53 protein-coding genes and 1 tRNA gene (2 of these 54 only partly in view) are annotated in these 57,671 nt (G+C 32.9%); 23 read left to right on the top strand and 31 right to left on the bottom strand.

Annotated elements, in window-relative coordinates:
* A protein-coding gene (locus HA151_RS07985) for a DEAD/DEAH box helicase (RefSeq protein ID WP_209106929.1) crosses the window boundary here: on the bottom strand, positions 1-1,073 show its start. It extends 1,651 nt beyond the left edge of the window; the window shows 1,073 of its 2,724 coding nt (coding positions 1-1,073); its start codon is at positions 1,071-1,073; its stop codon lies off the left edge, out of view.
* A gap of 139 nt (positions 1,074-1,212) precedes the next feature.
* Between HA151_RS07985 and HA151_RS07990 the strand changes: the two genes are divergently transcribed.
* Genes HA151_RS07990 through bioA form a run of 5 tightly spaced genes read left to right on the top strand, consistent with a single transcriptional unit; the run spans position 1,213 to position 5,780 of the window.
* The gene (locus HA151_RS07990; protein ID WP_209106930.1) at positions 1,213-2,352 is read left to right on the top strand and encodes an aminotransferase class I/II-fold pyridoxal phosphate-dependent enzyme; all 1,140 of its coding nucleotides are present in this window, start codon (positions 1,213-1,215) and stop codon (positions 2,350-2,352) included.
* On the top strand, positions 2,349-3,053 hold the full coding sequence (locus tag HA151_RS07995; protein WP_209106931.1) for a hypothetical protein: 705 nt from the start codon (positions 2,349-2,351) through the stop codon (positions 3,051-3,053). Before HA151_RS07990 ends, HA151_RS07995 begins: the two co-directional genes overlap by 4 nt.
* Positions 3,046-3,816: a methyltransferase domain-containing protein gene (locus tag HA151_RS08000; RefSeq protein ID WP_209106932.1), complete on the top strand. Its 771-nt coding sequence runs from the start codon at positions 3,046-3,048 to the stop codon at positions 3,814-3,816. Before HA151_RS07995 ends, HA151_RS08000 begins: the two co-directional genes overlap by 8 nt.
* Positions 3,813-4,478 carry a dethiobiotin synthase gene (gene bioD, locus HA151_RS08005; RefSeq protein WP_209106933.1) on the top strand — a complete coding sequence of 222 codons (666 nt, stop codon included), beginning with the start codon at positions 3,813-3,815 and terminating at the stop codon, positions 4,476-4,478. Before HA151_RS08000 ends, bioD begins: the two co-directional genes overlap by 4 nt.
* Positions 4,479-5,780, top strand: coding sequence for an adenosylmethionine--8-amino-7-oxononanoate transaminase (gene bioA, locus HA151_RS08010; protein WP_209106934.1), 1,302 nt, complete (start codon positions 4,479-4,481; stop codon positions 5,778-5,780). It begins immediately after the preceding gene.
* A gap of 8 nt (positions 5,781-5,788) precedes the next feature.
* On the opposite strand, the gene HA151_RS08015 is transcribed toward bioA, so the two are convergent.
* A complete protein-coding gene (locus HA151_RS08015) occupies positions 5,789-6,046 on the bottom strand; it encodes a DUF3143 domain-containing protein (protein ID WP_209106935.1) in 258 nt (85 codons plus the stop codon).
* A 16-nt stretch (positions 6,047-6,062) separates the two neighbouring features.
* On the bottom strand, positions 6,063-6,503 hold the full coding sequence (locus tag HA151_RS08020; protein ID WP_209106936.1) for a J domain-containing protein: 441 nt from the start codon (positions 6,501-6,503) through the stop codon (positions 6,063-6,065).
* 89 nt (positions 6,504-6,592) lie between these two features.
* Between HA151_RS08020 and rsmG the strand changes: the two genes are divergently transcribed.
* Positions 6,593-7,306, top strand: a complete 714-nt coding sequence (rsmG, locus tag HA151_RS08025; RefSeq protein ID WP_209106937.1) for a 16S rRNA (guanine(527)-N(7))-methyltransferase RsmG — start codon at positions 6,593-6,595, stop codon at positions 7,304-7,306.
* A 2-nt stretch (positions 7,307-7,308) separates the two neighbouring features.
* Here rsmG and HA151_RS08030 read toward each other — a convergent pair whose 3' ends face one another.
* The 12 genes from HA151_RS08030 to rpsT form a co-directional block, all read right to left on the bottom strand.
* Positions 7,309-8,502 carry an aldo/keto reductase gene (locus tag HA151_RS08030; RefSeq protein WP_209106938.1) on the bottom strand — a complete coding sequence of 398 codons (1,194 nt, stop codon included), beginning with the start codon at positions 8,500-8,502 and terminating at the stop codon, positions 7,309-7,311.
* A gap of 10 nt (positions 8,503-8,512) precedes the next feature.
* Positions 8,513-8,872 (bottom strand): ferredoxin, encoded by a 360-nt coding sequence (locus HA151_RS08035; RefSeq protein WP_209106939.1) that lies wholly within the window; start codon positions 8,870-8,872, stop codon positions 8,513-8,515.
* Positions 8,873-8,880: 8 nt separating this feature from the next.
* Entirely contained in the window at positions 8,881-9,273 is a 393-nt protein-coding gene (locus tag HA151_RS08040) for a DUF1257 domain-containing protein (protein WP_209106940.1), read from the bottom strand.
* Positions 9,260-9,475 carry a DUF2997 domain-containing protein gene (locus tag HA151_RS08045; RefSeq protein ID WP_209106941.1) on the bottom strand — a complete coding sequence of 72 codons (216 nt, stop codon included), beginning with the start codon at positions 9,473-9,475 and terminating at the stop codon, positions 9,260-9,262. Before HA151_RS08045 ends, HA151_RS08040 begins: the two co-directional genes overlap by 14 nt.
* A gap of 138 nt (positions 9,476-9,613) precedes the next feature.
* Entirely contained in the window at positions 9,614-10,381 is a 768-nt protein-coding gene (locus HA151_RS08050; protein ID WP_209106942.1) for a HEAT repeat domain-containing protein, read from the bottom strand.
* A gap of 212 nt (positions 10,382-10,593) precedes the next feature.
* Positions 10,594-11,640, bottom strand: coding sequence for a 23S rRNA (adenine(2503)-C(2))-methyltransferase RlmN (rlmN, locus tag HA151_RS08055; RefSeq protein WP_209106943.1), 1,047 nt, complete (start codon positions 11,638-11,640; stop codon positions 10,594-10,596).
* A 26-nt stretch (positions 11,641-11,666) separates the two neighbouring features.
* Entirely contained in the window at positions 11,667-11,819 is a 153-nt protein-coding gene (locus HA151_RS08060; RefSeq protein ID WP_209107155.1) for a high light inducible protein, read from the bottom strand.
* Positions 11,820-11,873: 54 nt separating this feature from the next.
* Entirely contained in the window at positions 11,874-15,974 is a 4,101-nt protein-coding gene (locus HA151_RS08065; protein ID WP_209106944.1) for a DNA-directed RNA polymerase subunit beta', read from the bottom strand.
* 34 nt (positions 15,975-16,008) lie between these two features.
* Positions 16,009-17,913, bottom strand: coding sequence for a DNA-directed RNA polymerase subunit gamma (locus tag HA151_RS08070; protein WP_209106945.1), 1,905 nt, complete (start codon positions 17,911-17,913; stop codon positions 16,009-16,011).
* 38 nt (positions 17,914-17,951) lie between these two features.
* Entirely contained in the window at positions 17,952-21,245 is a 3,294-nt protein-coding gene (gene rpoB, locus HA151_RS08075; RefSeq protein WP_209106946.1) for a DNA-directed RNA polymerase subunit beta, read from the bottom strand.
* A 236-nt stretch (positions 21,246-21,481) separates the two neighbouring features.
* The gene (locus HA151_RS08080; RefSeq protein WP_209106947.1) at positions 21,482-22,276 is read right to left on the bottom strand and encodes a TatD family hydrolase; all 795 of its coding nucleotides are present in this window, start codon (positions 22,274-22,276) and stop codon (positions 21,482-21,484) included.
* A gap of 16 nt (positions 22,277-22,292) precedes the next feature.
* On the bottom strand, positions 22,293-22,586 hold the full coding sequence (gene rpsT, locus HA151_RS08085) for a 30S ribosomal protein S20 (RefSeq protein WP_209106948.1): 294 nt from the start codon (positions 22,584-22,586) through the stop codon (positions 22,293-22,295).
* 120 nt (positions 22,587-22,706) lie between these two features.
* Between rpsT and hisD the strand changes: the two genes are divergently transcribed.
* A complete protein-coding gene (hisD, locus tag HA151_RS08090; protein WP_209106949.1) occupies positions 22,707-23,993 on the top strand; it encodes a histidinol dehydrogenase in 1,287 nt (428 codons plus the stop codon).
* On the opposite strand, the gene rpiA is transcribed toward hisD, so the two are convergent.
* Both rpiA and HA151_RS08100 read right to left on the bottom strand, forming a co-directional pair.
* Positions 23,990-24,703 carry a ribose-5-phosphate isomerase RpiA gene (rpiA, locus tag HA151_RS08095; RefSeq protein ID WP_348535626.1) on the bottom strand — a complete coding sequence of 238 codons (714 nt, stop codon included), beginning with the start codon at positions 24,701-24,703 and terminating at the stop codon, positions 23,990-23,992. The genes hisD and rpiA overlap by 4 nt on opposite strands.
* 44 nt (positions 24,704-24,747) lie before the next feature.
* On the bottom strand, positions 24,748-25,878 hold the full coding sequence (locus tag HA151_RS08100) for a trypsin-like peptidase domain-containing protein (protein ID WP_209106950.1): 1,131 nt from the start codon (positions 25,876-25,878) through the stop codon (positions 24,748-24,750).
* Between the two features lie 151 nt (positions 25,879-26,029).
* Here HA151_RS08100 and rimP point away from each other — a divergent pair, with 151 nt between their 5' ends.
* From rimP to infB, 4 genes are read left to right on the top strand one after another with little or no spacing between them, the layout of a single operon-like run.
* The gene (gene rimP / locus HA151_RS08105; protein ID WP_209106951.1) at positions 26,030-26,497 is read left to right on the top strand and encodes a ribosome maturation factor RimP; all 468 of its coding nucleotides are present in this window, start codon (positions 26,030-26,032) and stop codon (positions 26,495-26,497) included.
* Between the two features lie 34 nt (positions 26,498-26,531).
* Positions 26,532-27,935, top strand: coding sequence for a transcription termination factor NusA (nusA, locus tag HA151_RS08110; protein WP_209106952.1), 1,404 nt, complete (start codon positions 26,532-26,534; stop codon positions 27,933-27,935).
* Positions 27,936-27,952: 17 nt separating this feature from the next.
* A complete protein-coding gene (locus HA151_RS08115; RefSeq protein ID WP_245151632.1) occupies positions 27,953-28,213 on the top strand; it encodes a YlxR family protein in 261 nt (86 codons plus the stop codon).
* 45 nt (positions 28,214-28,258) lie between these two features.
* Entirely contained in the window at positions 28,259-31,630 is a 3,372-nt protein-coding gene (infB, locus tag HA151_RS08120) for a translation initiation factor IF-2 (RefSeq protein WP_209106954.1), read from the top strand.
* Between the two features lie 16 nt (positions 31,631-31,646).
* Here infB and HA151_RS08125 read toward each other — a convergent pair whose 3' ends face one another.
* On the bottom strand, positions 31,647-31,883 hold the full coding sequence (locus tag HA151_RS08125) for a DUF3493 domain-containing protein (protein ID WP_209106955.1): 237 nt from the start codon (positions 31,881-31,883) through the stop codon (positions 31,647-31,649).
* A gap of 55 nt (positions 31,884-31,938) precedes the next feature.
* On the opposite strand from HA151_RS08125, the gene HA151_RS08130 reads away from it, so the two are divergent.
* From HA151_RS08130 to HA151_RS08145, 4 genes are all read left to right on the top strand, one after another.
* A tRNA-Thr gene (locus HA151_RS08130) sits at positions 31,939-32,010 on the top strand.
* 25 nt (positions 32,011-32,035) lie between these two features.
* Positions 32,036-33,589 (top strand): ArnT family glycosyltransferase, encoded by a 1,554-nt coding sequence (locus HA151_RS08135; protein WP_209106956.1) that lies wholly within the window; start codon positions 32,036-32,038, stop codon positions 33,587-33,589.
* Positions 33,590-33,634: 45 nt separating this feature from the next.
* Complete coding sequence (locus HA151_RS08140; protein WP_209106957.1) at positions 33,635-34,726, top strand: glycosyltransferase family 2 protein; 1,092 nt, start codon at positions 33,635-33,637, stop codon at positions 34,724-34,726.
* Positions 34,727-34,833: 107 nt separating this feature from the next.
* Positions 34,834-36,456: a photosystem II high light acclimation radical SAM protein gene (locus HA151_RS08145; RefSeq protein WP_209107157.1), complete on the top strand. Its 1,623-nt coding sequence runs from the start codon at positions 34,834-34,836 to the stop codon at positions 36,454-36,456.
* A 12-nt stretch (positions 36,457-36,468) separates the two neighbouring features.
* Here the strand turns inward: HA151_RS08145 and clpS are convergent, their stop codons facing one another.
* Together clpS and HA151_RS08155 are read right to left on the bottom strand one after the other, a co-directional pair.
* Positions 36,469-36,786 carry an ATP-dependent Clp protease adapter ClpS gene (gene clpS, locus HA151_RS08150; RefSeq protein ID WP_209106958.1) on the bottom strand — a complete coding sequence of 106 codons (318 nt, stop codon included), beginning with the start codon at positions 36,784-36,786 and terminating at the stop codon, positions 36,469-36,471.
* A gap of 33 nt (positions 36,787-36,819) precedes the next feature.
* Positions 36,820-38,046 carry an LL-diaminopimelate aminotransferase gene (locus HA151_RS08155; RefSeq protein ID WP_209106959.1) on the bottom strand — a complete coding sequence of 409 codons (1,227 nt, stop codon included), beginning with the start codon at positions 38,044-38,046 and terminating at the stop codon, positions 36,820-36,822.
* 290 nt (positions 38,047-38,336) lie between these two features.
* Here HA151_RS08155 and HA151_RS08160 point away from each other — a divergent pair, with 290 nt between their 5' ends.
* Together HA151_RS08160 and HA151_RS08165 are read left to right on the top strand one after the other, a co-directional pair.
* Positions 38,337-40,148 (top strand): Rne/Rng family ribonuclease, encoded by a 1,812-nt coding sequence (locus HA151_RS08160; RefSeq protein ID WP_209106960.1) that lies wholly within the window; start codon positions 38,337-38,339, stop codon positions 40,146-40,148.
* Positions 40,093-40,722: a ribonuclease HII gene (locus HA151_RS08165; RefSeq protein ID WP_209107158.1), complete on the top strand. Its 630-nt coding sequence runs from the start codon at positions 40,093-40,095 to the stop codon at positions 40,720-40,722. Before HA151_RS08160 ends, HA151_RS08165 begins: the two co-directional genes overlap by 56 nt.
* Here the strand turns inward: HA151_RS08165 and HA151_RS08170 are convergent.
* Complete coding sequence (locus tag HA151_RS08170) at positions 40,708-41,226, bottom strand: DUF1997 domain-containing protein (RefSeq protein ID WP_209106961.1); 519 nt, start codon at positions 41,224-41,226, stop codon at positions 40,708-40,710. The two genes, HA151_RS08165 and HA151_RS08170, sit on opposite strands and share 15 nt — an antisense overlap.
* A gap of 52 nt (positions 41,227-41,278) precedes the next feature.
* On the opposite strand from HA151_RS08170, the gene pheA reads away from it, so the two are divergent.
* The gene (gene pheA, locus HA151_RS08175; protein ID WP_209106962.1) at positions 41,279-42,124 is read left to right on the top strand and encodes a prephenate dehydratase; all 846 of its coding nucleotides are present in this window, start codon (positions 41,279-41,281) and stop codon (positions 42,122-42,124) included.
* 1 nt (position 42,125) lies between these two features.
* On the opposite strand, the gene HA151_RS08180 is transcribed toward pheA, so the two are convergent.
* The 7 genes from HA151_RS08180 to rpsL form a co-directional block, all read right to left on the bottom strand.
* Positions 42,126-43,061 carry a methyltransferase domain-containing protein gene (locus tag HA151_RS08180; RefSeq protein ID WP_209106963.1) on the bottom strand — a complete coding sequence of 312 codons (936 nt, stop codon included), beginning with the start codon at positions 43,059-43,061 and terminating at the stop codon, positions 42,126-42,128.
* Positions 43,062-43,718 (bottom strand): LON peptidase substrate-binding domain-containing protein, encoded by a 657-nt coding sequence (locus HA151_RS08185; RefSeq protein WP_209106964.1) that lies wholly within the window; start codon positions 43,716-43,718, stop codon positions 43,062-43,064.
* Between the two features lie 56 nt (positions 43,719-43,774).
* A complete protein-coding gene (rpsJ, locus tag HA151_RS08190) occupies positions 43,775-44,095 on the bottom strand; it encodes a 30S ribosomal protein S10 (protein WP_002807536.1) in 321 nt (106 codons plus the stop codon).
* Between the two features lie 102 nt (positions 44,096-44,197).
* The gene (gene tuf / locus HA151_RS08195) at positions 44,198-45,397 is read right to left on the bottom strand and encodes an elongation factor Tu (RefSeq protein ID WP_025923574.1); all 1,200 of its coding nucleotides are present in this window, start codon (positions 45,395-45,397) and stop codon (positions 44,198-44,200) included.
* Positions 45,398-45,442: 45 nt separating this feature from the next.
* Positions 45,443-47,518 (bottom strand): elongation factor G, encoded by a 2,076-nt coding sequence (gene fusA, locus HA151_RS08200; protein WP_209106965.1) that lies wholly within the window; start codon positions 47,516-47,518, stop codon positions 45,443-45,445.
* Positions 47,519-47,615: 97 nt separating this feature from the next.
* Positions 47,616-48,086 carry a 30S ribosomal protein S7 gene (rpsG, locus tag HA151_RS08205; protein ID WP_209106966.1) on the bottom strand — a complete coding sequence of 157 codons (471 nt, stop codon included), beginning with the start codon at positions 48,084-48,086 and terminating at the stop codon, positions 47,616-47,618.
* Positions 48,087-48,110: 24 nt separating this feature from the next.
* A complete protein-coding gene (gene rpsL, locus HA151_RS08210) occupies positions 48,111-48,485 on the bottom strand; it encodes a 30S ribosomal protein S12 (RefSeq protein ID WP_025915119.1) in 375 nt (124 codons plus the stop codon).
* Positions 48,486-48,675: 190 nt separating this feature from the next.
* Between rpsL and gltB the strand changes: the two genes are divergently transcribed.
* On the top strand, positions 48,676-53,250 hold the full coding sequence (gene gltB / locus HA151_RS08215; protein WP_209106967.1) for a glutamate synthase large subunit: 4,575 nt from the start codon (positions 48,676-48,678) through the stop codon (positions 53,248-53,250).
* Positions 53,251-53,544, top strand: coding sequence for a YciI family protein (locus HA151_RS08220; protein WP_209106968.1), 294 nt, complete (start codon positions 53,251-53,253; stop codon positions 53,542-53,544).
* 6 nt (positions 53,545-53,550) lie between these two features.
* Here the strand turns inward: HA151_RS08220 and lipA are convergent, their stop codons facing one another.
* A complete protein-coding gene (gene lipA, locus HA151_RS08225; protein WP_209106969.1) occupies positions 53,551-54,444 on the bottom strand; it encodes a lipoyl synthase in 894 nt (297 codons plus the stop codon).
* Between the two features lie 290 nt (positions 54,445-54,734).
* Here lipA and HA151_RS08230 point away from each other — a divergent pair, with 290 nt between their 5' ends.
* Both HA151_RS08230 and HA151_RS08235 read left to right on the top strand, forming a co-directional pair.
* The gene (locus HA151_RS08230; protein ID WP_209106970.1) at positions 54,735-55,409 is read left to right on the top strand and encodes a recombinase family protein; all 675 of its coding nucleotides are present in this window, start codon (positions 54,735-54,737) and stop codon (positions 55,407-55,409) included.
* Between the two features lies 1 nt (position 55,410).
* Positions 55,411-55,623, top strand: coding sequence for a hypothetical protein (locus HA151_RS08235; protein WP_209106971.1), 213 nt, complete (start codon positions 55,411-55,413; stop codon positions 55,621-55,623).
* Positions 55,624-55,625: 2 nt separating this feature from the next.
* Here HA151_RS08235 and HA151_RS08240 read toward each other — a convergent pair whose 3' ends face one another.
* On the bottom strand, positions 55,626-56,528 hold the full coding sequence (locus tag HA151_RS08240; protein ID WP_209106972.1) for a serine hydrolase: 903 nt from the start codon (positions 56,526-56,528) through the stop codon (positions 55,626-55,628).
* A gap of 3 nt (positions 56,529-56,531) precedes the next feature.
* On the opposite strand from HA151_RS08240, the gene HA151_RS08245 reads away from it, so the two are divergent.
* Positions 56,532-57,290, top strand: a complete 759-nt coding sequence (locus HA151_RS08245; RefSeq protein ID WP_209106973.1) for a C40 family peptidase — start codon at positions 56,532-56,534, stop codon at positions 57,288-57,290.
* A gap of 64 nt (positions 57,291-57,354) precedes the next feature.
* Here HA151_RS08245 and HA151_RS08250 read toward each other — a convergent pair whose 3' ends face one another.
* On the bottom strand, positions 57,355-57,671 hold the 3' portion of the coding sequence (locus HA151_RS08250) for a photosystem I reaction center protein subunit XI (RefSeq protein ID WP_209106974.1). Its footprint extends 283 nt past the window's final position; only the last 317 of its 600 coding nucleotides appear in the window; its start codon lies off the right edge, out of view — the gene reads right to left on this strand; it ends in the stop codon at positions 57,355-57,357.

Raw genomic sequence — 57,671 nt, forward strand, 5'->3', positions numbered from 1 at the left:
GGCATATTAATTCCTGCAGCAAGAGTTTCAGTTGCAAAAACAACTTTTATCAAACCTTGCTGAAATAATTCCTCAACCAATTCTTTCCATGCAGGCAATAATCCAGCATGATGAGATGCAATACCGCGTTTTAATGCTTCACATTGAGATTTATCTTTAATTGCTTCTTGATTATTTTTAAGATAAATATCTAATTTTTGGGATATCATATTTGCTTCTGAATAACTTACTAAAGTTAAATCTTTTATATTCTCAATAGCCTTGTCACATCCCCTTCTACTAAAAATAAAATAAATAGCAGGCAACATATTTCGTTCAGCTAGTTTTGAGACCACAAATCCAATTGAGGGCGACTTTGGTTGCATTATCCTTCCAACTTTTGCTCTCTTTTTCTGCCCTTTAGGAGCTCTCCAAATCTTACAGTTTGGATGAATTCCATTACCCTTATTATTTAAAAGTGGATGTAGGCCTTTAATACTACAAAAAATAAAATCAAGTGGAACTGGTCTCTTATAACTATTAATTAGTACTGTGGGTCCATGAACTTTTTCTATCCAATTTTGTAGTTGATCTGCATTGGCGATTGTTGCTGATAAAGCTATTATTTGAATTCTTGTAGGACAATGGATTATGGTTTCCTCCCAAACTGTTCCTCTTTGAGGATCATTCATGTAATGACATTCATCAAGAATCACAGATTCTAAATTTTCTAAGGGATCATCAAATTCATCAAATTCGCCATAAAGCATGTTCCTAAAAATCTCAGTAGTCATTACTAAGATTGGTGCTTCTCTATTTATACTTATATCCCCAGTTAAAAGACCAACTTTATCCTCACCATATTGATTAGCAAAATCTCTAAACTTTTGATTTGATAGAGCCTTTAAAGGTGTTGTATAAAAAACTCTGCTCTCATGAGATAAACCTCTATATATAGCAAATTCACCTATCAATGTTTTACCCGAACCTGTTGGTGCCGTTAAAACAACAGAATTTCCGCTATTAATAGCTTGTATTGCTTCTAATTGGAAATCATCTAGCGGAAAAGGGAAATATTCCTCTAAATTAAGCAATAATTGTGATTGAAGAGAGGATGAGTTAACTTCTTAATATATGATCTATATAGATATTAATAAACAAAAAATACCTTGCAAACTTTAACAGTAAATCTAAATCTTTTTAATTAAGTACATTACATTTTATTTTACTAAAATGAAAAAAATAAAAATTCCAAAAAATAGAATTCGTAAATTAAAAACATTTTCTTTAGGTAAAAAACCATTCGAACTTATAAGTTTAAATTCGCATAATAAAAAACTTATAGACTTATGTAGTAATGATTATTTTGGATTAAGTAGGGACAAGGATTTAATAAAAGCTGGTTACGAAATAAGCCTTTCAGAAGGTTTTGGTGCAGGAAGTTCTAGGTTTATTACAGGTTCAAGACCAATACATAAATTATTAGAGAAAGAACTTGCCGAGTGGCTTGATCAACAAAAAGTATTTATTTTCCCAAGCGGATTTCAAGCAAATATAGCCGCTATACAGTCTTTAGCAAACAGAAATAGTATTGTAATAGCAGATAAATTGATTCATAACTCTTTATTAGTGGGAATCAAAGCTACACAAGCAAAACTGATTCGATTTGCACACAATAATTTAAAAGATTTAGAAGATAAAATTATTAAATCTAAACCTAAAAAAAGTTCCATTTTAGTTGTTGTTGAATCTCTTTATAGCATGGAGGGATCAATTGCTCCGCTCAGAGAAATAACACAAATTTGCAAAAAAAATAGTATTCAATTATTAGTTGACGAAGCTCATTCAATTGGGATATTAGGCCCTGAAGGTAGGGGTTTAAGTTTCAATTACCGTTCAGATATAACTATGATTACTGGAACTTTTGGAAAAGCATTTGGAAGCGGTGGAGCTTTCATAGCTACCAATTCAGAAATTGGTGAATATCTTATCCAAACAAGTGGTGCATTTAGGTATACAACCGCGCTTGCTCCATCTTTAGCAGCAGGGGCACTAGAAGGTCTAAAAAAAATTGTAGAAAATAAAGAATGGGGGAATGATTTGTTATCTTCTGCTGAGGTATGGAAGAATGAAATTATTAAAAATTTTAGTTTTCCAGTTAAAGGAGATTCTCACATTTTATCAATTGTTGTTGGCCAAGAAGAAAACGCAATTTATCTACAAAAATATCTCGAAAAAAATGGGTTTTTAGCTATTGCGATAAGACCTCCAACTGTTCCAGTTGGTCAATCAAGAATCAGAATAACAATAAGAAGAAACTTAGATTTTAATCTTTTAAAGAATTTCATCAAAGTATTAAAAGATTTTAAATGAAACAAATTATTACTCAACATGGTTGGGGACTAAATAAACATTTCTGGGATGATTATAAAGTTGATTTTTTAAATAATAATTGGTATTGGCAAGATAATGAAAGAGGCTATTTTTCAACAAATAATTATCAAGCTAAATGGATTAAAACCGATTCAAAAAAAGAAATCAGAATGACTTTATGCCATTCATATGGTTTTCATTTAATTCAAAAGAAAATTTTAAAAGAAGCAACTCATATTGTTCTGATAAATTCTTTTAATAATTTTCTTCCTGTAAGTAATAAGAGAAACTTTATTTTGAAGTCTCTAAAAAGAATGGAAACAAAAATCATAAAGGGAGAACCAAAGGATATGTTAAAAGAATTTATACATAGATCATTTATGCCAAATGATCTAAATAATAGTTTTAAAAATATCTTTTATAAAAGTTTAGAGAGTTTAAATAAAACGCTTCTTTTAAGTGATTTAAAACAACTTTATATCAGTAGAGATTTTCCAGCATTTTTAAAAAAAGATTGCAAAATTATTTTTATAAAGTCAGAAAATGATTTGATTCTTGACGACGAATCAAATAATAATTTTTTTGATTCCTTAAATAAACAACTCTATAGGAAGCCTATTTTAATTAAATTAGCAGAACAAGGTCATTGCTTGAATAATTTAAATTTATACGAGATTATACAAAATACACTTAATGGTTGAAATGGATAATAAAAAGTGGAATGAAAAAATAAAAAATAATTTCAATGATGCTGCATATCGTTATTTAAAGTATTCAAAAATTCAGAAGTTTTTTGCGCAAAAGATAGTTCACTTTATCGAAGAATTAAATCCCCAAAAAAAAGGTGAATGGATAGATCTAGGATCAGGACCAGGATTATTAGCTGATGAAATAGAAAAAAAATTTTCTTCCCAAAAAGTATCCAGAATCGATTTCAGCAAAAAAATGCTTCTTGAGAATAAATTATCTAGAAAAAAAATTTTGTGGGATTTGAATAATGATTTACCTCCTGAAATCAATAACTGTACTTTATTAATATCTAACTTTTGCATACATTGGTTAAACAACCCAGAAAAGATAATAAAAAATTGGTTTAGTAAATTAATGCCTGGAGGTTTCTTAATCATTTCATATCCAACAAAAGATTGTTTTCCTGAATGGAAAGATACTTGTAGAAAAATTGATATTGAATATAGTGGTCTTAATTTTATTTGCTCTAAAGAATTATTAAAAGATTTCAAATCAACTGAAATACATTATTCAGAACAGTTTAATTATCTTGAAAATTTTGAAGATGTATATAAGCTTTTTAGAAGTATTAAAAATGTTGGGGCACAATCGACAAACTGTAAACGCAAATCAGTGAAAGAGTTAAAAGAAATTCAAAAGTTCTGGCCAAAGAATTACAATAATACAGTAAACCTTTCATGGCAAATTGAGATTCAAATTATAAAGAAATTATGAGTAGTCAGGATAGTATTTTCAAATTTATAATTTGTGGAACAGATACTGATATTGGGAAAACTTTAATAAGCTCGTTTTTTGTTAAAGGATTAAATTCCTTTTATTGGAAGCCTATTCAAAGTGGTATTGAATCGCAAACTGATAGTCAAACTGTTAAAAAACTTGCACAAGTAAGTAAAGAGAAAATAATTAAAGAAGCTTATGTGTTTACAAAACCTCTCTCTCCTCATTGGGCTGCCGAAATAGATCAAAAGACTATTAACTTTGACATGTTGAGATTGCCAAAAGTAAAAGACTCATTAATTGTAGAAACTGCAGGTGGATTAATGGTTCCAATAACACGCAATTTTTTGCAAATAGATCAAATAAAACAATGGAATCTTCCTGTAATACTTGTATGCAAAAGCTCACTTGGCACTCTAAACCATACTCTGCTTAGTATTGAGGCCTTAAAACGAAGAAATATTGATATTCTGGGTTTAGTAGTAAATGGCAAAAAACACTTTGATAATCCAAAAACACTTGTTGATTTTAGTGGTATTCCCTTAATTACTGAATTTCCTTACATCAAAAAAATGGACTCAAATAATTTAGACATACTATGGAAAGAACTTGACATCAAAAATAAATTAATCTCACTTTTAAATTCAAAAATAAGTTAAATGAAATCTTTGAATTCAAAAATTCCAAATCAAAATTGGCACCCAAATATTTGGCCACCTTTTACACAAATCAATAAAAGTAAACCGCAAATAGAAGTAACTCATGGTAAAGATGCTCTCCTATTTACTAAAGATCCTAAAAAAGAGCTAATAGATGCAATAAGTAGTTGGTGGGTAACTCTTCATGGTCACAGTAACGAATATATTGCTGATGCAATTTTCGATCAATCAAGAAAACTTGAGCAAGTTATATTTGCTGATTTCTTACATCCACAGGCAAAAAAATTAGCAGAAAGACTTAGTGAATTAACAAAGCTAGAAAGATTATTCTTTTCTGATAACGGTTCTACTGCAGTAGAAGTTGCTTTAAAAATTGCCTTCCAATCATGGCAAAATGAAGGAGAGACAAGATCTCAAATAGTAGCATTTGATGGTGCATATCATGGCGATACATTTGGAGCAATGGCTTTAGGTGAAAGAAATATTTTTAATGAGAATTTCGATAATCTTATGTTTCCAGTGAGGAGAGCCCCATGGCCTTCAACTTGGATGAACGATAAAGAAGTAGTAAATAAAGAAAATGAAGCGATCCAAAAATTAGAAACTCTTCTTAAAACTCCCACAGTTGCAGTAATCCTTGAGCCACTTGTTCAAGGAGCAGGAGGAATGAATATGGTTAGGCCTCAATTTATCAAAAAAGTTTCAGAAATTGTAAAAAATAATAATTCTTTATTAATTGCCGATGAAGTCTTGACTGGTTTTGGCAGATGTGGAACCCTTTTTGCATTTCAAAAGGCAAAAATCATTCCTGATTTAATAAGTATTTCAAAAGGCTTAACCGGTGGATTTTTGCCGATGGGAATAACTTTATGTAAAGAAAAAATTTTTCAATCCTTTATTGATGATTCCCCAAGAAAAACTTTTTGGCATGGACATAGTTTTACTGCAAATCCTTTAGGTTGTGCTGCTGCAAACGCTAGCCTTGATTTATTAGAAAAAGAACCACACAAATACCTTTCATTTGAAGAAAAACATTTATCTCATTTAATTAAATTTAAAAACTTACCTTATATAAAAAAGATAAGGCTATGCGGCACAATTGCTGCTTTCGATTTAGATATCGGTAACAAAAAAGGTTATTTCAATAATATAGGAAAAGAAATAAAGAGTATTGCAATGGAGCAAGGTTTATTTATTAGGCCCCTAGGGAATGTTATCTACCTATTACCACCTCTTTGTATAACAGATGATCAATTAGAAAAAAGTTACAGGGTAATAAGGCAAATCTTAAACAATCTGTAGTAAGAAATTTAAGGTCCCTGCAGTATTGCATTTTCGACATCTTCTCTATTAATACAATAGGAAAATAGTCTTTTGGTTTCTTGTCCTTCACTTTCCCAGATAACACTTAAATCTTCTTGTTCAAAAATAATAGTTGCATTCCAATTAGAAAGTAACAGGTACCATTTAGATGGATTATTAACATCCTTTACAGCACCCAAATCAGTTAGCCACAATTCCAATGATTTAAGTGAATGTTGGTTTATAGGTTGTTTATGGAAATTCACAGACTTTTTTAAAATATCATTTTACTAACCAGATAGGTATTGTATCTAATTCTTTGCCAGAAAAAAAGGCAATAAAAATTGAACCAATCAAACTAATAACAATGATAATAAATAAAAGAAATAACGAAAACAATTCCCCATTTGAAAAAGGTCTTCTATTTCCTATTAAATTTTGATTATTTGAGTCGACTATTAAATTATTTAAAACTTTAGTATTTTTCTTACTTCTAGATTTTTCCTTGAGTTTGTCATCATATATTTTCCTCAAATTACTATTATTCAAATTTTCATAAGCTTCCAAAACTTCTTGAAATTTATTTTTAGCGTCATCTATTTCTAGAGAAGTTGTATCAGGATGCAACTCAATGGAAAGTTTACAAAATGCCTTTCTTAATTCATGATTTGAGGCATTTTCATCTACACCTAAAATTTTGTAATAAGAAATTTCCCCTTTCAAAATAACCTTTTATTAATATTGTAATTCTAATAAATTTTTAATAAATAGAATAAATTCAATGAATGGTAAAAATTTATATTTATAACGAAATGAAAAACCTAAACATCCCAGAAGAAATTTTTCCCTTAATAACTGAAGAAGAGATAATTATGTTTCAAGAATTACAAATTAAAATTAAAGAATTAAATAATAAAATTAATTTAACAAGGTTAATTAATGATGATGATTATTGGGTATCTCAAGTTTTTGACAGCATTTGGCCCTTTAAAACTTTCACTAATATTAATTTTGATAATAAAAAATTTTTAGATATTGGATCTGGCTGTGGTTTTCCTGGTTTAGCTTATGCCATAACTCATCCTACTTCAGAAATATACTTAGTTGATTCTTCAAAAAAGAAAACAGATGCACTTAAAGCTTTAATTAAAGAGATCAATTTCAAAAACAAAATTCATGTAATTAATGATCGTATTGAAAATTTAGCCCATCAATCGTCAATGAGAAATAGTTTCGATATAGCTGCTACTAGAGCGGTGAGTAATCCATCAACAGTTTCAGAATATATAATACCAATGCTAAAAAAAGAAGGATTAGGAGTTTTATATTGTGGGAAATGGAATGATGAAGAAAGTAAAAATCTAAATAAAACTTTAGAAATATTAGAAGGCAAAGTTAGAGAAAAAAAAGGGATTAACTTACCAAGAAATAAAGGCACCCGAAATATTATTCTTATTAAACCTAAAGATTTTTGCCCCAAAATTTACCCTAGGAAAGTTGGTAAACCTGAGAAAAATCCATTATGAAATTATTTCTTTGATAATCTTTTAGCAACATTATCTCCAAACTTTTCTTTTAAAGTTCTTAATTTTCTTATAACTTTTTTTGGATTTATATGACCTTCTAAAACTTTCAATAATTGGCCTTCAGAAACATCCACATCTAGTAAATTAGCGTTAGATCCTGGGAACCAATGACTTCCATTTCCTAGTAGTTGATATCTAGCTTTTGCAAATCCTTCCATATCCAACCAATCTATTAAATTTGAAAGCCATAGCAAAACAGGAATATTAATATTACCAGGAGTATATTCCCAACTCGGTAAATTTCTATTCCAATTCTGATACCATTCAAAACCTAAAGCATTAATAGATTCATCCCTTAATCTATTTAATATCTTTGGAACATAATTCTCGGATTCTGATAACAACGAAATAGCCTCTAAATGCAAATCAAAATCTGCCTCTTTCGCAATACCCACACTAAGGGTATGGACATGTTTATTTCTTAAACAAAAAAGATCATTAAAAATTATAGGATGAAGTGGTCTACAAAGTTCCAACATTTTGTTTGAGGGTGTATGAAGATGTCCCCCTTTATCAGTGGGACTTATTATAAAAACCCCAAGATCATACTTATTTGCTAAATTTATAACCTTTGTATTTTCTTGATTTATGAAATACCAGTGCAAATTTACATAATCAAATAAATTTGTTGAAATAGCCTTCTCAATGAGCGAAGATCTTCCATGGGTAGAAAATCCAATATTCCCAATTATATTTTCTTTTTGAAAATTCCTTAAAATATCAATACAACCTCCATCTTTAATAGCCTGATGTAAATGTTCATCAGTATTAATGCCATGTATTGCTAACAAATCAATTTTCTTAACTTTCAATTTTTCAATACTTGTTATGACGTCTTTCTCAAAGATGGCAGGATCATTATTTGGAGGAATCTTTGTTTGAATAATGTTTGGGATTTTTTTAGTATGTTTAAAACCCATTCCTAATTGCAACTCTGAAGTTCCATAATACTTTGCAGTTTCTACATGACTTAAGCCATGTTTGTTTGCGAGATTTAAAATATTTTCTACTTTATTTTGTTCTTCATATGAAATCTCAGAAAAATCTAATTGGTCCCAACTTTTTTGAAATCTCATGCCACCTAAAGATAAAATAGGAATATTTAGGTTGGTTCGTCCAAATCTTCGATATTCCATTTTTACGAAATTAATGCTTATTCATTCTTGGTGGTTTTCCAAATGATTGAAACATATCCCTATCAAGACTATTCTCTAAATCATCCAATTCTTCAAATTTCACCCAATGGATGCAATCAACAGGGCATGTATCTATTGCTTCTTGTATAACATCAACACTATCTCCATCTTGTCTTACAGCTCTACTTCTACCATGAAATTCATCGACTAAGAAAGTGTTGGAAGCAACATGTACACAATATTGGCACCCAATACATTTAGCCTCATCAACCCAAACAGCTTTTTCGGCTAACTTACCACCTAAAACAGGCTCAAAACCTGAAATTTCATTATTTTCTTCAAAATTATCCAATGGATCAGCAAAATCCATAGAGTGATTTAACTATCCCATTTTGTCAAAACCAATTCAATAGAACCATCATTTTGGTTTTTCTCTTCAACAATTTGGTATCCATCATTTTTTGTCTTTGAAATAATTGTTTCATAAGCGTACATCTGAGTAACTTTAGAAATAAACCTTTCAACTGGAATTTCAAATTGCCATAAGTCCAGATCAGTGACTAATTCATATGCATTTGAATTATTGTTCCATTTAAAACCAACTTTTGTATCACCAGGTAAATTCATGCTTATATCTACATCAGTAAACTGTCCCTTGTAACCTTTGACAGATTTTTGATCTTGATTAATAGTATAACCAAGATGATTTAGGGCATTAATTAAAGGCTTTGATTCCTTTAGCTGCGTTTTAATGGTACTAAAATGTGACATTAGATTCGTTTTTAAGTTGTTTTAAATTTTCATTTTGATTAGAGATGAAAGCATCAGAGGATTTATTCTTAACTGTTACTTTTCCTAGAGCATCTTCAAGATTTTTTGTAGCTTCATTGCATGAATTACCAATAAATCCTTCAACAGTCTCCTCAACTCTTCCGTCTTGATGAATTTTGAATCTCAATGTTTTTTGAGGCATTAAATCCAAGTACTGAGTAAATTTACTTTATACACAATAACGAAAATTTTTTGTTTCAGTTGGTACAAGTTAATTAATTTTAATTTTTATATTGAATATACGATAAATTATTTTCTAGTCGCGCACTTATTAAAAAATTTAATTATAAAAAGCTTGCATCCCCATTGAATCTAAAGCAGTTTTTGCTTCTTCCATAACGGAAGGTTCTTTATCGAAAAGGGCTATCTTGGTACATTCATCAACAAAACTTTCTTGAAATGCATTATTTAATTTTTCGTACAATCTACACAATGACCAAATGCAATTACTTCTAACACCTGGTTCACTATCTATTTTTAAACTTATTAAAAGCTGTTCTGCTGCTAATTGAGCGTTTTCCAAAGAAACATTTCCAATTTCCGCTAAAGAACTAGATGACCACAACCTTACTGCAGCTACATCATTCTTCAAAGCATTTATTAATGGCTCTAAAACAATTTGGTTATCATAATTAGCTAGACTCCATGCAGTCGCTCTTCTTACGTATGCATTATCATCAGTTTCCAAAAGACTAACAAGTTTCTGGACTGCGCTAGGACAAGGATTACGACCTAAAGCATATACCGCACTCATTCTTTCAACAGGACAAGGTTGATCAAGTAATGGTAATAAAAGAGGGAAAGATCTTTGATCTCTGTATTCACAAAATATTCTTAAACCCTGGATTCTTTCTTCTCTGCTTCCTTCTAGCATTTTTAAAGCTTCATTACACTCTTGAGTTATGTTTAAACCTTTTGAAAAAGCATCTTCATCAATTTGCTCTAAAGGATCTATTTCAATCTCTAAAGCCAGTTCTTTAGCCAAAACATCTGGATCGACTGCAATTTCAGCTAGGCTTTCTTTTTTAGGATCCTTATTTTTTGTCATTTTCAAAAACTAAAAAATTAATTCAGTGGGGCAGGCGACATCATATCTCCTGGTAACCAAATTCTTGCACTTACTGCAAAGAAGGCGATCCCGAAAAGCGCGACGATAGCGAAAGGTAAAATTTTTGTCTTAATAAAACCCAAAGATTCAAAATTAATTAAGTCAATAATAACCTGTTAAATATACTTTTAAAAAATTTTCCATAGATAGTATTATTTATTTCTTGCATTTTGTCTTAACTGACCACATGCAGCATTTTTATCTAGACCTCTACTTTTTCGCAAGCTAACCTTGATACCATTATTAGAAAGTCTGGATTGAAATAATTGAAGATTTTTTAATGATGCTCTTTTAAATTCAACCTCATCGATTTGGTTGTACTGTATTAAATTTACATGACATTGGAAACCTTTTAGCAAATTACTCAATTCATTGGCATGTTGTAATTTGTCATTAACCCCACTTAGCATTAAATATTCAAAACTAACCCTACGACCAGTATCTTTTACAAATTGCTTAGAGTCTTCAATTATATTTTTGATCTCGTAGTTTTTTGCACTTGGTATTATCATTTCTCGTGTTTTTTGGTTTGAAGCATGTAAGCTTATTGCTAGTGTAAATTGACATTTACCTAATATTTGAAAAGACTTTTCTGATAATCTTCTTATCATTTTTGGAACAGCAACTGTGCTTACAGTTATCTTTCTCTGACTAATCTGAAAATCCTCATTTATAGATCTAATGGAGAGAAGTAAGTCATCAATATTCAGCAATGGCTCACCCATTCCCATGAAAACAATATTAGTTACTTTTCTATTCATTTCATTTTCAATAAATAAAATTTGATCTAATATTTCACTTGCTTTTAAAGATCTCTTCAAACCCTCCTTACCAGTTGCGCAAAATTTGCAGTCCATAGGGCACCCAACTTGACTTGAAAGACACGCAGTAAGCCTTTTTTCAGTTGGTATACCGACACACTCAATACTTTCTTTATCGCCTGTCGAAAGTAATAACTTGAGAGTACCATCGTTAGCTAAACATTTTTCTTGAAAACTTAGTTCACCTATCTTAAAACCATCATCTTTTAATTTTTGTCTAAAATCTAGTGGTAATACATCTATTTCATCAATATTTTTCTTTTTATTTCTAAAGTTATATATCCATTTATAAATTTGACGGCCTCTAAATGCAGCTTGACCATAATTTAAAGCAACATTTTCTAAATCCCTAATACTACTTCCAAGAAGATTTTTCAAATTGTATTTTTAGTTCAAGACTATTTTTACCATAACAGCAAACCATGTTTTAAAAAGAATTCGGTAAGAATAAGTGCAACAAATCCAATCATAGCCATTCTTCCATTAAGTCTCTCATTATAAAAATGAAATCCATAACGAGGTAATTTTCTTTTGGGGACAATCTCTGGTTTAATCATCACTTACATATCAAAGAAGCTATTCTAATCACTAAATATGAAAATAGATAAAAATTATTCATCGGATAGAAGACCCTCCTCTTGTAATCCCTCGAGGGCAGCAGGATCTGGTAATTGATCTTCAGAAAATTGATTTTCAGCACTAGGTCTTGCAAAGGCAGCAAAATTACTTGAAGTAGGGTCAATTCCATGGCGGTTCCTCGTAGTTTCCAAATCTTCATCACTCGGATCATCAAGTATTGCAGTAGAGCTTACCGAAGGCGATTGTGGCATATCAACTGTATAGTCTGGCCTTAAGTTCTGTGCTCTTCTATATCCACCTGATTCTTCCGCGAGGATATCAGGATGGGGGCCCGCCTCTGAGGCTAATTCCTCTACAAATCCACTAAAGCCAGTACCTGCAGGTATTAGTCGACCAATAATAACATTTTCTTTTAAACCTCTTAACCAATCAGACTTTCCTTCAATTGCGGCTTCTGTAAGAACCCTTGTAGTCTCTTGGAATGAAGCTGCTGATATAAAGCTATCAGTATTGAGAGAGGCTTTAGTTATTCCTAACAGAACAGGGGTAAACTGTGCTGGAGCTCCACCTGTAATTGCCATAGCTTGGTTAGTATCTTCCACTTGCCTCAATTCTATAAGTTCTCCAGGTAAGAGAGTAGTATCCCCAGCATCTTCTACTCGGACTTTACTTGTCATTTGTCTGACAATAACCTCAATATGTTTATCATCAATTGCAACACCCTGCGACTTATAAACATTTTGAACTTCGTTTACCATACTTCTTTGTAATTTCGATATAGATTCTCGAGCAGCATCTATTAGTGGTTTATTATCCTTTAAATCGCTGAAGTAACAATCTAATAATTCATGAGGATTAATTGGACCATCAGTTAAAATTTCTCCTCCTGCAACTTGTTGTCCATCACTAACCATTATGTTTTTTCCAACTAATAGTTGATATTCATTAACCAGATCATCTTTTTCAATAACTGATAAGGAAACAGATTCTTCATCATTACCTTGTTTAATCTGAACAATTCCAGATTTTTTACATAAAATTGCGGCATCTCTAGGTCGCCTTGCCTCTAATAACTCTTCGATTCGCGGCAATCCTTGAACAATATCTCCTGTTTTCTGTCTTTCAAAAACAAGTAAAGCTAAACCATCTCCCCTTAGAACTAAATCTCCATCTTTAACATGCAAAACTGAATCAGGAGAAACCATATAAGGCCTACCAAGCCTTAGGGTTACTGAATCACTTGAGACTTCTTCAATTTCTCCACAAGAAGTAGATCTTTCAGATTTACTAACAAGGTCACCGTCTACTACGCGATCGCCAACTTTAACAACCGCTTTAGTGGTAATCTTCATTTTAATTTTATCTTCTTCTCTTTCAACAATTAACCTCCTTATAGGTTCATCATCAACAACATTTGGCAGTTGAACCAAACCCTTCTGTTTACAAAGTATTTGAGTAGTAGCTATTACATCTCCCGCTTTGACTATTTGATTATTTTTTACCTGTAATTCTGTATGTGTTGAACCATGACTTGAATCGGATATAGTATCTCTTCTTACAAGAATAGATTCTAAAATTACAAGGTTTAATCTATTTATTGATGGATCCTTTTTATCTTGAATAGACTCCACATCAATAGTCATTTGGGGAGTAGCATTAAAACTTTCAATACTTAAATGTGTTCTAAGCAATTCAACTCCTTCAACTGACTTTATCAACTCACCGTCTTTAAAAGTAAGTCTTTGAATAGCTTTTAAGCCTAAATGTGGTCCTTTTTCCTGTTTAACATGAGATAATTGGGGTAATTCTGCTTGATCAGGAATAGTAAATTCTTCTACCGTTCTTAACAGTAAACCTCTACATTTTGGGGTTTCTAATTTCTGAACAAATAGAATCTCTTTATTATCAATATCATCCATAATCTTCTCGCCTGGATTTACAAGGTTGCCTTCTTCCGTAAATCTATTGAGAACCTCTTCATCATCGCACTCATGAAAAGTTCCATTTCTCACGGTTATTTCACGGAGGATATCATTTTTCTGAGTTACGGTGACTATCCCAGATGTTTGACTAAAGATATCCTTAACAACTTCTGTTCCAGCTTCAATCCATTTCATATCTTCAATCATTAGAAGAGATATATCTTTATTTATTTCATGCGTCTCTTGAGGAATCCAAAGCAATGTTCCTCCTTGATTAACTTCAAAACCATTCTTAGATGATCTAGCTTTTTTAACACTCAATCCTGGTGCATATTTTACTAGTCCACCAGTTTTTGTACGATACCTTTCATCCGTTAAATCCGCTATAACCTCACCATTACTAATCTTACTCCCTGGAGAAGTATTCAAACGATAAGAAATACCATCAGTTGATTCTAAATGATGTATTTGGCCAGAGTGTGTAGATTCTTCAATTAATTTAAAATTGCTTATCGTCATTGAAGTTGTGACAATCTGAACTTCCCTCGAATCTCCTATTGATTCTCTTAATCTAACTTTTCCACCAAACTCACTTGATTGACTTGCCTCTGCTAGAACAGTTCCTTCATTAACAGACTTTTCAGATGAAATAACTGGTCTTGCGTTGGGTGGCAGATTATAAACATCTCCGGCCAAAACCCACAATCTTCCCAATCTCTGAGCTTTTAAAGTAATATTTCCCTGCCGATCGGTGACCTCTTTTGGTTGAATAACCTTGTCATACTTGACTTGACCAGCCAAATCGCAAATAACATCCTTGGTTGCTTTTTCAACGCTCTTTTTCACTGCACCAGCAGTAATCTGAGCAACAGTTATATCTGAATTAATATTTTCACCATTATCAACGAATAAAAGTGATCCACTTGAAACTTCAATTTTTTGAGGTTTGCTGGAATTATTTTCTTGAGGAACTATTTTTAAAATAAAATCAACTTCGGCTTGCTTAGCTTCTACGCCATGTGGAGTTCTATAACCTCTAACCTTAGCTTTTGAACTGAACTCAACTTTACCAGCAATCTTTGATCTTACTACACCACTTTCAGCAGTAGATACACCTCCAGTATGAAAAGTTCTCATTGTTAATTGAGTTCCTGGTTCTCCGATAGATTGAGCAGCAATGATTCCTACTGCTTCACCTAAGTCAACCAAATGATTATGAGCCAAAGCCCATCCGTAACATCTCCTACAAACAGATCTGTTCGCTTCGCATGTTAATGGGGATCTTATATTTACTTTTGTAATAGATGCTTTCTCAATTTTTTCTGAAATTGAAGGATCTATTGCAGTATTTTCTGGAATAATTATGTTATCTTCAGAATCTAAAATATCAGAAGCTGTAAGTCTTCCAAGAAGCCTAGTTCCAAATTTACCATCCTCAGCTTCCACGACTATTGATCGTTCTGTTCCACAATCCTCTTCTCTAACAATTACATCTTGAGCTACATCAACTAATCTTCGAGTCAAATAGCCAGAGTCTGCAGTTCTTAAAGCAGTATCCACCAAACCTTTCCTAGCTCCATAAGAAGAAATTACGTATTCAGTAACAGTAAGTCCTTCTCTAAAGTTTGTTCTTATTGGAAGGTCAATAATTTCTCCTTGAGGATTAGCCATCAACCCTCTCATACCTACAAGTTGTCTCACCTGAGACATATTACCCCTTGCCCCTGAATTAGCCATCATCCAAACGGAATTTAGAGGATCATTTTGATTAAAATTATTTTTAACAGCATCTACTAATCTTTCATTAGTTTCAGTCCATGTATCGATAACTTTTGTATGTCTTTCAACTTCTGTAATTTCACCAAGTCTGTAGCATTCTTCTGTAGCAGATATTTGCTCTTCAGCTTGTCCTATTAAATCTTGTTTAGCTTCAGGAACTTTTAAGTCATCTACTGAAATAGAAACGGCAGCTTGAGTAGCATATTTAAATCCTAAATCTTTTAAATTATCAGCCATTGCTGCAGTAATAGCAGTACCGTGTGTTTTATAAGACCAAGAGACTAAATTTTTTAAAGCTTTCTTATCAACTACTTTATTCTTGAATGATGGAGGCGTCTTGGCCAAAGACGGCATTGTTATTGGATTATTTTTTTTTGAGTTTTTAGAAGTTTTACGAACTTTAGAAGTTTTTTTAGGTTTGGATGATGTCATGATTTTAAAATAAATGAAAAATAGTTTTTAAAGATTAAGTTTTAGATACAGAATCAATAATGGTAAAGTTCATTACTACTCTCCCTACAGTTGTCAAAATAAATCTACTTATTAAATTATTCTGAGAGTCAAATCTGTCTCTTCTTAAATTCCAAATTTCTACTCTTGAGCCATCTTCTAGATCTTGAGTTTTCTGGGGCTTATTCATTTCATCTTCATCTTCAACTTCTCCATTAAATCTAACCCATACCCATTCATGTAAACTAAGTCTTTTATCTTCAAAAGCAAAAATGACATCTTCCAGTGAAGCAAAAGTATTCTTATTATCACCAAAATGCGGTTTTTTATAATTCGGTTGCAAAGCCGTCAAATAATATGATCCCAAAACCATATCTTGTGATGGAGTGACAATTGGTTCCCCAGTAGCAGGAGAAAGAATATTGTTACTAGCCAACATGAGCATACGCGCTTCAGTTTGTGCCTCTAAAGCTAAGGGAACATGAACTGCCATTTGATCTCCATCAAAGTCAGCATTAAATGCCGGGCATACTAGAGGATGAAGCTGTATTGCTCTACCTCCAACCAATTTTGGCTCGAAAGCTTGAATTCCTAATCTATGAAGTGTAGGTGCTCTATTCAAAAGAATTGGGTGACCATCAATAACTTCCTGAAGCACCTGCATAACTTCATCATCAGCCTTTTGTATTAATTTTTTTGCAGCTTTAATATTATTAACTATATTTTGACGAATTAATCTATGGATCACAAATGGTTGGAAGAGCTCAATCGCCATTTCCTTTGGAAGACCACACTGATGCATTTTTAATTTGGGCCCCACAACAATTACAGATCTTCCTGAGTAGTCGACACGCTTACCAAGAAGATTCTGTCTAAATCTTCCTTGTTTTCCTTCAATAATGTCACTAAGGGACTTTAAAGCTCTATTGTTTGCGCCAACAACAGTCCTTCCCCTCCTTCCATTATCTATGAGGGCGTCAACTGCCTCCTGAAGCATTCTTTTTTCATTTCTAACGATAATTTCAGGAGCCAAAATTTCTTGAAGTCTTGCTAGTCTATTATTTCTATTAATAACTCTTCTATAAAGATCATTTAAATCAGAAGTCGCGAATCTCCCGCCATCAAGCTGCACCATTGGTCTAAGATCAGGAGGTATAACAGGAATCGCATCTAAAACCATCCATTCTGGTTTTGCATTTGTTGCAATAAAGTTATCAATAACCCTAATCCTTTTTATTAGTTTTGCTCTTTTTTGTCCCTTACTATGTGTAATTTCTTCTCTGAGCTCCTCAGCAACCTGATCCAGATCAAGATCTTCAAGTAATTGCTTCAAGGCCTCAGCTCCAATACCAACAAAAGGTTCATTTTCAATTGTTGAATCTTCTGCATAGATTTCATCTTCTATTTCAAGCCATTCATCTTCAGTAAGTAATTGCTTGTATTTAAGTTCTTTATGATCTCCTGGGTCTAAGACAACATAACAATTAAAATAAACTATTTGTTCTACATCTCTTAGTGGAATATCTAAAAGAATTGCCACGTAACTGGGAATTCCTTTCAAATACCAAACGTGGGAAACAGGCGCAGCTAGTTTGATATAGCCCATCCTATGTCTTCTAACTCTACTCTCAGTTACCTCAACCCCACATCTTTCACAAACTATACCTCGATGTCTAACTCTTTTATACTTACCGCAATGACATTCCCAATCTTTAGAAGGCCCAAAAATCTTTTCACAAAACAAACCATCCATTTCGGGTTTTAATGTTCTGTAGTTGATAGTTTCAGGCTTAGTCACTTCACCCACCACTTGTCCATTTGGTAATGTTCTTTGTCCCCAATCCATTATTCTTTGAGGAGATGCTATTGAAATTTTGACGTAATCAAAGTGATTTTCAGTTCGTAAATTGCTGTTTGTCATTTTTGGAAAATTTTAATTAGAAGTTTTTAAATTGATTTTTAATCTTCCTCATATTCAGAGGTTCCGAGTGATTCATATGTAGGTCTTGATGGAGTATTTCTTCTCGGATTGACATCTTGCATTAAATCTACCTCTTTTCCTTCATCTGTATAAACCCCAATATCTAGACCTAGAGATTGCAATTCTCTCATAAGAACTTTGAAAGACTCAGGGGTTCCAGGCCTTGGGATTGGTTTACCTTTAACAATTGCATTTAAAGCTTCATTTCTTCCTTGCATATCATCAGATTTAACTGTTAATAATTCTTGGAGAGTATAGGCCGCGCCATATGCTTCAAGAGCCCATACTTCCATTTCTCCAAGCCTTTGTCCACCTTGTTGAGCTTTACCACCAAGGGGTTGTTGAGTGACCAAAGAGTAAGGGCCAGTGGATCTGGCATGAATTTTGTCATCCACCAAATGAACCAATTTAAGAAAGTGAGAGTATCCTACAGCTACTGGCTGATCGAAAGGTTCGCCTGTCCTCCCATCTTTAAGTAAAAGCTTCCCTGGATCTTCAGGATTGTAAACCCATGCTTTACCAGGTTGTTTTGAAGCCTCTTCGAGAAATGCTTGAACGGTTTGATGTGATTTTTCAGCACCATACATTTCATCAAATGGTACAACCTTAACTCTACAATTTAAGTTTGATGCTGCCCATCCCATCAATAATTCAAAAACTTGCCCCACGTTCATTCTACTTGGAACTCCTAGTGGATTGAGAACTATGTCCACGGGGGTTCCATCAGGTAAGTATGGCATATCTTCTCTTGGTAAAATTCTGCTAATAATTCCTTTATTACCATGTCTTCCAGCCATTTTATCGCCTACCTGGATTTTTCTTCTTTGGGCCACATAAACTCTGACAACCATATTTGCACCTGGAGGCAACTCATCACCTTGTTCTCTAGTGTATATTCGAACATCTAAAACTCTTCCCTTTTCAGTCTTAGGAACCCTCAAAGAGTTGTCTCTAACATCTCGAGCCTTTTCACCAAAAATAGCTCTTAAAAGTTTTTCTTCAGGCGGTTGATCAGATTCCCCTTTAGGAGTAACTTTTCCCACGAGAATATCTCCACTCTCCACAAAAGCACCAATTCTGATAATTCCCATTTCATCAAGATTATTAAGGCTTTCTTCAGAAATATTAGGAATCTCTCTTGTAATCTCTTCAGGTCCTAACTTTGTTTGTCTTGCCTCAATTTCATATTTTTCAATATGTACCGATGTATATAAATCATCAGTCACCATTCTCTCGCTTACGAGAATTGCATCTTCGTAGTTGTAACCTTCCCACGGCATATATGCAATCAAAACGTTCTGACCAAGAGCTATTTCACCACCTTCACAGGCAGATCCATCTGCTAAAACCTGACCAGAAATTACTTGATCTCCAATTTTTACTATAGGTCTTTGATTAAGGCAGGTATCTTGATTAGATCTTTGATATTTTTGAAGATAATGAAAATGTTCATTGCCATCATTATCTTTTACAACAATCTCATTTGCATCTACATAAGACACAGTTCCATTAACTTTTGTTATGGGCACCATCCCCGAATCTCTTGCAACTTGAGATTCTAAACCTGTACCAACTAAAGGACGCTCTGGCCTGAGCAATGGAACAGCCTGACGCTGCATATTCGATCCCATCAGAGCTCTGTTTGCATCATCATGCTCCAGAAAAGGAATAAGTGAAGTCGCAACTGAAATTACTTGAACCGGAGATAGTTGGACATAATCAACTTGATGAGGAGGTACTTTTTCAAAATCTTGTCTATACCTTACTGGGATTAGATTTGCGAGTATATTTCCATCCTTGTCAGTTGCAACATCACCTGGAGCCACTCTACACTCATCTTCTAAATCAGCCGAAAGATAAACAGGGTTACCCTCTTTATTAACTTTTCCGTTTTTAACTTCCCAAAAAGGTGTTTCAATAAAACCATATTCATTTACCCTTGCGTGGGTCGCTAATGAGTTTATAAGACCTGCGTTAGGTCCTTCAGGAGTCTCAATAGGACATAATCTTCCATAATGTGAGGGATGAATATCTCTTACTGCAAACCCTGCTCTTTCTCGTGTTAAACCACCAGGACCTAAAGCTGAGATTCTTCTCTTATGTGTTAATTCAGCGAGAGGATTAGTTTGGTCCATAAATTGACTTAATTGACTCGATCCAAAAAACTCCTTAATAGCAGCTACCAAAGGTTTAGGATTAACTAACTGAGCAGGAGTAAGAGAATCAGTTTCTCCAACAGTCATTCTTTCTTTAATTATTCTCTCTAAACGGTTAAGTCCAACTCTTACTTGATTTTGAAGGAGTTCTCCTACTGATCTAACCCTTCGATTGCCAAGATGATCAATATCATCCAAACTTGCACCACCGATGTCCAATTCCAGGTTAATAAGATAGTCTATTGTAGAAAGAACATCTTCATGAGTAAGTGTTCTTACATCATCTGGAACAGTAAGTCTCAATTTTTTATTTATTTTATATCTGCCAACTCGACCTAGATCATACCTTTTAGGATCAAAAAATCTACTATGTAATAGCTGTTGACCACCAGAAACAGATGGAGGCTCACCAGGACGCAGCTTTTTATATAGCTCAAGCAATGCCTGATCTTCTGAATTTATACCTTCGTCATTAGCTGATTGAATTGAATTCTGATAAAACTCAGGATGCCTAAGTTTGTCAACCACATCATTATCAGAAAGACCCATTGCTCTCATGAGAACATGAGCATTAATTTTTCTAGTTTTATCAACTCTTACATAAAGTAAATTATTTTTGTCCGTCTCGAATTTTAACCATGCTCCTCTATTAGGAATTACGCTGGCATTGTAAGTTCTTCGGCCATTTTTATCTTGTTCATCTTTGAAATATACTCCTGGACTCCGCACAATTTGATTAACAATCACTCTTTCAGCACCGTTAATTATGAAAGTTCCTCTTTCTGTCATTAAAGGTAATTCACCAATAAATACCTCTTGTTCTTTGATTTCTCCTGTCTCTTTGTTTATTAGTCTGCACGTTACATACATTTGAGAAGCAAATGTTGCATCTCTTCTTTTTGCTTCTTCAACATCATGCCTTGGTCTTTTTAACCTGTACTCTTCACCAATAAAATGTAATTCTAATTTACCTGTGTAATCAGATATGGGGGAAAAGTTTTGTAATTCTTCTATTAATCCCTTTTCCAAAAACCATTTAAAGCTTGCTCTTTGTACTTCAACTAAATCTGGTAGGTAAGTAGCTGTTTTTGCTACCTGTAAAGCGCTACTGCTCATCCAAGAAAACCTTCGATTATGTGAGATTTACTATTTACTTTAAATCTACTCAATATCTAGTTGGTTAACTTTTCTTTTAATTTGAGATCAACAATAAAATCTTGATTTCAAAAAAAAAATCAATTTATTAAAAACTAAAAAATTGAGCTTAATGGTTGTAAAACCATTAACTTAGAAAGTTAAAACTAAAAATTAAGAAAAATTTCCAGTAATTCCTAATACTATCAGTTTTAGTGTCAACTTAACAAGTCAAACTTAAACAAATCTTTAGCATTCTTTGATGACTCTTTAGCAATTGTATTTAATTCAGTAGATCTTAAATTTGCTATAAAATTAGCAACATTTTCAACATATGCAGGTTCATTTCTTTTACCCCTGTGTGGCACAGGAGCTAAAAAGGGTGAGTCAGTCTCAATAAGATATTTATTATTAGGAACTATTTTGGCGCATTCATGAATTTCATGAGCTTTTGGGAAAGTTACTATTCCACTAAAACTGATGTAAAAACCTAGATCCAAAAATTGCTTCATTTCTTTTGGGGTTCCAGTCCAACAATGAAGTACACCTCTAGGGCATTTTCCTTTTTTAGAAAGGTCATTACATATCTCGATCATTTCAACTGCAGCATCTCTACAATGAATAATTACGGGCAATTCAAGTTCATAAGCTAGCTCCATTTGCGGAAGGAGAGCATCAATTTGCTGAGTTTTATTTTCCCTTTTAAAAAAATCTAAGCCTAATTCTCCAATAGCTACAACCCTGCTATCTTCTTGAGCTGATTTTCTTAAAAGGGATTTAGAACTTAAGTTCCATTTTTTTGCTTCTAGCGGATGCAAACCCACTGAGTAATAAATTTCACTAAATTCATGGGATATCTTTTTTAACTTGGGAATTTCTGTTAGTTCACAACAAGCATGAACTAATTTTCTTACACCTCTTGAACGCAATCTTTGAACAACATCTTCAATATCTTTCTCAAAATTTTCAAATATCAAATGACAGTGTGAATCTATGAGTTCAATTTCGCTCATAATTTTGATTCGCCCTTTACTTTGTGGTTAAGGTAGTTTTTACAAAGTTGTTGATTTTTGATTTTTTATTAGCACCGTTGTTCTTGTGTAGGATATTTTTTTTCACAGATTTATCAATTAAGCTAAACACTTTGTTAAGACTAGTTTTAACTAAATTTTCATTCTCTTTGTTGGGTTCTTTTTTATATGTTTCGCAATTTTCTATGGTTTTTTTTGTCAAAGTTTTGACTGTAGATTTGTATGATTTGTTAATTAATCGATTTCTTTCGGCAATTTGTATTCTCTTTTTTGCTGATTTGTTATTGGCCACAGAGGATTTGTTTCATAGAAGTCTTTATAATAACAAATAAATAGACTATAAATCAATCATATATAATTTAGTAAAAGGGATTTACTAGGCATCTAGCCTTTCATTTTGAAAAATCAACATATGAAGATCATAAATAATAAAAAAGAAGCTATTGAAGAATTACAAAGAATTTCTAGTAGAACTAATTCTGAAAGTAATTACAAGATCAATGAGATTGTTGAAGAAATTCTTCGAGAGGTAAAAAATTATGGAGATATAGCAGTAGAAAAATATACAAATAAATTTGATGGTTTCAATCCTGTCCCTATGCAAGTTAGTGCCGATCAAATAAAGAATGCGTGGGATGAAATTGATAACAATTTAAAGCACGCACTTGAAGTAGCCCATAACAGAATTAAAAAATTCCATGAAAAAGAAATTCCCCTATCTTTCACTATAAAAGGTAAACTTGGCGATCAAGTCCAAAGGAGATGGAGGCCAGTTAAAAATGCAGGTATTTATATCCCTGGAGGTAGAGCTGCTTATCCCAGTACTGTACTAATGAATGCAATACCTGCAACAGTAGCAGGTGTTGAAGAAATCATAATGGTATCTCCTGGAAATAAAGAGGGGGAAATAAACAAAACTGTTTTAGCTGCAGCTCACTTATCAGGGATTAATAAAGTATTCAGAATTGGAGGAGCTCAAGCAATTGGTGCTTTAGCATATGGCACAAATCAAATTAATAAAGTTGATGTTATCTCAGGTCCAGGGAATATCTATGTAACTACTGCGAAAAAACTAATTTATGGCTCTACAGGAATTGATTCTTTAGCTGGTCCAAGTGAAATATTAATCATTGCAGATGAAACAGCTCAAAGCACTCACATAGCATCTGATCTATTAGCGCAAGCAGAACATGATCCATTAGCTTCATCAATACTTCTAACTACATCAAAGAACCAAGCAAAAGAAGTTTTAGAGGAACTTTATAAAAAAATAGAAAATCATCCAAGAAAAGAAATTTGCATGCAATCAATAAAAAATTGGGGGTTAATTGTGATTTGCGAGAATTATGAATCTTGTATTGAACTAAGCAATAACTTTGCTCCAGAGCATTTAGAAATTTTAGCTTCAGACTCAAAAAAAATTCTTAAAGGTATTGAGAATGCAGGCGCAATTTTTTTAGGGAAATGGACACCTGAAGCAGTTGGTGATTACCTTGCTGGGCCAAATCATACTTTACCTACTTCAGGGAATTCTAGATTTAGCGGTTCTTTAGGAGTCGAAACTTTTATGAAAAATACTTCAATTATAGAATTTAATGAAGAAAGTTTAAGAGTTAATTGTTCTGATATCATTAATCTCGCTAAAAGTGAGGGCTTACATAGTCACGCTAACTCAGTAAAAATAAGATTTGAAGATTAGCCAACTTTAGAAGGAGAGTAAACAACTGGAATATTGTTTTCAATTTTACCAACCAATACTTTGTCTGTAAGATCAACGAATAATCCGTTTTCTAATACTCCTGGAATATTGTTGATAATCATTTCAATTTCTTTTGGATTCTTAATACCATCATTAAACAATACATCTAGAATTAAGTTACCTTGATCAGTAACAACTGGGCCAGCTTTTCTAGTCGCCATTCTTAAAGATGAACTTCCATTCATATCTGAAATCACTTCATGAACTTGCTTCCAAGCATTTGGAAGTACTTCTACAGGTAAAGGGAAAGATTTATTTAAGTTTTGAACCAATTTAGTATCATCAACAACAATCAACAATTTATTAGCTTTAGATGCTACTAACTTTTCTCTAACATGGCATGCTCCCCCGCCTTTTATTAATTGGAATCCAGGATCAACTTCATCTGCTCCATCAATAGCCAAATCTATTTGTGTAACAGAAGCTAAATCGATAAGCGGGATATCCAGTTCAAGCGCTAAAACTTCTGATTGAAAGGAAGTCGCAACACCTCTTATATTTTGAAGTTTTCCTAAGCGTATTTCATTTGCAAGGCTTTTTATCATAAGTGCTGCCGTAGAACCAGATCCTAATCCTAGAATCATTCCACTCTTTACTTCACTAATTGCTGCATCAGCAACTACTTGTTTCATCTGAGTTTGTTTATCCAAAATCTTTTTCTATAGTTATAAATTATTAAATTTCAATAGATGATTTATGTCAAACCTGGAAGAGGTTCTGGTTTAATATTTACCTGTATCTCTTTATTATCTCTAAGAACATTTAAAAGGAATACTTTACCTATCTTTGCTTTTTCTACCTCTTCAAGTAAAGTTTTAGGTTCTTCAATAGATATATTTTCGGCTGCTATTACTAAATCACCTCTTCTTAAACCAGCTTTTTCGGCGGGGCTGTTAGGTATAACTGATTGTATTAGAGCTCCATTTCTTTCTGGTAATTGAACTAATGAATTGGGGTCTTGGTTATGTTCTTTAGCAATTCTGGGATTTAAAGAAATCAATTGGACACCTAAATATGGATGAATTACCTCCCCATTTTTAAGAAGCTGATCAGAAACACTCTTAGCTAGATTTATAGGAATTGCAAAGCCTAGACCGGCTCCGGGGCCACTCCTTACCAATGTATTGATTCCAATTACCTCACCATTAGAATTTATGAGTGGCCCTCCAGAATTTCCTGGATTTATTGCAGCATCGGTTTGAATAAGATCAAGCCTTTTATCTGAAAATCCTAGACTATTAATATCCCTATGAAGACTACTTACAATACCTAAGGTAACTGTTTTCTCTAAACCATAGGGTGTACCTAAAGCTATTGCCCAATCACCGACTTCAAGATCTTCAGAATTTCCCAGTGGGGCAAAACCAGAATATGAAGACCCCTGAATTTGTACTAAAGCTAAATCAGTTACTGCATCTGTTCCCAAAACTTGACCATCACAAATGGATCCATCTGCCAAAGTGACTGAAACATTATCAACTTTTTCCACCACATGAGCGTTTGTAAGAACTAAACCATTCTCATTAATGATGACTCCAGAACCTTGTCCTCTCTCTCTATCAGGAATAATACCGGGATCTCCAAGTAAGTCTCTCAATAAGGGATCTAATAAAGTGGGATCAAATTGTTGCCTCTCTACCAATCGCTCAGTATCAATTTTTACAACTGCAGGCCCAACATTTTTCACTGCAGATGATACAAAATTGTGACTTTCATAAGAAGTCATTGCAAAAACTTCAGCCCTTTGAGAGAAATTAATTAAGCAAGAACTAATAATAATGAATTTTAGGATTAAATTGATAAACTTAATCTTGACCGATTTCATCTATTTAGATTTAAAAATTTTTTAGTAAATCTAATTGAATTAATACATTATTGTTGTTTTTTTTGTTTACATCCATAAATACAAATTTTTGAATTTTAAAATAAATAAAATTTATATGTGAGAATAATTTTAAGAAATATATTTAACTAAATTGGACAAAGAAAAAAAAATTGAACTCGAAATTTTATTAAAGAAAGTTGCCAATGCCTTTGATTTTGATATCTGCAGTTTAGAAATAAAAACTAACCACAATCCAATTGTCATTGAAATTATTATAAAAAAAACTAATGGTGATGACATTTCATTAGATGATTGTGTGATGCTAAATGTCCCAGCTTCTAATGAAATAGAAAATTCAAATCTTATAAATTGTTCATATGTGTTAGAAATTAGTAGTCAAGGGGTCAGTGATGAATTAACCTCAGAGAGAGACTTCAAAACTTTTAAGGGTTTTCCAGTTAATGTTGAGTTAAACCAAAAGAAATCAAAAATAAAATTTCTGAATGGTTTACTTTATGAAAAGTCTAAAGATTATTTAGCCATTAACATAAAAGGTAAGATAAAAAAGATCCCTTTTGAAGAAGTTCTACGAGTTAGTCTTTGTAAATTAAAAGATTAATTATTTTCAACCATTATTCAATTTCCCATCATAGATGGCATTAGTTATTCTCCCAGGTTTAAACAATCTTATTGAAGATATTAGTGAGGAAAAAAAATTACCTCCTAATGTCGTAGAAATAGCCTTGCGCGAAGCTTTATTAAAAGGTTACGAAAAATATAGAAGAACTTTTTACATTGGAGTTAACGAAGATCCATTTGATGAAGAATACTTTAGTAATTTTGATGTAGGATTAGATCTTGATGAAGAGGGTTATAGAATCTTATCGAGTAAAATAATTGTTGAAGAAGTTGAGAGTGAAGATCATCAAATATCCCTTGGAGAAGTTCAACAAGTTGCTGATGATGCTCAAATAGGAGACACAGTTGTTTTAGACGTCACTCCAGAAAAGGAGGATTTTGGGCGAATGGCTGCCTCAACAACAAAGCAAGTTTTAGCTCAAAAATTGCGAGATCAACAACGAAAAATGATTCAAGAAGAATTTGCAGATTTGGAGGATCCTGTTTTAACTGCAAGAGTTATAAGATTTGAAAGGCAATCAGTGATTATGGGTGTTAGTTCAGGTATTGGAAGACCAGAAGTAGAGGCCGAACTTCCCAAAAGAGATCAATTACCGAATGATAACTACAGAGCAAATGCAACATTCAAAGTATTTTTGAAAGAAGTCAGCGAAATAGCTAGAAAAGGGCCACAACTTTTTGTAAGTCGAGCAAATGCAGGTTTAGTGGTTTATTTATTTGAAAATGAGGTTCCAGAAATTCAGGAAGGTACAGTAAAAATTGTTGCTGTATCAAGAGAAGCAAACCCTCCTTCAAGAGCTGTTGGTCCTAGAACAAAAGTAGCTGTTGATAGTGTTGAAAAAGAAGTTGACCCCGTAGGAGCCTGTATTGGAGCAAGAGGGGCAAGAATTCAGCAAGTAGTTAATGAATTGAGGGGAGAAAAAATTGATGTAATTAAATGGTCATCTGACCCAATACAATATATTTTAAACTCTTTAAGTCCTGCAAAAGTTGATCTAGTAAGACTAGTTGACCCAGAAGGGCAGCACGCCCACGTATTAGTTCCTCCTGATCAATTGAGTCTAGCGATTGGTAGAGAAGGTCAAAATGTAAGACTTGCCGCAAGATTAACTGGCTGGAAGATTGATGTTAAAAACTCACATGAATATGATCAGGAAGCGGAAGATTCTGCAGTCTCGGAATTAATCATTCAAAGAGAAGAGGAAGAGAATCTTCAGAGAGAAGCGGAGCTGAAATTAGAAGCAGAACAAGCTGAACGTGCGGCAGAAGATGCGAGGCTAAGAGAGCTTTATCCCCTTCCTGAAGATGATCATGAATATGAAGGAGAAGATAACGAAGGAGAAACTTTTTCAGATAATGTTCAATTAGAGAATGATCTAAATAGTGAAATATCGGCCAAAGAGGAGAGAAAACGGTGATCCAACACACTCCTGTTATGCGTGTATGCATTGCATGTAGAAAAACATTTGACAGGAAAAATCTTTTAAAGATTACTAAAGATCATCAGCAAGGCATAATTTTTCAAAAGGGAATGGGGCGATCAGCTTACATTTGCAAGTCAAAAAAATGTTCCTCAGATTCTAAAATTAAAAAAAAGCTTCAGAAAGCTTTAAAAACTTCTTTAGAAACTGAATTTATTGATATTTTTGAAAAAGAGATTGCAAGCTACAATGACAATCCCAATAAGGGAATATAATAGAACTAAACCCTCTTTAATTTTAAAAGAGTAAAATCAGATTAAATGACTATCAGCGATAAAATCAGAATCTACGAACTTTCCAGAGACTTAAATCTGGAAAATAAAGATATTCTGGATGCCGCTCAAAAACTTGCAATTTCTGTGAAAAGTCATAGCAGTTCTATTAGTGCACAGGATGCAAAAAAAATTAAAAATTTAATTAATAGTAAGAGTTCAGATAAAAAAATACTTTCTATTAATAAACCCGCCAACAAAAAAGATAATTACCCGCAAAACAAAGAAAAAGAATCCACTCTTATCTCTTCTGCAAAAGTAAAACCTTTCAAAGATAGTTCAAACAAAAAGCAGTTATTGACAAAACCTTTAAATAAAATTGAAAATCAAAAAACAACTTCAAACCAATCTAAAGATTACAATAAACCAACTATTATTAGCAGTTCGCCATCTCAAGCAAACTTTAAAAATCAAAATAACAAGTCTCAAGCATCACAAAATTTTAACCTAGATAAAAAAACTTTCCGAAATAATACAACCTCATCTATCAAAAGTCCTGCGAAACCTCCTATTCAACTTATTGCGAAGCCTAAAAATATAAATAATAATTCTAAAACTAACGAATCTTCTAAGAACATCTATAACTCAGGGGACAAAAGATATTTATCAAACAAACCTGATCAAATTGCGAACAAACCTAAAACAAAAAATTTCAGTACTAAAATAACTCCCCCTGAGCTCGTAGGTGCTCCCATTAGAAGGGACGATCCCAATAAAAATCAAAATATAAAACATGCAAACAATAATAAGAAAAATATTACATTCAAACAAGCTGCTCCCAACAGACCTGGCATGCCTAATAGACAAGGTGCTTCCAACAGACCTGGCATGTCCAATAGACCAGGTGCTCCCAATAGACCTGGCATGCCCAATAGAACGGGTGCTTCCAACAGACCTGGCATGTCCAATAGACCAGGTGCTTCCAATAGACCTGGCATGTCCAATAGACCAGGTGCTTCCAATAGACCTGGCATGTCCAATAGACCGGGTGGAAATTTCAAACAAGAAGATTTTAATAGGCAAGGTTCTAAGTTCAATACTCAAAAGTCCTCTGGGATTAGGAAGCCTGTATCACCTAATGAACTTTTGCAACTTCAAAAAACTAATAAATCTGGTAAAGAAAACCTAAGTTCACAGAATAAAGAAAAACCAAATATTGAGACACCTAAGCAAAAAGTAAAAGCTCCTAATATTCGTCCTAATGCTGCCCCAAGTTCCAAAAAACCACCTCACAGAACATTTTCAAATCCTTCAAAAAAACCAGGCAAAACAGATTGGGATGACAGTGCAAAATTAGAAGCATTAAGAAGTAAGAATCCCCAGAAACAAAGACAAAAAGTTCATATTATTGGTGAGAATGATGATTCATTAACCTCTGAAACCAGTGGATACTCAGGTGAGAAAATTTCAATATTATCAGCCAGTTTGGCACGTCCAAAGAAAGAAAAGTCTGATGAACCTAAATCCCAAAAATCTATAAAATCACCTAAAAAAAAGAGAAAAGAAACCACACGGCAAAGGCAAAAAAGAAGAGCTATGGAATTAAAAGCTGCTAAAGAGGCTAAACAAGTTAGACCTGAAATGATAATAGTTCCCGAAGATAATTTAACAGTACAAGAATTAGCTGATAAGTTAAGTCTTGAAAGTTCTGAAATAATCAAATCCCTTTTTTTTAAAGGAATAACGGCAACAGTAACGCAATCACTTGACTTATCAACTATCGAAACAGTAGCTGAAGAATTTGGAGTACCAGTTTTGCAGGATGATATTCAAGAAGCTGCTGAGAAAACAGTTGATATGATTGAATCCGATGACATTGATAATCTAATAAAAAGGCCACCTGTAATTACAGTCATGGGTCATGTAGATCATGGCAAAACAAGTCTTTTAGATTCCATCAGAGAATCAAGAGTAGCTTCTGGAGAGGCGGGAGGTATAACTCAACACATAGGAGCTTATCAAGTTGAATTTGAACATGAATCTAAAAAGAAAAAATTAACTTTTCTTGACACTCCTGGTCATGAAGCCTTTACAGCAATGAGAGCAAGGGGAACTAAAGTTACTGATGTAGCTGTTCTTGTAGTGGCTGCAGATGATGGTTGCAGACCTCAAACACTTGAAGCCATTAGTCATGCAAGAGCTGCAAAAGTACCAATTGTTGTTGCTATTAATAAAATTGATAAAGAAGGGGCATCTCCAGACAGAGTTAAACAAGAATTATCAGAAAAAGATTTAATTGCTGAAGATTGGGGAGGAGATACTGTGATGGTCCCAGTAAGTGCGATCAAAAAACAAAATATTGATAAGTTGCTCGAAATGATTTTATTAGTTTCAGAAGTTGAAGATCTACAAGCTAACCCAGACAGATCTGCAAAAGGAACTGTGATTGAAGCCCACCTAGATAAAGCTAAAGGTCCTGTAGCAACTCTGTTAGTACAAAATGGCACCTTAAAATCTGGGGATATTTTGGCTGCCGGTTCAGTTCTTGGAAAAATTAGAGCAATGGTTGATGAGCATGGAAATAGAATTAAAGAAGCAGGACCATCTTTTCCAGTTGAAGCGCTAGGATTCAGTGAAGTACCAACAGCAGGCGACGAATTTGAAGTTTACTCTGATGAGAAAACTGCTAGAGCTGTCGTCGGAGATAGAGCTATAGATGCTAGGGCTACAAAATTAGCTCAGCAAATGGCTTCAAGAAGAGTTAGCTTATCATCATTATCAACTCAAGCAAATGACGGAGAATTAAAAGAGTTAAACTTAATCCTTAAGGCTGACGTTCAAGGTAGTGTTGAAGCAATATTAGGTTCGTTAGAGCAATTACCCAAAAATGAAGTGCAGGTTAGAGTTCTACTCTCTGCTCCCGGAGAAATAACTGAGACTGATATAGATCTTGCAGCTGCTTCAGGATCAGTAATCATTGGGTTTAACACTTCATTGGCATCCGGAGCAAAAAGAGCAGCTGATGCTAACGATGTTGATATAAGAGAATATGAAGTAATCTATAAACTCTTAGAAGATATTCAGTTGGCGATGGAAGGGTTACTTGAACCTGATCTTGTCGAGGAATCATTGGGTAAAGCAGAAGTTCGAGCAACTTTTTCAGTTGGTAAAGGCGCTATCGCAGGCTGTTATATACAATCTGGAAAACTGCAAAGGAATTGCTCTCTAAGAGTATTTAGATCAGATAAAGTGATTTTTGAGGGTAATTTAGACTCCCTTAAAAGGTCTAAAGATGATGTGAAAGAAGTTAATTCTGGATTTGAATGCGGTGTTGGCTGCGATAAATTCTCTTCGTGGATAGAAGGAGACATAATTGAAGCATTTAAATTTGTTACTAAAAAGAGAAAATTAACTCAATAATTTAATTTTTACTTAATTAATCCTTATTCCTGTCAACGAATAATAAAGTAGGAAATACTATACATGCACATAATTGTATTAGAAGGTTATTTAGCTGTAATTCATTGCCGCTTGCAATTTTTGCAAGCATAATGAAAAGTCCCAAAAATGCCGAACCACTAAAAGCTATCCATACTATTTTCCGTAATCCCTTGAAAGGCGCCTGAGATTCCTTTAATAATTTTTTTTTTAACTCAGGATCTATTTTTGACATAAATTCTTTAAATAATAGAATTAAGTCTATATGAAATTATGAACATTTTAGTTTAGCCGGTATAGCTCAGCGGAAGAGCAACTGTCTCGTAAACAGTAGGTCATTGGTTCAATTCCAATTATCGGCATTTAAAAAGCTAATTAAAAACAAGAATGATTAATAAAACTATAAATTTCAAACCTCTTTTAAAAATATTTATTTTTTTTCCACTTATATTTTATTTTGGCAAGAGAAGTTACATTGCTTTTGATGAAGGATTTTATGCCCTACAAGCAAGATGGATATTAGATAAAGGAAACTGGACAATTCCTCTTTGGTGGGATGATTATGTATTAGATAGAACAATTGGATTACAGTACTTAATAGCAAAGTCACAAGATATCTTTGGAAGAAATATTTTTTCAGCATATCTTCCAACCACAGTTGCTGCCATATTGATGCTATTCATAACTTACAAATTACATGAAGAATTTTTTAATAAAAAATATGCAATTATTTCTCCGCTGATACTTTCTACGACATATCTATGGTTTGACTACTCCCACTTAGCAACTCAAGATGTCATTTATTCATGTTTAGTAAGTATTGGTGTATTTTCTTTAGTAAAAATAAAAAGTAAAAATAACAAAATTTATATTCTGCTTTTTGGTATTTGGATTGGTTTATCTTTTATGATGAAAACTTTTCTAGTATTTGTACCTTTATTATCACTTCTGCCATATTTGTATTTAAAAAAGAATTGTTTATTCAGTAAATTCTTTTGGCTTGGACTAATAATTGGATTTATTCCGTACTTATTATGGTCTTTTTCTATTAATTCATATTTAGATAAAAATATTATCTTTTACTTATTCGACAAATTCACTATTCTCTCTAACAAAAATAATTTCACAAATCCCTTCTATTATTATTTTTGGAATATTCCAGTCACATTCCTACCATGGAGCGTATTTGCAATTATTGGTACAATTCTAAATATTTCTGAAAGTAAAGACAATAAATATATACTTACCTTTTTCCCCTTAATTTGTATAGTAATTCTAAGTTTTTTTTCTACGAAAACTCCCTATTACGCTTTACAAATATCATCAATTTTCTCACTAAATACTTATGTAGGAATTAGATATTTATTTAATTCTAAAAAATACAAAAGTATCTTTATGTTTGTCACTTCCAAAATAATTCCATTATTTCTATTAACTCTAACTGCCACATATTATTTTTTATTTAAAAATATAAGTAACTTTAACTTGAAAGAAAATACATTATTAATTATTGGTTTATTATTTTTCGGGTTATCTTGGTCATTCATAAAACATAAGAACTCATTTAAAGAAATCTTAATAGCTCTTATAATTGGTCCTTACTTATTAACTTCATTTCTTTTGCAATCAGGATTATTCACTGATAGATCAAGAGAATTAAGAGAAGAAATGGAATTGATATCATCTCTTGATATAGTAAAAAGTCAACCTATAAAAGTTGATAAAGCAGGTATGAACAATCCTCAATCTTCATCAAAAATAATTAAAATTTCTTTATTAACACCTAAACTTGGCGAAGTTTTAGAGAATATTGATCAGTTAAAAAAAGCAGAATTAGCCTGGACAACAGATTTTCAAGAGATAAAAAACAATAATAATTCTTATGAAGTAATTTATGATAATTATATTTTAAAACCCTGGATATTAATATTAAAGAAGTAAACAGCCTTTATATAATAAAGTGTCTTTAGCCAATTATACAAAGTCATGAAATCTGAAAATAGTTGGAATTTGACGCATAATAAACTACATCAATTATTCAAAAACAATAGCGAATTAATTTCAATCAAAGTTCGGGGTAATGCATGGGAACCAATAACTAGATGGCTAAGATTTGATTCAAGAATTTTTAGAGAAACTACCAGCCAAGCAAGAATAACTTTAGGCGATATTGAATCCTTAGCTGAAATTTATAATTATAGATCCATTAGATGGAAAGCAAAAAAGTTAACTCCTTTAAAAACTAAACTGATTCCACTATCAGTAAAAAATATTTTTCGCAAATTACCAATTATCAAACAATTAGCTTACGAACTAGAAATTGTTTTTTATAAATATAGCGAAAATATTTCTGATCATTTAATTTCAATAGTTATTCCTGCAAGAAATGAAGCAGGTAATAAAGAGCTTTTAGTAAATGCATTAAATAAATTTAAAAGCATACCAAATGAATTAGAAATCATCTTTGTGGAAGGGAATAGCAAAGATAATACATATTCGATGTTAAAAGAACTAAAAGAAAAATTCACAAATTCCTATAAAATATCACTTTTAAAACAAACATCTAAGGGCAAAAAAAATGCTGTCGTAGAGGGATTTAATATTTCTTCAGGTCAAACCCTAGCCATAATTGATAGCGATTTTACCGTAGATATAAATGACAGTATTGCAGCAATAATGGAATCAACCAAAAATGAAAATATTTTAATTAATTGTGCCCGAACAACCTTTCCAATGGAAAAGGATGCTATGAGATGGGCCAACTACATAGGGAATAGACTCTTTGCAATATTTTTATCAATTCTCATTAATAAGCCAGTGTCAGATTCTCTTTGTGGAACAAAAGTTTTTTCAAGAAAATTCTTTAAGCTTATGAAACAAAACGGTAGTTGGGATTCTAAATCTGATCCATTTGGAGATTTCACAATAATATTTGAAGCAGCAAAAAATAATATTAAAATACTTAATTATCCTGTCCGGTATTATGCTAGAAAATCTGGAGCACCAAATATATCTAGATGGATTGATGGATTAAAACTCCTAAAAGTATGTTGGATTTATATGATTTCTGATATTTAAATTACAAAAAATTCTCATTAGTATTTTCTAAAAATTTTCAATTTCGCCAAATTAGTAATAAAGTAGTTAGATTCTTAATGGATATAAATTCATTAGAAATTCATAACATGAATTTTAATTTAAAGTTCAAAAAATTGAATACAAAGAATTACTTCAGAAATCAATATGGGAAGATTTTGACTGTACGACTTCCATGTAATCCGATATTTCCAATAGGACCTATTTATTTAGCAGACCATATTCATAAATGTTTTCCAAATATTGAGCAGCAATTTATTGATCTGGCAATAATCCCATCCAGTAAAGTTTCCAAATACTTAGTAAGAAAAATTGATACATTTAGACCTCATCTAATTATTTTTTCATGGAGAGATATACAAATTTATGCACCTGTCGATGGAAGGAGTGGGAATCCCCTACAAAACTCTTTCGAGGTTTTTTACTCAAAAAATATCCTAAAAAAAATAAGAGGATCTTGGGGAGGATTGAAATTAATTGCATCTCATTATAAAGAAATATATAGAAATACTTCTTTCGTCAAAATGGGACTAAAAAGAGCGCAAAAATATAACAAAGATGTAAAAGTAATATTAGGAGGGGGAGCTGTTAGCGTTTTCTATGAACAATTAGGAAATTTACTTCCAAAAGGAACTATTATTTCAGTCGGAGAGGGTGAAAACCTAATAGAGAAAATTATAAGGAATAATTCAATAGAAAAAGAACGATGTTATGTTGCTGGAGAAAAACCTCGAAACAAACTAATACATGAGCAACCCGCAGGTACGATTAAAACTGCTTGCAACTATAAATATATTAAATCAATATGGCCAGAATTCAATTGGTACATAGAAGATGGAGATTACTATGTTGGAGTTCAAACGAAAAGAGGTTGTCCTCATAATTGTTGTTTCTGTGTTTATACAGTTGTGGAGGGGAAACAGGTTCGTGTTAACCCTATCAACGAAGTAATCGAAGAAATGAAGCAATTATATGATCTTGGAGTTAGAGGATTTTGGTTTACAGACGCGCAGTTTATTCCAGCCAAAAAACATATTGAAGATGCAAAAGCACTGTTGCAAGCTATTAAAGATCAAGGTTGGAAGGATATTAATTGGGCTGCATACATCCGAGCCGATAATATTGATGCTGAGCTCGCTCAGCTTATGGTGGATACAGGTATGAGCTATTTTGAAATAGGTATAACTTCAGGATCTCAGGAACTTGTTAGAAAAATGAGATTAGCATATGACCTTGAAACGGTATTAAATAATTGCAGAATGCTTGTCAAATCAGGTTTCAAGAATCATGTTTCAGTTAATTATTCATTTAATGTTTTTGATGAAACGCCAAGCACCATAAGACAAACCATTGCTTACCATAGAGAACTAGAAAATATTTTTGGTAAAGGTCTTGTTGATCCAGCTATTTTCTTTATAGGTTTACAACCTCATACTCTTCTTGAGAAGTACGCTTTAGATAATAAAATTTTGAAGCCCAACTATAACCCAATGAGCATGATGCCTTGGACAGCAAGAAAACTTTTATGGAATCCAGGCTCTTTAGGAAAAAAACTTGGTCAGGTTTGCTTAGAAGCTTTTGATAATAAAGAAGATGAATTTGGTAAAACAGTTATAAATATCCTTGAGAGAGAATATGGTAAGTCCTCTTTAAAAGAATCCCTAAAAGTTCGTCCTCTATCAGAGAGAAAATTAGCTTATTCGAAACAATAAATTCAAACGTTGTTAATCTTCTTTCTCAATAGAACTAGAAATACCTTTTGATTTTAAAGATTCTGAATAAAATTCTGCTGGCTCTAAATCACAAATAATCACCAAACCTATTCCAGTATTATGAGCCTCCAGCATTATAGCAATAGCATCTTGCTCACTTAATTGCGGAACAACTTCTCTTAGTGTGATGGTGACATACTCCATGGAATTAATTGGATCGTTATGAAGTAAAACTTTATATTTTGGAGATTTACTTTTTAACTCAGCAGGTTTCTTTTCAATAACTGCTGAGTTATTACTTTTACTTTGCTCTGATTTTATTGATTGCATTAACAATTTTTTTAAGGAACTTTGTAATTACAATTATATATTAATTATTCTTTCCATCGCATCAATGACATTTGCTCTCGAGTTAAATGCTGACAAACGAAAGTAACCCTCTCCTGATAATCCGAATCCGCTCCCTGGTGTGCCAACGACACTAACTTTTTGGAGAAGAAAATCAAAAAAGTCCCATGATGTCATCTGATCTGGAACTTTGATCCAGATATAGGGGGCATTGTCCCCCCCGTAAACTTTATATCCTGCAGTTTGTAGTTTATTTTTCATAATTTTTGCATTTTCCATATAAAAATTAATTAAATCTCTTACCTCTTTCTTCCCTTCAAGAGAGTATACAGCCTCTGCTCCTTTCTGAACAACATAACTAACTCCATTGAATTTTGTGGATTGTCTCCTATTCCAAAGAGGCCATAAGTCTATTTCCTCATTTGTTGAGCTCATCCCTTTTAAATTTTTAGGTATTACTGTATAAGCACATCTAATTCCAGTAAATCCTGCATTTTTTGAAAAAGACCTAAATTCAATAGCACAATCCTTTGCTCCCTCAATCTCATATATTGAATGAGGGATATTTATATCTTGAATAAATGCTTCATAAGCTGCATCAAAAAGTATTAATGATTTGTTTTGAAGAGCGTAGTCAACCCATTTTTTTAATTCTTGTTTAGTAATAATTGCTCCAGTAGGATTATTTGGAAAACAAAGATATAAGATATCAACTTTATTCTGTGGTATTTCTGGTAGAAAATTATTTTGCTCATTCATTGCGAGATATGTTAATCCTTGATAAGTTCCATTTTCTTGGGCATGACCAGTTCTGCCCGTCATAACATTACTATCTACATAAACAGGGTAAACAGGATCTGTTACAGCAATTGAATTATTTTTGCCAAGAATATCTAGGATATTACTACTGTCGCATTTAGAACCATCTGAAACAAAGATTTCTTCAGGTGAGATTTCGCAACCTCTAGAAATAAAATCATGTTCTGCTATTTTTTCTCTAAGCCATGAATAACCTTGTTCTGGTCCATAACCTTTAAAACCTTCGGTTGTTCCCATTTCATCCAAAGCTTTACCCATAGCATCTCTGCAAGCTTTAGGTAATGGTTCTGTTACATCTCCTATACCAAGCTTAATTATGCTTGAGCTCTCATTTGATTGAGAATATATTTTTACCCTTTTAGCAATTTCAGGAAATAAATAACCAGCTTTGAGTTTTAAATAATTTTCGTTGACTTGAACCACTTTAAAAAAAATTTAATCACTTTAAGAATAATGGATCAACGTGCTTAAGTGGTAATTAAGTGTTAATATTATCTTAGTTATGATAAATCCAAAGATAATCATAGCTACGAATTCAATTTCAAATAGTTTGAAAGTGGTCTAAGCTTTACATATAGCAGAATCTGATTTCTATTAACTTTAATTTAAAAATTAAATAATATTAGCTATAAATAATTGCTCCTTAAAGTAAGTAATTTCTTACCCTTTTCGTTAGATGACTCTCAAAATTCAAACCATTCAGTATCAATTATATGTCTCAGCAAATTATCATCGCTGAGCAGGCTCGAATTGCAGCACTACTCACAGATGATCGAGTTGATGAATTAATCGTCGCACAAGGTCAATATCAAATTGGCGATATTTTTTTAGGAACAGTTGAAAATGTTCTCCCTGGAATTGATGCAGCTTTCATAAATATTGATGAAAGTGATAAAAATGGATTCATCCATGTTTCAGATCTAGGTCCATTAAGACTTAAAAAAGGAATATTTGGAATAACTGAATTGCTAGAACCGAAACAAAAAGTTTTAGTACAGGTAATCAAGGAACCCACAGGATCTAAAGGTCCAAGGCTGACTGGGAGTATTTCAATACCCGGCAAATACTCAATATTGCAGCCATATGGACAAGGAGTGAATATTTCAAGAAAAATAAATACAGAAACCGAAAGAAGTCGTTTAAAAGCTCTTGGGGTTTTAATAAAACCACCCAGCACAGGTTTGCTTTTTAGAACAGAAGCAGAAAAGATAAAAGAAGAACTACTTATTGAAGATTTAGAAAATCTAATACAACAATGGGAGAAAATTTTAAAAGTTTCTGAGACTTCTAATCCTCCAAAGTTAATAAAAAGAGATGATGATTTCTCTCTTAAAATTTTAAGAGACTACATTAAATCTTCGACTAAAAGCATAATTATAGATAGTAAATTTTCGGTTGAAAGGGCAAAAGATTTTATAATAAATTATGGATCAAATATAGATATTGAATATCATAATAATGATTTAAATGAACATATTTTAGAAAAGTACGAAATTAAAAAAGCGATACAAAAAGCTCTTCAACCAAGAGTAGAACTTCCTTCTGGCGGTTATATAATTATTGAACCAACTGAAGCACTAACAGTAATTGATGTAAACTCTGGATCATTTACTAGATCAGCCAACTCAAGACAAACTGTTTTATGGACGAATTGCGAAGCAGCAGTTGAAATCTCGAGACAATTGAAATTAAGAAATATTGGTGGGGTTATCGTAGTAGATTTTATTGATATGGAATCTAGAAGAGATCAATTCCAATTACTTGAGCATTTTACTTCTGCAATAAAAGATGATACTGCTAGGCCTCAAATAGCTCAGCTTACTGAATTAGGTTTGGTTGAGTTAACCAGAAAAAGACAAGGTCAAAATATATATGAATTATTCAGTAAAAAATGTTCTTCTTGCGATGGTACAGGTCACATAGAAAATAAACTAAATTTTGAAATTCCTAATCTAAAAATTAAGAATTTTAAAGAAACTTCAGACAAATCAAACGGCATTCAAACAATAGATATAGATACATCTCAATCAACTGATAAGAAAGAAAAAACCCCTGAAGATGAATTTCTTTTTTCCAAGAACCAAAATAATGAGGATTCTTCTAATAAAAAAGAAAATAATGATTTGAATGCATTAAATTTAAGGGAAAAAAACATCATTACAGTTGATCTTACAAATGATGAAAAAATTGTTTTCAGTCAATTAGGTATTAACCCACTCATAAAATTAGGGAAAGAATATCTCACTAATAATAATATTGTGCGATTGAAGGACAATTCTAATGAAAAAGAAAAAATTTTAGATAATAAAAAAACAAAAGCAAAAAAAACAAAACCAATCTCAAAATCTAAAGAAGCTGAAGAGATTGAGATTGAAGCAAACACAAATTCTGGAAAAAAATTAATAAAAAAAATTAATAAAAATGAAGAAGTTGAATTTTTAAATAAAGAAGACGCACTTGAACTTAATGATGAGACAAATAACACTAGAAAAAAAAGAAGAAGATCATCAGCAAGTGCTGAATAAATCATTAGAAGTTGGAATAGATGAGGTCGGAAGAGGAGCGGTTTTTGGTCCAGTTTTCTCAGCAGTTGTAGTGTTAACAGAAAAAAATAAATTTATGCTAAAACAATTTGGAGTGACGGATAGTAAAAAATTAACTCCAAAAAAAAGAAAATTACTTTTACCAAAAATTTTATTGCTTTCTTCAGATTACGGAATTGGGCAATCCTCTGCAAGAGAAATAGATAATCTCGGAATCAGAGTGGCGACTGAACTATCCATGATAAGAGCTCTAAAAAAATTAAAAGAGCAGCCATCGGAACTAATAATTGATGGCCCCTTATCACTAAGACCATGGAACGGAATTCAAAAAAATATTATTTCAGGAGATTCGAAATTTACTGCAATAGCTTCAGCAAGCATAATTGCGAAAGTATCTCGAGATAATCTAATGGAAAGGTTAGAAAAAAAATACTCAGAATACTTATTAGCTAAAAATAAAGGTTATGGTACCAGAGAACATTTTTCAGTTATCAAAGAAAATGGTATAACTCATCTTCACAGAAAAAGTTTTTTAAAAAAATCAAATCTTATTTGATTCACACCAATCTGAAAAATCATTAACTAATTGCTGTTGTACTCTTGACTTTATACCCAACAAAATTCCATTTAAAACCGAATGACCTGTAGATTCCAAAATTTTCTTTGGTACCAGCTTCAATATCGGGGGTTGACTTACAGACACCCCAAGAAGCGCCTCACCCTCTAATCCAATCTCAGTTGCTTCTAAATTCGCTTGCAAAATAAGATTAAAGTCATCTATCATACCAAGCCCATCCAATTTACTTTCAAGGGCACTCATTCTTAAAGTTCCATTTTTATTCTCTACCGAAATTGAAACAACAGGGTTAATATCTAATTGAAAAACCTTAAAACTTGTTACTGTATACTTATACCTACCTTCACCTTCAGGTACCAATTTTTTGGAGTCCAGCATTGCTCCAACAACTCTTTCTTCTTCCAAAAGATATTTAGAAAGATATTCTTTATTTCTTGTTACAGAAAGCTTTAGTTTCTGTTTAGCATCAAAAGACAGTAGCATTTTCTATATCCCTCCAATGCTTATTTGACTTCTTTTTTTTTTACAAGTAATCATGCGCAAACAAGTTGCATATTTAGGTCCTAAAGGGACATACGCAGAAAAAGCAGCTCATATTTTATCAAAGCTTGCCGATTTCCAGACACCTATATTTGTACCATGTAACGGGTTACATTCGGTCATTAAATCAATAGCCTACAACAATTGTGATGCTGCCGTAGTCCCAATTGAAAATTCCGTGGAGGGCGGGGTTACTGCCACTCTGGATGCTCTTTGGAAATTTCCCGAAATATACATTAATAAAGCAATCGTTTTACCCATAAAACATGCATTAATTAGTAATGGAGAACTTTCAATCATTTCAGAAGTACTATCTCATCCTCAAGCATTAGCTCAATGTTCAGAATGGTTATCCGAAAATCTTCCAAATGCAATTCCTCTTCCAACAAATTCAACTTCAGAGGCTGTAAACATGGTAAAGGGAAGTAAATTCAGAGCAGCGATCGGTTCAAAATCATTAATTCAAATCGAGGGACTTAAAGAATTAGCTTTTCCTATTAATGACATCCCAGGTAATTGCACTAGATTTGTCTTATTGAGTAAAGAATTTAACTGTAATTCAGGAAATATATACAGTTTTGCTTTCTCATTAATCTCCAATAAACCTGGTTCCTTACTTAAAGCTTTAAATTATATTGCAGATTTTGGATTCAATATGAGTAAAATTGAGTCTAGACCATCTAAAAGGGAGTTAGGCGAATACATCATTTATATTGATTTAGAAATCGATAATCAAAATAATATTAAAAACTTTCTTGAACTAAAAAATAATCTAAAGCCACTTTGTAAGAACTTTGTCGATTTTGGAAATTATTTTTCTGAAAATATTGAATTAAATTAACCTACCCTCTACATTTATAGACTCCAAACTCCATTAAACCTTTACTGAATGCCCAATTCATGAGGAGTATCGTAGGTATTTCTCTAATGGATTTTATAATCGCTAATGGACCAAGAGACAGAATTGTTAAAGGTCTTCGAATTCCTTCAAATATGGAGTCATACCATGAGGGATTAGTATAAGAATTCCAATTTTCAGTAATAACCCTTCCTGCACTATTTTTATTAGTTCTAAGAATCTCACCGAATTCGTTAATACTAATAAAATTTGGATGTACCCACTGTTCAAGTAATTGCTTAAGAACTATTTTCTCAAAAATAGATGGTGGGTAAGTTCTTAGATCTCTTGAGTTCCAATCAGCCAATGCCAAATAACCTCCTGGTCTCAAAGTTCTAAGCATCTCATCTGCAAATTTTTTTTTGTCAATCATGTGGGCACCAGCTTCAACACTCCAAACGGCATCAAATGATCCATCTTCAAATTTCAAATCTAAGGCATCCATAACTTGGAAGGTGCAATTTAGTCCCACAGGAGTAAGATCTCTCGCTCTCTTTACTTGAGCGGGACTAATTGTTATTCCAGTAACATTAAAGCCATAATATTTTGAAAGAATTCTAGAGCTGCCTCCTATCCCACAACCTACATCAAGTACTCTAGAACCTTTTGGTAAGGTATCTAATCCGCTCCACTTTACTAATTCATGCACGAACTGAACTTTAGCCTTTCTAAAATCGACATTTTTTCCATTTGAGGGATAATAGCCTAAATGGATATGCTCACCCCATAACCTCTCCAGTAATTTATCCTGAGTCCAAGCATCATATGCTGATGCAACAGTACCAGAAGTAATAAATTTTCTAGCTTTAATTCTCCAGATAATAGTTAAAGCTAAAAGGAATAAAATCAGTAAAAAAAAAGGTAATAGTATTTCAAACATTTAATTTTCTTTAATATCAGGTAAACTTTCTTTTAAAGCAGTTCTTGCTGCAAGTTGTTTTCTTGTATGATCAAGCATTTCATATTCTCTTTGCAAACGTGTAAAAGTGTTTCTTTCCTCTAGAAGTCTTTGCTGTTCCTCCGCAACTGGGCCTCCTAAATGAGCTCCTATCCAAAATGATAATTCCATAGGATTTTTGGGTAACTTATCGGGTAGGTTTTTCTTGGTATTAGTCAATTTACTCGTAAGGTTGATAACGTCACTGAGTGCTTCTGTAACTGAGTCTTTTAAAGTATCTAAATTTTGAAGGTTATCAATATTATCATCATTAATCCAACTGACCATCGCTGAGCAAAATGGAGTTGAACGGGTGATCTCTAGTATTTGAAATCTTTGTTGTCCTAGGGTAATAATATTACTTCTTCCATCCTCTGCAGTTTGATGTTTTATTATTTGTGCACAGCATCCAACATTAGCCATACTCTTAGTATTTGGGTCCCACTTCACAACTCCAAACATAGAATCTGTTTCTAGAACAGATTGAAGCATAATTCTGTACCTAGATTCAAAAATATGTAAAGGCAATACCTCTTGAGGGAAAAGGACTACCTCTGGCAAAGGAAATAAAGGTAATTCCCTTACAGAGAGTTCTCCCATTTAAACCTCATTTATATAATTTAATACTAATCAATTTAAGTAGTTTTCGGGATTTATTAAAGTTTCACTTCTATATCTACACCGCTAGGGAGGTCCAACTTCATTAAAGCATCAATAGTTTTTGCGGACGGACTATAAATATCTATTATTCTTCGATGTGTTCTTGTTTCAAAATGCTCTCTAGAATCTTTGTCAACATGAGGCGATCTTAGGACACAATAAATTTTTCTCTTTGTTGGTAAAGGTATTGGGCCTATTGCCGAAGCTGAAGTAGTATCGGCAGTTTGGATTATTTTATCGCAAGACAAATCAAGCATTCTTCTATCAAATGCTTTTAATCTTATTCTTATTTTTTGTTGTGCAATTGATGCAGTCATAATTTCAAATTAACTTCTTTAGGAGGGCCGTTGAATTACAACGGCCCTAATTCCTTCTTTTATATTAGTTTATTGAGGTTAAATTCTTAAAGTTCAAATATATTATTTGAGAATTTTAGAAACAACTCCAGCACCAATAGTCCGTCCACCTTCACGGATTGCAAATCGCATACCTTGTTCAATAGCTACTGGACAAATTAATTCTCCAGTCATCTTGATTCTGTCACCAGGCATAACCATTTCGACATTAGAACCATCATCAGAGGTAAATGCTGTAATTTGACCTGTCACATCAGTTGTTCTGATATAAAATTGAGGTCTATATCCGGCGAAGAAAGGGGTATGTCTACCGCCCTCTTCTTTTTTTAGAACATAAACCTCTCCTTCAAACTGAGTATGAGGAGTAATTGATCCTTTCTTAACAAGAACCATTCCTCTCTCAATATCTTCTTTCTGAACACCACGCAAAAGCAAACCAACATTATCGCCAGCCATACCTTCATCAAGAAGTTTACGGAACATTTCAACTCCAGTAACAGTGGTTACTCTTGTATCTCTGATTCCAACTATTTCAACTTCTTCTCCAACCTTTACTTTACCTCTCTCAATTCTTCCGGTAGCTACTGTTCCTCTACCAGTAATTGAGAAAACATCTTCAACTGCCATTAAGAATGGCTTATCAACTTCTCTTTCCGGTTCAGGAATGCTAGCATCAACGGCTTTCATTAATTCTTCAATTTTTGATTCCCAAGTAGAATCACCTTCAAGAGCTTTTAAACCGGAAACTTGAACTATAGGAATATCATCTCCAGGAAAGTCATAACTATCTAATAGTTCTCTAATTTCCATTTCAACAAGTTCGATAATTTCTTCATCATCGACCATGTCACATTTATTGAGGGCAACTACGAGAGCAGGAACTCCAACTTGTTTAGCTAGAAGAATATGCTCTTTTGTTTGCGCCATAGGGCCATCTGTAGCTGCACAAACTAAGATAGCTCCATCCATTTGAGCAGCTCCAGTAATCATGTTTTTTACATAATCGGCATGTCCTGGGCAGTCGACGTGAGCATAATGCCTGCCTTCAGTTTCGTATTCAACGTGAGCTGTATTAATTGTAATGCCACGCTCTCTTTCTTCAGGAGCACCATCAATGTCTCCATAGTCTTGTGCTTGAGCTTGACCTTTTTTAGCTAATACGTTTGTAATAGCAGCAGTTAGTGTTGTTTTTCCATGATCAACATGGCCAATAGTACCTATGTTGACATGTGGTTTGTTCCTTTCGAACTTCTCGCGAGCCATTTTGAATTAAAGAATCGAGGGTTTAAGAGTGTTTTGGTTTAGAGATCAGGAATTGCCCTGATTCTTGGAAATGATAGCTTCAGCAACGTTACGAGGAACTTCCTCATAATTTGCGAACTCCATTGAAAATATACCCCGACCTTGAGTCATTGATCGGAGTTGAGTAGCATAACCGAACATTTCGGCTAAGGGTACTTTGGCCTGTACCTTAGACAATCCATCATCAACAGATTGTCCTTCTACTTGACCTCTTCTAGAAGAGAGATCACCAATTACAGATCCAAGAAAGTCTTCAGGACTTTCGACCTCAACTTTCATCATAGGCTCTAAAAGGACAGGATTGCATTTTTTAACCCCGTCTTTAAAAGCCATGGAACCTGCTATTTTGAAGGCCATTTCAGATGAGTCTACATCGTGGAATGAACCATCGACTAGTGTTACTTTTACATCAATGAGTGGATAACCTGCAAGAACACCAGATTCACAGGTTTCTTTCATCCCATTAGAAGCAGGACCAATGTACTCTTTGGGCACAGCTCCGCCAACAATTTTGTTAACAAATTCAAAACCTTTACCGACTTCAGCAGGTTCCATCTCAATTATTACGTGACCGTATTGACCCTTTCCTCCAGTTTGCCTTGCATATTTACCTTCACCGGTAGAACTTGATCTTATAGTTTCTCTGTAAGAAACCTGGGGAGCTCCAATATTAGCTTCAACTTTAAATTCCCTTAACATTCTGTCTACAAGAATCTCAAGGTGCAATTCACCCATACCAGCAATTACAGTTTGATTAGTTTCTGGATCTGTACTAACCCTAAAGGTCGGATCCTCTTCAGATAACGCTGTTAAAGCTTTTGATAATTTTTCCATATCTCCTTTAGTTTTGGGCTCAACTGCCACAGAGATAACTGGTTCAGGGATAAATAATGTTTCTAACACTATAGGATCTTCCGTATTACATAAAGTATCTCCAGTTGTTGTATTTTTAAGACCCAATACAGCGCCTAAATCTCCTGCCCTCAATTCATCAACCTCCTCTCTTTCATCGGCTTTTAGAATGACTAATCTAGAAATTCTCTCTTTAGCATCTTTTGTTGAATTCATAACATAACTACCCTTTGAAAGAACCCCAGAATACATTCTTACAAAAGTTAATTTCCCATAAGGATCAGACATAACTTTGAAAGCTAGTGCACTGAACGGAGCATTATCGTCTGAAGGTCTGACGTCTTCTTTACCACTTGGTAAAACTCCTTGTATTGGTTTTACATCAACTGGAGCTGGCAAGTAATCCACTACTGCATCCAAAACAAGTTGTACTCCTTTATTCTTAAAAGCCGAACCACACAATACAGGAACCAATCCATGTTTTAAAACCCCTTCTCTTATTCCTTTTTTTAGTTGTTCCTCAGATAATTCTCCTGTTTCGAGAAATATTTCAATTAATTCTTCATCATTTTCTGCAACGCTCTCCATTAACTTGGATCTCCACTCATCAGCTTCATCCTTCATGTCAGATGGAATTGGTGCTTCTTCAATATCAGTACCTAAGTCATTTTTGTAAAGATATGCTTTGTTGGCGACTAAATCAATAATGCCTGTAAGATCGCCTTCAGCTCCAATAGGTAACTGAATTGGGAGTGCATTCGCTTTTAGTCGATCTTTAATTTGTTTATTAACTTTTAGAAAATCTGCACCAGTCCTGTCCATTTTATTAACAAAAACCATTCTTGGCACAGAGTATCTGTCTGCTTGACGCCAAACTGTTTCGGACTGAGGCTGAACTCCACCAACTGCGCAAAATACAGCTATCACTCCATCTAAGACACGCATTGATCTTTCAACTTCAATAGTGAAGTCAACGTGTCCAGGAGTATCAATGATATTAATCCTGTGATCTTGCCAGCTAGTTGATATTGCAGCAGCAGTAATAGTTATTCCTCTTTCTCTTTCTTGAGCCATCCAATCTGTTACTGCGGCACCATCATGAACCTCACCTATTTTGTGAACTACACCTGAGTAAAATAATATTCTTTCAGTAGTTGTTGTCTTCCCAGCATCAATATGAGCGGCTATACCTATGTTCCTTACTCGTTCTAGGGGAAAGTCGCGTGCCAATTTTAAAGCTCCAAATAAAATAATTTTTGAAAAGTATAGTTCACTCTAAAAGTAAACTTTAATAATAATAAACTACTTAAGTACCTTTTTGATGAAATTAGTATCTGTAATGTGCAAAAGCTTTATTAGCTTCAGCCATTTTGTGAGTATCCTCCCTTTTTTTAACTGCACTACCAGTTTCATTTGCTGCATCCATCAACTCCCCAGCAAGTTTTTGGGACATACTTTTACCATTTCTTGCTCGTGAAAATGTCACAAGCCATCTTAATGCCATAGCTGTGCCCCTCTCCTGGCGTACTTCCATAGGTACTTGATAAGTTGCCCCACCAACTCTTCTAGCTCTTACCTCAACAAGGGGAGTTGCATTTTTCACAGCTGTTTCAAATAATTCGACTGCATCTCCTCCAGTTCTCTCGCTTATTAAAGAAAAAGCATCAGATAATATTCTTTGAGCTGTTGACTTTTTTCCATGTTTCATCAATCTAGAAATCATCATTGAAGCAAGACGACTATTAAATTGAGGATCTGGAAGAACTGGTCTTTTTACTGCTGCATTACGACGTGACATGTTTTTAAAAGTGATGTTTACAAATTAGTCTTTTGGAGCTTTTGCTCCATATTTAGATCTGGATTGACGTCTATCCTTGACTCCAGCCGTATCTAATGTTCCTCTTATTATATGATATCTAACTCCTGGCAAATCCTTAACTCTTCCACCTCTAAGTAGAACGACAGAGTGCTCTTGCAAATTATGTCCAATCCCAGGAATATAAGCAGTTACTTCAAAACCAGAAGTTAATCTAACCCTTGCGACTTTTCTTAAAGCTGAATTAGGTTTTTTAGGTGTAGATGTATAAACTCTCGTACATACCCCTCGTCTTTCAGGGCAAGCTTTTAATGCAGGAGATTTTGTTTTCCTAGTCAGACGTTTTCTTTCTGAACCTATTAATTGTGAGATGGTGGGCATCTATTATATTTGAATAAAAATAATCATCCTTACATCATAACCTTTCACGAGCACTAACTAAAAGTTTTTTAATTATTTATTTGAAAAATTTGTAAAATTAAAATTCTTTGATAAATATTCATTTTTTTTATATTTATTTTCATATTTATTTTTATAATGGAGTAAGTAACTAAAAAAAGTTAAATAATCTATGGGAGAGAGTATCAAAAGATTCGTTGAGCCATATCAAGATAGTTATTCCCCAAATGGAATAATTGGTGAGAAAGATGCGTGCGGAGTTGGTTTTATAGCAAATATTAAAGGAATAGAAAGCAACTGGATCCTTAAACAATCCCTTAAGGGCCTTAGTTGCATGGAGCATAGAGGAGGTTGTGGAGGTGATAGTGACTCAGGTGACGGAGCTGGCATTTTATGTTCGATTCCATGGGGATACTTAGAAAAAGAACTGAATCTAAAAAATAAACAAGACTTGAATAGAGGTTTAGGCATGGTTTTTATGCCAAATAAAAAAGAGAAAATTGAAGAATGTAAATCAATATGTGATCAGGAAGCAGAAAAATTAAGAGTCAACAAAACTTCTTGGAGAAAAGTTCCTGTTAATAATGAAATCTTAGGTCCTTTAGCTAAGGCAAATGCGCCATTTATCTGTCAGTGGATTTTATACATAGATAAAAAAGATCACCAAGATATTGAGAGGCTTTTGTTTCAGTTAAGGAAAAGAATAGAAAAAAGAATAAGAGAAACTTTGAAAAATAATGTTGGGGATTGTGAATTTTATTTTGCCTCACTAAGTTCTAAAACAGTTGTTTATAAAGGTATGGTTCGTTCTGAAATATTATCTGAGTTTTATCAAGACCTAAAAGAAGAGAGTTTTAAAGTCTCATTTTCTGTTTACCATAGGAGGTTTAGTACTAATACACTTCCAAAATGGCCATTAGCGCAACCGATGAGATTCTTAGGTCATAACGGTGAAATTAATACTCTCTTAGGTAATATCAACTGGGCTAAAGCTTCAGAAACACACATAGATGATTTTTGGGGAGAGTTATCTAATGAAATTAAGCCAATCGTAGATATTAATAAAAGTGATTCATCAAATCTTGATGCAACTCTTGAAATTAATATTCGTTCAGGTCAGCCAATTACCGACTCATTATTAAAACTTGTTCCTGAAGCATTTAGAGATCAACCAGAACTCGAAGAGAGAGAAGATATAAAAGCTTTTTATGAATATTCTGCAAGCCTACAAGAAGCGTGGGATGGTCCTGCGCTGCTTGTATTTGCTGATGGAAATTTTGTCGGAGCAACACTTGATAGAAATGGCTTAAGACCAGCAAGATATTCCATAACAAATGATGGTTTTGTAATAATGGGTTCTGAAACAGGAGTAGTAGATCTTGAAGAGGAAAGAGTCCTAGAGAAAGGTCGATTAGGACCAGGACAAATGTTGGCAGTTGATTTTCATAAAAATAAAATCCTAAGAAATTGGGAGGTAAAATCTGAAGCGGCTCAAAGGCATGACTATAAAAAACTCCTAAGTAATAGAGCTATAAATATTGAGAATAATGAATGGTTTAAAGACTGCAAATTAAAAGACCTCGAGTTGTTACAACAACAAACTGCATACGGTTTTTCAGCAGAAGATAATGATCTTATCTTGGATTCAATGGCTTCATTAGCTAAAGAGCCTACCTATTGCATGGGTGACGATATCCCATTAGCAGTGCTTTCTTCAAAACCACATATTTTATATGACTATTTCAAACAAAGATTTGCGCAAGTTACAAATCCTCCTATTGACCCTCTGAGAGAAAAACTGGTAATGAGTTTAGAGATGCATCTTGGCGAAAGATGTACACCATTTGAGATTAAAGATCCTAAACCTTTTGTTCATCTACAAAGTCCAATTTTAAATGAGGAAGAACTCATTTCTCTTAAAAAATCAAAAATTAAATCTCAAACAATTTCAAGTTTGTTTAATATTGAGGAGGGTGTTCAAGGTTTAGAGAAACAATTAAAAGCAATTTGTAAACAGAGTGAACTCTCAATTAAAGAAGGCTGCTCTTTAATAATTATTTCCGATAAGGGAATTAATCCTAAAAAGACTTTTATTCCTCCTTTACTAGCTATTGGAGCAATTCATCATTATCTTCTAAAAAAAGAAATTAGGCTCAAAGCTTCCCTCATTATTGAAACAGGTCAATGTTGGAGCACACACCACTTGGCTTGTTTGATTGGTTATGGTGCTAGCGCTGTTTGCCCTTGGTTGACTTTCGAAGCAGTTAGACACTGGTTAAAACATCCAAAAACACAAAAACTTATTGATAGCAACAAAATAAATCCATTATCAATAATTGATGTTCAAGAAAATATTAAAAAAGCTCTAGAAGACGGTCTAAGAAAAATTCTCTCAAAAATAGGCATCTCACTTTTATCTAGTTACCATGGTGCACAAATTTTTGAAGCTGTAGGCCTTGGATCTGATTTAATAAAAGTTGCTTTTGATGGTACAACAAGCCGTATCGCTGGCATAACATTAAAAGAATTAACTAATGAAACACTTTCAATACATACAAAAGCCTATCCAGAGATCGATTTAAAGAAATTAGAATTTTTAGGATTTGTACAATTTAGAAATAATGCAGAATATCATTCCAATAATCCGGAGATGTCCAAAGTTTTACATTCAGCTGTAAAACAAGGACCTGGATACGATCATTTTGAAACTTACAAAAAACTGATCAGTAATAGACCGACAACATCGCTAAGAGATTTACTAACAATTAATTCAAAAAGACAAAGCATTCCATTAGAGGAAGTTGAAAGTGTTGAATCAATTTGCAAAAGGTTCTGTACTGGAGGAATGAGTTTGGGTGCTTTATCGAGAGAAGCACATGAAGTGTTAGCAGTTGCAATGAATAGAATTGGAGGAAAAAGTAATAGTGGAGAAGGGGGAGAAGATCCAGCTCGATTTAATGTTTTAAATGATATCGATGAAAATACTCAATCAGCGACGTTGCCATTTATTAAAGGTCTAGAAAATGGGGATACCGCATGCTCAGCTATTAAACAAATAGCATCAGGTAGATTTGGAGTTACACCTGAATATCTTAGAAGTGCTAAACAACTCGAAATTAAAATGGCTCAAGGTGCAAAACCTGGTGAAGGGGGACAATTGCCTGGTCCAAAAGTTGATTCTTACATAGCAAAACTAAGAAATAGTAAACCGGGAGTAGCTCTAATATCTCCTCCGCCGCATCATGATATTTATTCAATTGAAGATTTAGCTCAACTGATCCATGACTTACACCAAGTTCATCCAAAAGCAAAAGTGAGCGTTAAACTTGTTTCTGAAATTGGTATAGGCACTATTGCTGCTGGGGTAAGCAAAGCTAATGCAGATGTAATTCAAATTTCGGGCCATGACGGGGGTACAGGTGCTTCACCACTAAGTTCTATTAAACATGCAGGTTTACCATGGGAACTAGGTGTTGCTGAGGTTCATAAATCTCTTTTAGAGAATAACTTACGTGAAAGAGTAATTTTGAGAACTGATGGAGGTCTTAAAACGGGCTGGGATGTAGTTATTGCAGCTTTACTAGGTGCTGAAGAATACGGTTTCGGTTCTGTAGCGATGATTGCTGAAGGATGCATAATGGCTCGGGTTTGTCATACAAACAAGTGTCCTGTTGGAGTTGCTACTCAAAAAGAAGAATTAAGAAAAAGATTTAAAGGTATTCCAGAAAATGTTGTCAATTTTTTCTTGTACATTGCTGAAGAAGTCAGACAGATAATGAGTAGTATAGGCGTTTCTAATATGGAAGAACTGATTGGTAATCAAGAATTTCTTTCTGCAAGAAATATCTGTCTTCCAAAAACTTCTAATATCGATCTTTCTTCTTTAGTGAATAATGAACATTCAACCACTGATAGATCATGGTTAAAACATTCAAAAAATGCTCATAGTAATGGTTCAGTATTAGAAGACGAGTTTTTGTCTGATACCAAATTTATAGATTCAATTAAAAATCACGAAAAATTAACAAAAGAAATTGAGATAAAAAATACAGATAGAAGTGTTTGTGCGAAAATATCAGGCGAAATCGCAGAACTTCATGGCAATACTGGCTTCAATGGCGAACTCAACTTAAATTTCACAGGATATGCAGGACAAAGCTTTGGTGCCTTTTTATTGAAGGGAATGAATGTTCAATTAATCGGAGAAGCTAATGATTATGTTTGTAAAGGAATGAACGGAGGTATACTTACAATAATCCCCCCACAAATAGATAAATTTTCCTCCGAACAAGTAATACTAGGAAATACTTGCCTTTATGGAGCAACAGGTGGAAAACTATTTGCTTTAGGAAAATCGGGAGAAAGATTTGCAGTAAGAAATAGTGGTGCTACAGCCGTAACAGAGGGAGCAGGTGATCATTGTTGTGAATACATGACTGGTGGGAAAGTGGTTATTCTAGGTTCCACAGGAAGAAATATCGGAGCGGGCATGACTGGTGGAATAGCTTTTATAATCGACGAGAATAATGATTTAAGCAATAAAGTTAATAAGGAAATAGTTAGCATTCACAAAATAACTTCATCAAAGCAAGAAGAAATCTTATTGGAAATTATTAGAGAATATCGAACAAAAACAAATAGCCTGAAGGCTGCTAAAATAATTAAAAATTGGTCTTATTTTAAGAATAATTTCAAGTTAATTATTCCCCCAAGCGAAGAAGAGATGCTTGGTATAAATAAAATATAAATGCCTTTCTTTGTAAAAACTGAAATTATAAAAAAAGAATACTTAATTAATAATGATTTAAAACGAAAAATAATTAACGAACATATTGATTGGATAAAAAAATTAAAAAAAGAAGGAATTAATATAAAAAGTGGTTTTTTGGTAGATGAGTTAAATAGACCCGGTGACGGCGGATTACTCATTCTTGAAATGAACAATTATAAAAATGCACTAAAAATCATTAGGAATGATCCAATGATTAAAAATCATCTAGTCGAATGGAAATTAAATGAGTGGGTAGATTCAAATAAATGAAAATAACTATCTTGGATACTTTTTCATAAGTTTTTGAATCTCTTCAGCATGGTAACTACTTCGAGTTAAAGGAGAACTAACTACTTGCATAAAGTCCAAATCTTTTTCCCCGAAAACTTTAAAGTAATTAAATTTTGAGGGGCTTACAAATCTTTGAACTGGTAAATGATTAGGGCCAGGAGATAAATATTGACCAACAGTAACAATATCAACGAAATTTCTTTTTAAATCTTTAAGAAGACTTAAGACCTCTTCATCTTTTTCGCCTAAACCAAGCATAAAGCCTGACTTTATATAAACTTTAGGAGAATATTCTCTGGTTCTTTTAAGTAACTCAAGAGTTCTTTCATATTTACCCTGAGGTCTTACTTTTTTATATAGCGAGGCAACAGTCTCAATATTATGGTTTAAAACATTTGGATTTGAATCAAGAACTTTTTCAAGAGCTTTCCAATCGCCACAAAAATCAGGAATTAAAAGCTCAATAGTAGTTTCAGGAGATTTTTTTCTTACTTTATAAACACATTCAAAAAATTGAGAAGCGCCACCATCCTCAAGATCATCTCTATTAACTGATGTTATTACAACATGTTTGAGCTTCATTCTGTAAACTGCTTCCGCTAGACGATATGGTTCTGTTGGATCTAATTCTCTTTTTGATCTATCAAAATCAATATCGCAATATGGACATGCCCTAGTACAGCCAGGACCCATTATGAGGAAAGTGGCAGTACCGCTCGCAAAACATTCACCAATATTTGGACAGCTTGCTTCTTGACATACAGTATTGAGATTTAAATCGCTTAACAAATTTGCAGTATTACCAATTCTCTCGACTTGGGGAGCTTTTACTCTTAACCAATCAGGTTTTGAAATTAAACTATTAGGATTATTAGTCAAGTTGATTGATTCTGACCTGTAATTCTATTTTACTAAAAACAATTTAAATTAACTATTTTTATTTTTAAAAATGAAGTCTATTCAATTGATGTCAAAAAATAAATGAATTTAACTATTCTATTGATTATTTAAAATCCTAATTAAGGTTATTACTTACAAAATATTTTTGTTTCAAAAACTATATCCAAAACAGTAATTAGAATAGTATTTTTAATACAGATATTAGAACATTTTATTTCACTACTAAGGTCAAGTTCTTAACTAAATAAAACAAATACACGTACCAAAAAGTGTTTTTTTACTTATTTATTGATACAGTAAAAAATATATGTAATAAAACAGTGACTTTTAAATTTAAAAGAAAACGTCTTTTATTGTCTGAAAAATATAAAATCTCTAAAGTAATAGGTTATGCTAGAGCTACTCATAATGAAAACAAGTATTTAGAAGAGCAGATAAAATCTTTAAAGGAAGAGGGTTGCAGTTTAGTTTTCTCTGAATTTATAAGTTTAGATGAAGAAATCAAACCCCAACTCAATCAAGCTATAAATTGCTTATCTGCAGGCGATCAATTAATAATGACTCAGCTTGATAGAGCATTTAAAAATAAAAAAGAATGTTTGAGGACAATAAATAAACTTATTAATAAGGATATTCAATTGCGAACTTTGACTGGTTTTTTTGCTGCTAATGAATCCTCTAATGCAAATTCTTCAATTTTTAAGATTTTATATGAATTAGATAATTTAGAAGACAAAAGTTTAGGTGAAAGAAAAAAAGAACAACTACTACGCAGAAAATTATCTGGAAATAATTTGGGAGGAAGGCCCAAAATAAGTCCTTTAAAAGAATCATTAGTAATCAGATTGCGTAATGAAGGATATTCATATCGATCAATCAGATCACAAACTGGAATTGCATTATCAACAATTAGAAGAGTGATTTTGGAGGGAGAATTAACATAAAATGAGGAAGAAAGAAATTGAAAATTTAATAAAAGAAAATTTTAAAGATACAGCATTGCGTATTTATGAATTAGATAATGAAGATAGAAAAAGTTTGTTAGCAGAATATAGAGAATGGATTATGAATGATTTAGATATTGCAGAAGTAATGATGTTACCTTATGAAGCATATACTGACAAATTAGATTCTAATTACTTAGAAGATTTATTTTAGTCCTAAATAGTATATTTTTTATTAAATTCATATACTTCTTTTGCTATTAATGGCAAGAAAGAAGAATCTTTGGAATATTTTTCTCCATTACAAAAAACAACTAATAAAGTTTGCAGAGATTGACTATTAATCCACCAAGCCGAATCATGTCTAACTTCAGACATTAAGCCTGCTTTACTCCAAAGATTAATGCTTTCTGGTAATCCTTCACCCAAAAAACCATCTATTTGATTAAGAGAATCTTTTTTAAGAACAACTTTATTTAAATTTCTTTTTAAAAAACTTCGCAAATTTAAATCATTTTCTTGATAATCAATATGAATCATAATTTCCTCCAAAACCCTTGCGGCTGAATCAGAATTCATAGCGTTTCTATTTTTATTACCATACCCATAAAATTCTTTCTCACGACCAAATGGTCCATCATCCCATGTCTTCTGACAGCAATTTATACCAACCAATTCTTCCCAATTTAAATCATGTAGCCAATCATTTATTATACTTCTTTGGAATTTCCAATTTTCCCATGGTTCGCCTTCAATACAAGGTCCACTTGTTGTTCCAGTAAGTAAATCAATTAAAAAGCTTGTTGCATTATTACTGGAAAAAGACAACATTTTCCTTACTGCATCAACAATTTCATCTGATAATAATAAACTTCCTTTTTTAATCCAATAAAATGCAGCAAGGCCATAAACCAACTTGACTATACTTGCAGGGTAAACCATTTTTTTATTATTAATACCAGTTCCAAAACCTTTAAATACACTTTTATTTTCACTTTTATAATTAATCCAAGTTATCGAAATATCTTCTCTTGAAAAATCTTTATTATGAGAACATGATCTTCCTAAAATATCATTTAGGGCTAGATCCATCTCTTTACTTAAATAGTAAAAGGACATTGTATGAAAATTTATAAAAATCCTATCTCACTATTTAAACAAACTAATTTTTCAAAAACTATTTGGTGGAAATTAAAAGTTAATATTTCTGGATATAAAAATGAAACAGAAGATAAATTAGTGACTGAAATATTTAAAAATAGAATTTTTAGGCTTATTTATCCAAATATTTATCAGAACAACCATAAATTTTCAAGAATACTAGTACAACTATATGAAGATGGTTACATCTGTTGGATAAATTTAGATGGATTAATTATTGAGAAATACGAATTAGGAAAACCTGAAAATTCAAAAAAAGAATACTTCTTAATAAAAGACAAAGTTAACTCAATTTTAAAATGGATCAAGGATCAATCTGAGTTAAATAATGAATATCTTTGGGGAGGTGCATTAGGACCCAATTATGATTGTTCTGGATTAATTCAGACTGCTTTTTTAAAGCATCAAATTTATATACCTCGAGACTCTTTTCAAATAAAAAGTTTTTGTAAACACCTTTTTTATTACAAAGAATCGTATGCGGCTCTGCTACCTGGCGATCTTTTATTTTTTGGAAATAAAAAAAAATGTGATCATATTGGAATCTACAAGGGAGATGGATTGTATTACCATAGCTCTGGAAAGGATTTTGGCAGAAATGGAATAGGATTAGATACCCTAAAAAAGTCTAATGATAAAATCTCATTGCATTATAAATCTAAACTAATTTCGGCAGGAAGAGTAGTTAGAAATTATAGATGGGACCGCACTATACGTTAATTAATAGAGCTCACCTTTAAATTTTAAATTTAATTTAAATATTACTTATTCTTTTATTTAGGAATTAACCAGCTGTCCAGATATTTTTAATGATTGGCATTATGGTATCTAAGTGTAATGTCCCTACAAGTAACCAAGCAAAAACAGCTCCTCCACAGCCTCCTAACCAAAATCCACTTGTAAAATCAGCCCAACCAGCTCTTGTAAATAAGTCTTTTGGTGGATTATTAACAGTCGCATCTGGAGGTTGAACATTAGGTGATTTACCAGGTGCATTGTATAGAACAAAAAGTGCTGTCAAAATATGAACAGCTCCAATAGTAGCGAGAAGTCCAGCTGTTAGTGAAAATTCAGAATTTCTTAATGGGCCAGTCATAGTAA

The organism is Prochlorococcus marinus XMU1419 (assembly GCF_017695955.1).
GTDB lineage: Bacteria > Cyanobacteriota > Cyanobacteriia > PCC-6307 > Cyanobiaceae > Prochlorococcus_A > Prochlorococcus_A marinus_AD.

Bases quoted from the DNA above. Each gene is read 5' to 3' on its own strand.
- HA151_RS07990 (WP_209106930.1), top strand. From the start codon at position 1,213: ATGAAAAAAATAAAAATTCCAAAAAATAGAATTCGTAAATTAAAAACA.
- HA151_RS07995 (WP_209106931.1), top strand. From the start codon at position 2,349: ATGAAACAAATTATTACTCAACATGGTTGGGGACTAAATAAACATTTC.
- HA151_RS08000 (WP_209106932.1), top strand. From the start codon at position 3,046: ATGGTTGAAATGGATAATAAAAAGTGGAATGAAAAAATAAAAAATAAT.
- bioD (WP_209106933.1), top strand. From the start codon at position 3,813: ATGAGTAGTCAGGATAGTATTTTCAAATTTATAATTTGTGGAACAGAT.
- bioA (WP_209106934.1), top strand. From the start codon at position 4,479: ATGAAATCTTTGAATTCAAAAATTCCAAATCAAAATTGGCACCCAAAT.
- rsmG (WP_209106937.1), top strand. From the start codon at position 6,593: ATGAAAAACCTAAACATCCCAGAAGAAATTTTTCCCTTAATAACTGAA.
- HA151_RS08030 (WP_209106938.1), bottom strand. From the start codon at position 8,502: ATGGAATATCGAAGATTTGGACGAACCAACCTAAATATTCCTATTTTA.
- HA151_RS08035 (WP_209106939.1), bottom strand. From the start codon at position 8,872: ATGGATTTTGCTGATCCATTGGATAATTTTGAAGAAAATAATGAAATT.
- HA151_RS08040 (WP_209106940.1), bottom strand. From the start codon at position 9,273: ATGTCACATTTTAGTACCATTAAAACGCAGCTAAAGGAATCAAAGCCT.
- HA151_RS08045 (WP_209106941.1), bottom strand. From the start codon at position 9,475: ATGCCTCAAAAAACATTGAGATTCAAAATTCATCAAGACGGAAGAGTT.
- HA151_RS08050 (WP_209106942.1), bottom strand. From the start codon at position 10,381: ATGACAAAAAATAAGGATCCTAAAAAAGAAAGCCTAGCTGAAATTGCA.
- HA151_RS08060 (WP_209107155.1), bottom strand. From the start codon at position 11,819: ATGATTAAACCAGAGATTGTCCCCAAAAGAAAATTACCTCGTTATGGA.
- HA151_RS08065 (WP_209106944.1), bottom strand. From the start codon at position 15,974: ATGACATCATCCAAACCTAAAAAAACTTCTAAAGTTCGTAAAACTTCT.
- HA151_RS08070 (WP_209106945.1), bottom strand. From the start codon at position 17,913: ATGACAAACAGCAATTTACGAACTGAAAATCACTTTGATTACGTCAAA.
- rpoB (WP_209106946.1), bottom strand. From the start codon at position 21,245: ATGAGCAGTAGCGCTTTACAGGTAGCAAAAACAGCTACTTACCTACCA.
- HA151_RS08080 (WP_209106947.1), bottom strand. From the start codon at position 22,276: ATGAGCGAAATTGAACTCATAGATTCACACTGTCATTTGATATTTGAA.
- hisD (WP_209106949.1), top strand. From the start codon at position 22,707: ATGAAGATCATAAATAATAAAAAAGAAGCTATTGAAGAATTACAAAGA.
- HA151_RS08100 (WP_209106950.1), bottom strand. From the start codon at position 25,878: ATGAAATCGGTCAAGATTAAGTTTATCAATTTAATCCTAAAATTCATT.
- nusA (WP_209106952.1), top strand. From the start codon at position 26,532: ATGGCATTAGTTATTCTCCCAGGTTTAAACAATCTTATTGAAGATATT.
- HA151_RS08115 (WP_245151632.1), top strand. From the start codon at position 27,953: ATGCGTGTATGCATTGCATGTAGAAAAACATTTGACAGGAAAAATCTT.
- infB (WP_209106954.1), top strand. From the start codon at position 28,259: ATGACTATCAGCGATAAAATCAGAATCTACGAACTTTCCAGAGACTTA.
- HA151_RS08125 (WP_209106955.1), bottom strand. From the start codon at position 31,883: ATGTCAAAAATAGATCCTGAGTTAAAAAAAAAATTATTAAAGGAATCT.
- HA151_RS08135 (WP_209106956.1), top strand. From the start codon at position 32,036: ATGATTAATAAAACTATAAATTTCAAACCTCTTTTAAAAATATTTATT.
- HA151_RS08140 (WP_209106957.1), top strand. From the start codon at position 33,635: ATGAAATCTGAAAATAGTTGGAATTTGACGCATAATAAACTACATCAA.
- HA151_RS08145 (WP_209107157.1), top strand. From the start codon at position 34,834: ATGAATTTTAATTTAAAGTTCAAAAAATTGAATACAAAGAATTACTTC.
- clpS (WP_209106958.1), bottom strand. From the start codon at position 36,786: ATGCAATCAATAAAATCAGAGCAAAGTAAAAGTAATAACTCAGCAGTT.
- HA151_RS08160 (WP_209106960.1), top strand. From the start codon at position 38,337: ATGTCTCAGCAAATTATCATCGCTGAGCAGGCTCGAATTGCAGCACTA.
- HA151_RS08165 (WP_209107158.1), top strand. From the start codon at position 40,093: ATGAGACAAATAACACTAGAAAAAAAAGAAGAAGATCATCAGCAAGTG.
- HA151_RS08170 (WP_209106961.1), bottom strand. From the start codon at position 41,226: ATGCTACTGTCTTTTGATGCTAAACAGAAACTAAAGCTTTCTGTAACA.
- pheA (WP_209106962.1), top strand. From the start codon at position 41,279: ATGCGCAAACAAGTTGCATATTTAGGTCCTAAAGGGACATACGCAGAA.
- HA151_RS08180 (WP_209106963.1), bottom strand. From the start codon at position 43,061: ATGTTTGAAATACTATTACCTTTTTTTTTACTGATTTTATTCCTTTTA.
- HA151_RS08185 (WP_209106964.1), bottom strand. From the start codon at position 43,718: ATGGGAGAACTCTCTGTAAGGGAATTACCTTTATTTCCTTTGCCAGAG.
- rpsJ (WP_002807536.1), bottom strand. From the start codon at position 44,095: ATGACTGCATCAATTGCACAACAAAAAATAAGAATAAGATTAAAAGCA.
- tuf (WP_025923574.1), bottom strand. From the start codon at position 45,397: ATGGCTCGCGAGAAGTTCGAAAGGAACAAACCACATGTCAACATAGGT.
- rpsG (WP_209106966.1), bottom strand. From the start codon at position 48,086: ATGTCACGTCGTAATGCAGCAGTAAAAAGACCAGTTCTTCCAGATCCT.
- rpsL (WP_025915119.1), bottom strand. From the start codon at position 48,485: ATGCCCACCATCTCACAATTAATAGGTTCAGAAAGAAAACGTCTGACT.
- gltB (WP_209106967.1), top strand. From the start codon at position 48,676: ATGGGAGAGAGTATCAAAAGATTCGTTGAGCCATATCAAGATAGTTAT.
- HA151_RS08220 (WP_209106968.1), top strand. From the start codon at position 53,251: ATGCCTTTCTTTGTAAAAACTGAAATTATAAAAAAAGAATACTTAATT.
- HA151_RS08235 (WP_209106971.1), top strand. From the start codon at position 55,411: ATGAGGAAGAAAGAAATTGAAAATTTAATAAAAGAAAATTTTAAAGAT.
- HA151_RS08240 (WP_209106972.1), bottom strand. From the start codon at position 56,528: ATGTCCTTTTACTATTTAAGTAAAGAGATGGATCTAGCCCTAAATGAT.
- HA151_RS08245 (WP_209106973.1), top strand. From the start codon at position 56,532: ATGAAAATTTATAAAAATCCTATCTCACTATTTAAACAAACTAATTTT.